Origin of the sequence: Streptomyces sp. H39-S7 (assembly GCF_027158205.1) — a bacterium.
Lineage (GTDB): Bacteria > Actinomycetota > Actinomycetes > Streptomycetales > Streptomycetaceae > Actinacidiphila.
On sequence record NZ_JAPVLU010000039.1, the window covers coordinates 1 to 57,391 of the forward strand.

Here is a 57,391-nt window from a genome sequence, read left to right on the forward strand (position 1 = left end):
GCCCGCCATCCGGACGGCATGCGCTCCAGCACCCAGGGCAGGGCGCCGGCCTCGTCCAGGCACGGCAGTACGACGTCGACGGGCGGTGTCGGGTGGTTGGTCACATGCTTCACCCTACGAAGCAGAAACCGACATTACGGACTTTGGTTCCTTACGAAACGCGGACGTCGGCCCCCCGATCCGCCGCCCGGGGTCCCGCCCCCTCCCTCTGGTGCCAGACTCGAAGCGTGACCACCGACCCCGAACAGCGCCGCATCCTCGTCGTCGACGACGATCCGACCGTCGCCGAAGTCGTCGCGGGATACCTCCACCGCGCGGGCTTCGTCGTGGACCGGGCCGCCGACGGCCCCACGGCGGTGGCCCGTGCCGCCGCCGTCCGCCCGGATCTCGTCGTCCTCGACCTGATGCTGCCGGGGCTGGACGGGCTGGAAGTGTGCCGGCGGATACGCGAGCGCGGACCCGTCCCGGTCGTGATGCTGACCGCGCGCGGCGACCAGGACGACCGGATCCTCGGGCTGGAGGTCGGCGCGGACGACTACGTCACCAAGCCGTTCAGCCCGCGCGAGCTGGTCCTGCGCGTGGAGTCCGTACTGCGCCGCGCCGGGACGCCGCCGCCCGACGGCCCCTGGTTGCGATCCGGGCCCCTCGCCCTGGACCCGGCCGCCCGGCGCGCCACCCGAGCCGGCGCGGAACTCGCCCTGACCATCCGCGAGTTCGACCTGCTCGCGTTCTTCCTCCGGCACCCCGGGCGGGTGCTCGGGCGCGAGGAGCTGATGCGGCGGGTGTGGGGCTGGGAGTTCGGCGACCTGTCGACCGTCACCGTGCACGTACGGCGGCTGCGCGAGAAGATCGAGGACGATCCGGCCCGGCCGCTGCTGATCAGCACGGTCTGGGGCGTCGGCTACCGCTTCGATCCGCCCGGCGATCCTTCCGTCGGCGATGCCGCGTCGGCTCATCGGGAACAGGCAGCCCAGGAAGCGGTGAAGCGCGATGCATGACGTTCTGCTGATCGCGGCTTACGCGGCCGTCGGCGCCGCGGCCGCCGGGCTCCTCGGCGCGCTGGCGCTGCGGCTGCTGCGGAACCGGTCGGTGGCGCTGTCCCTCGCGGTGGTCGCCGCCGTGACCGTGGCCGCGATGCTCGCCGGCACCCTCTCCGTCGCCTGGGCGATGTTCCTGTCCTCGCACGACCTCGGCGTGGTCATCACCGTCTGCGCGATGGCCGCCGTGGTCTCGCTGGGCGTGAGCCTGCTGCTCGGCCGCAGGGTCGTCGCGGGCAGCCGCGCCCTGGCGACCGCCACCCGCGACTTCGGCGACAGCGACACCTTTGCCGCGCCCGCCGGTCCGCCCACCGCCGAACTCGCCGACCTGGGCCGCGAACTGGCCGCGACCAGCGCGAAGCTCGCCGCGTCACGGGAGCGTGAGCGCGCGCTGGAGGCGTCCCGCCGGGAACTGGTGGCCTGGATCTCGCACGACCTGCGCACCCCGCTCGCCGGGCTGCGCGCGATGGCCGAGGCGCTGGAGGACGGCATAGCGGAGGACCCCGCGCGCTACCACGCGCAGATCAGGACCGAGGTGGAGCGCCTCAGCGGCATGGTCGGCGACCTCTTCGAACTCTCCCGTATCCAGGCGGGTGTGCTGGCCCTGGTGCCGTCCCGGATGTCCGTCTACGACCTCGTGGGCGACGCCATCGCCGGCGCGGATCCGCTGGCCCGCGAACACGGCGTCCGGCTGGTCGGCAGCGGTGTCGAGTCCGTGCCGGTGGAGGTCGACGGACGCGAGATGACGCGGGTGCTCGCCAACCTGCTCGCCAACGCCATCCACCGCACCCCGGCCGACGGAACGGTGGCGGTCTCCGCGCACCGCGAGGCCGACTCCGTGGTGCTGTCCGTCACCGACGGCTGCGGCGGCATCCCGGTCGCCGACCTGCCCCGCGTCTTCGACACGGGCTGGCGCGGCACCGGAGCCAGAACGCCTCCCGCGGGAGCCGGACTCGGGCTCGCCATCGTCCGCGGGATCGTCGAGGCCCACGCCGGCCACGCGGCCGTCAGCAACGTGCCCGGCGGCTGCCGCTTCGAGGTCGTCCTGCCGGCCGCCTCGGGCTGACCGGCGCGACCTGGCGTCAGCCCACCCCTGCCTCAGGCCGGAGAAGGCGCGGGCGTTCCCCGCAGTGCGGCGTGGGCGAAGTCGCGTACGCCGTCGGGGAAGCCGACGGCCGGCGCCCAGCCGAGCTCGGAGCGGATGCGCGCGGACGAGGCCGTGATGTGCCGGACGTCGCCGAGCCGGTACTCGCCCGTCGTGACGGGGTCGGGGCCGCCGGTGGCCGCGGCGAGGGCGGGGGCCTTGACCCCCCCGGCGGGGACGGTCCCGCTGCCGCCGTGGTAGGGCCGCAGCCCGCCGGAGGGCCGGTCGGCCGGCGCGCCGAGGGCGGCCGCGTTCGCTGCCGCGACATCCCGCACGTGCACGAAGTCCCGCCGCTGGCCGCCGTCCTCGAAGACGCGAGGGGCTTCGCCGCGCGCCAGGGCGGAGCGGAAGAGCGCGGCGACGCCCGCGTACGGGGTGTCGCGCGGCATCCCGGGGCCGTAGACGTTGTGGTACCGCAGGGACACCGCGCGGCCGTCGACCGCGCGGGCCCAGGCGGCGGTCAGGTGCTCCTGGGCGAGCTTGGTTGCCGCGTAGACGTTGCGCGGGTCGGTGGGGGCGTCCTCGGTGACGAGGCCGGGGGCGAGCGGATCGCCGCAGTGCGGGCAGGGCGGCTCGAAGCGGCCCGCGTCGAGGTCGGCGACCCGGCGCGGTCCCGGGCGGACGACGCCGTGCCGCGCGCAGGCGTACCGGCCCTCGCCGTAGACCACCATGGAGCCGGCCAGGACCAGCGACCGCACCGACGTGGCCGCCATGGCCGCGAGCAGCACGGCCGTGCCGTGGTCGTTGCAGCTGACGTAGTCGGGCGCGTCGCGAAAGTCCTTGCCCAGTCCGACCATGGCGGCCTGATGGCACACCGCGTCCACCCCGCGCAGCGCGTCCTCGACGGCCGCGCGGTCCCTGACGTCGGCGCCCCGCCAGTCGGCTCCCGCCGGGAGGACGGGCGGTTCGGCGTGGTCGCCGTGGGCGGCGGGGAGCAGGGCGTCAAGGACGCGCACGTCATGTCCGGCTTCGAGGAGGGCGGTGACGATGTGCGAGCCGATGAAGCCCGCGCCTCCGGTGACGAGTGTCAGCATGCTCCGAACGTACGGCCCGGGGCGGTTCCGGCGGCGTGACCGGGCCGGGACGTCAGCGGTCCGTAAGGAGTGCCGGGACCTCGATCGTCAGGGTGCGGGCGTCCGCGTCCAGGACGGCGGGCAGGCCGAGCGGGACGGTGATCGCGGAGTCGCAGTGCCCGAACCCCAGCTCCTCCAGGACGGGCACCCCCAGATCGCCGAGCCGGTCGAGCAGCAGCGGGCGCAGTTCCTCGTAGGGGCCGCACTCCGCCCACGAACCCAGGACGATGCCCGCGACGCCGTCCAGCCATCCGGACCGCAGCAGTTGGGTGAGGTAGCGGTCCAGGCGGTACGGCTCCTCGCCGACGTCCTCCAGGAGGAGGATCCCCCCTGCGGCGCCGGGCCGGGCCTTCGGGGTGCCGAGCTCCGCGGCGAGCAGGCAGAGCGTGCCGCCGAGGGTGCGGCCGCGGGCCCGGCCGGGGACCATGGTGCGGGCGGCGGGCGAGCCGAGGACCTGGACGCTCTCCGGTTCCATCAGGGTGCGGCGCAGGTGCTCCTGGGTGGGGCCGTCCTTGAGGAACGTGGCGGCCGCGGCCATCGGGCCGTGCAGTGTGGCGAGTCCGAGCCGGGTGGCGAACGCCTCGTGCAGCACGGTGATGTCGCTGTATCCGATGAACGCCTTCGGTTCGGCGGCCCGCATCGCCTGCCAGTCCAGCAGGTCGACCATGCGCTGCACGCCGTAGCCGCCGCGCGCGGTGAGCACCGCGGCCACCGTCGGGTCGCACCACGCCTGCTGCAGGTCCCGGGCGCGGTCCTGGTCCGCGCCGGCCAGGTACCCCAGGTCCGGGTGCCTGTCCAGGACGTGCGGCGCGACGACCGGGTCGAGTCCCCAGCCGCGCAGGATGTCGAGTCCGGGGTCGAGCCGCTCGCGCGGAACGGTGCCGCTGGGGGCGACGACCGCGACCCGGTCGCCGGGCACCAGCCGGCGTACCCGGCGCAGCGGCTCCGGTACGGGCTGCGTCACGTGGTCAGCTCCAGTCGCGGTACACCGGCCGGCACGAAGCCGAAGACCTGCCCGTAGAGCGACAGTTCGGCCTCCAGGCAGGCGACGATCGTCTCCTGGCGGCGGAAGCCGTGGCCTTCGCCCGCGAAGGTGAGGTAGGCGTGCGGGATGCCGCGCCCGGCGATCCGCTCCAGGAAGCGCTCGCACTGGACGGGCGGGCAGATCACGTCGTCCAATCCCTGGAGCAGCAGGAACGGCGCGGTGACGCGGTCGGCGCCGTTGACCGGCGAACGGTCGCGGTACCGGTCGGGGACCTCGGCGATCGGGCCGACGAGGGACTCCAGATACCGCGACTCGAAGTCGTGGGTCTCGCCGTTCGCCGACCAGCCGGTCAGGTCCAGGATCGGGAAGCTGATGGTGCCGCACGCGTACAGGTCCGTGGTGGTGAGCGACGCTCCGGTGGTCCAGCCGCCCGCGCTGCCCCCGCGGATCGCCAGCCGGGCGCCGTCCGCGGTGCCCTCCTCGACGAGCGCCCGCGCGACGGCGGCGCAGTCCTCGACGTCCACGACGCCCCACTGCTCGCGCAGCCGCTCCCGGTAGGCGCGGCCGTAGCCGGTGGAGCCGCCGTAGTTGACCTCGGCGACGCCGATGCCGCGCGAGGTGAAGTAGGCGATCTCCACGTCGAGCACCATCGGGACCCTGCTGGTAGGGCCGCCGTGCACCCACATCACATAGGGCGGCAGCTCTCCCGCCGGAGCGGCGGCCTCGGGGTTTCGCGGCGGGTACACGTACGCGTGCACCTCACGCCCGTCGGGCCCGGTGAAGGTCCGGGCGGTGGGGTCCGGCACGTACGCGGGGTCGACGGTGTCCTGGTGGGCGCAGCCGATGACGCGCGGGTGCCCGGTGCTGGTGTCGAGTTCGACGATCTCGGCCGAGGAGCGCGCGCTCGCCGCCACGTCCAGTACCCGGGTGCCGGACGTGGCGAGGCCCGCGCTCCATTCCGTCCAGCGGCCCGGGACGTCGGCCAGTTCACCGGTGGCCGGGTCGAGTATGGCCAGCCGCTGGGCCCCGACGCCGTGCAGGACCGCGAGGAGCCCTTCGCCGACGGGCGCGAACCAGCGGTAGCCGAGCTTCCAGAGCGGGCCGGCGAACTCCTCCTGGCGCGGGCAGAGGTTGACGGCCTCGCCGGTGCCTGGGTCGACACGGTGCAGGTTCCACCAGCCGGTGCGGTCCGTGGCGGCGATCAGGGTGCCGTCCGCGCTCCACTCGGCCTGGGCGACGGACTCCTGGGGGCCGCCGATCAGGGTGCGGACGCCGGTGAAGGTTCCGTCCTCCCCGACCTGCGCGAGCTTGAGCTCGGTGCCGTCCCAGGGCATCAGCGGGTGGTCCCAGGCGATCCAGACGGCCTGCCGCCCGTCCGGCGAGAGCCGGGGGCCGGTGACGAACCGGTCGACGCCGTCGGTCAGTTCGCGGACGGCGCCGCGGTCGGCGGCGGCCGACCCGTCCAGCGGCACTGCCGCGATAACGCGCCGCAGGTCGGACGGCCCGTCCCCGGTGAACTCCTCCAGCACGCACCAGACCTCGCCCCGGTCCTGCCGGATCTGCGGGTCGACCCACCGCAGACCGTCGCCCACCGCCGAGACGGGCGTCAGCGGCAGGGGTTCGGCCCCCGGCCGGTAGGCGTACAGACGCTGGTCGGCGAAGTTCACGAAGACGAGCAGCGGCCCGTCCCCGTCCGCGATCCCGGCCCACGGCCGCCCGCCGTACTCCATGACGCGGCTGCGGACGTTCCACGGTGCGGGCAGCGGGCACTGCTCGCTGCCGTCGGCGAGCCGCCGGACCAGCGCGCGGCGGCCGCCCTCGGCGGGGCGCGGCTCGGTCCACCACACCTCGTCCCCGACGAAGCCCACGAATTCGGGGCTGCCGTCGTGCGACGCGGCGGTCGCCGCGCCGATCGGCGACGGCCAGGCTCCGTACGGGACGTCCTGGGTCATGCCGGTGCCTTCCCTGAGGAGGAGGTCAGAAAGCGGTCGAGCACCCGGACGCCGAAGTGCAGCGCCTCGACCGGCACGCGTTCGTCCACTCCGTGGAAGAGCGCCTGGTAGTCGAAGCCCGGGGGCAGTTTCAGTGGTGAGAAACCGTAGCCGGTGATGCCGAGCCGGGAGAACTGCTTCGCGTCCGTGCCGCCCGACATGCAGTACGGGATGACATGGGCCTCCGGGTCGAAGTGCTCCAGCGCCTCGCGCATCGCCCCATACGTCGGCGAGTCCACCGGGGCCTGCAGCGACACCCCGCGGTGGTAGAACTCCCAGTCGACGTACGGGCCGGTGAGCCGGTCCATGGTCTCGGTGAACTCGGCCTCCCCGTCGGGCAGGATCCGCCCGTCCACGTAGGCGGTCGAGGTGCCGGGGATGACGTTGACCTTGTACCCGGCCTGCAGCATCGTCGGATTGGTGCTGTTGCGGACCGTGGGCCGGACGAGCGCGGCGGCCGGGCCGAGCCGGTCGAGCAGCCCGTCCACATCGTCCAGGTCGGGTTCGATGCCGTACAGCACGGCGAGTTCGGTGAGCGAGGCGCGCACGGTGTCGGTCAGCCGGACCGGCCACTCGTGTTCGCCGATCCGCGCGATGGCCGCGGCCAGCCGGCTGACCGCGTTCGCCGAGTTGACCTTGGAGCCGTGCCCGGCCCTGCCGTGTGCCGTCAGCCGCATCCAGGCGGTGCCACGCTCGCCGGCGGCCACCGGGTACAGCCGCATGCCACCGCCGGCGTGGAAGGTGAAGGCGCCCGATTCGCTGATGCCCTCGGTACACCCCTCGAAGAGCCCGGGGTGCTGGTCCGTGAGGAAGGCGGCGCCGTAGGCGGCGCTGTCCTCCTCGTCCGCGGTGAACGCGAGCACCAGGTCCCGGGACGGGCGGCGTCCGGTGCGGGCCATGGCCCGCACCGTGGCGAGCACCATCGCGTCCATGTTCTTCATGTCGATCGCGCCGCGGCCCCAGACCACCCCGTCGCGGATCTCGCCGGAGAAGGGGTGCACGCTCCAGTCCGCGGGCTCGGCCGGGACGACGTCCAGGTGGCCGTGGACCAGCAGCGCGTCGGCGCCGGGGTCGCTGCCCTCGATGCGGGCCACGACGTTGGCACGGCCGGGGGCGGACTCCAGGATCAGGGGCTCGATCCCGGCGTCGGACAACTGCTGGGCAACGTATTCGGCGGCGGGCCGCTCGTTGCCGTCGCCGCCGCCGCGGTTGGTCGTGTCGATCCGGATCAGGTCGGAGGTAAAGCGCACCACCTCGTCCAGCGCCTGCTGGTCCACCGCCTGGCAGACCGCTTCGAACACCCCTTGCTCAGCCATACTGTTCCTCCACCGCTGCCGACACGAGCGTGGTCACCGCCTTGAAAGCGCGGATGCCCTCGTACATGGTCGGTGATGTGTAGTCGACACGACGTTCGCCGATCCGCGCCACGCCGGGCACCACCGCGGCGGCCCCCGCGAGGTGCACGGCGTCGAACTCGACCTCCATGTGGAAGGGGCCGGCCCGCTCGGGCTGATGGCGCACCGCGAGCGCCGCGGCTTCCTTCGCCGCGGCCCGGATGTCGGCCGCGGTCCTGGCCGGGGGCCGGCAGACCGCCGCGTACCGCGACACATAGTCCTTGACCGCGACCGTACGGGCCTGCGGGGCGTATCCGCGCGCGTCGACGCCGGTACGGTCGTCGCCCGTCACCAGGACGACCGGCACCCCGTACTCGGCGACGACCAGCGCGTTCAGCCGCCCCTCACCGGCCGGCTCGCCGTTGACCCACACGCCCGTGATCGAGTTGGCGAGGTAGGTGTGCGCGAGCACGCCCTCGGTCCCGGCGCCCGTGTGGTACCCGACGAACGCGATGCCGTCCACGTCGCCGTGTTGCACGCCCTCGACCATCGACAGGTCCTTGTGCCGGCCGGTGAGCATCTCGGCCCGTTCGTCGAGTTTCTCCAGCAACAGGTTGCGCATGGTCCAGTGCGCCTCGTTCACCAGGACCTGATCGGCGCCGCCGTCGAAGAAGCCGGCGATCGCGGCGTTCACGTCGGACGTGAACATATGGCGGCAGCGCTGCCACTGCTCGCTTCCCGGCAGCACATCGGCAGGCCAGGTGACGCCGGTGGCGCCCTCCATGTCGGCCGAGATGAGGATCTTCATGCGAGGCAACGCTACGCGGTTTTGCGCGGCGCATAACAGGCCTGTGGACAACTCTAGTGGTCTAGACCTCTATGGATCCGGGCGGGGCCTGGGCTGCACCCCCCGCCACCAGCCATTTCGACGGCAACTCGATGCGCGTGCCGTCGGGACGGAACTCCGCCGTCGTCAGCGGCAGCTCGCCGCCGGCGAGCAGAGCGAGACCGGCCGCCGCGAAGAAGCCGGGCACCGCCTCGTCGGCCACCTCGCCCGGGGTGAGGCCGTGCGCGAAGACCGCTCCCAGCTTCGGCGGCGGGCCGCCGGGCCCCTGGGCCAGGCCCAGCAGGACGCCCTTCGCGGCAGCCGACAGCTCGACCGCGAACACCCGCCCGCGCTCGCCGAGCAGGATCGCGATGCCCTCGATCAGCGGCTGCCGGTCCGCGGGCTCGCACTGGTGCAGCACACCCCGCATGTAGACGTTCGCGTCACCCGTCTCCGCGTGCAGCCGGCGGGCCATGGCCACGTCGGCCCCGTTGAGCTGCTGGTACTCGGCGACGCCGTTCGGGTCCGCCTGTCGCGCGAGTGCGATCGCCGCCTCGGACAGGTCCACCCCGACCACCCGGTCGTAGCGCTCCGCGAGGTACCGGGTCTGGGTGCCGTTGCCGCACCCGAAGTCGACGACCGGCAGTCCGGCGTCGAAGTACGGCTCGAAGAGCGGTATCTGCAGTGCGGCGGTGAGAGACGCGTCGGCGTCCCAGAAGACCGCGCCGGACGCCGGTGGCGCGTCCTGCCAGAAACTCTCCCAAGCCTGCGTGTATGTGCCGGGCACGTTCATTTCGGGACTCCCCAGGATGCGACCGAAACCTCAGTGACTCGGTACCGCGGCGAGGCGGCGGCGAAGGGTCTCGCCGCCACCCCCTCAGCGCCGCCGTCGCGCCGCCGACCGCGGCAGCGTCTGCTCGAACCAGACCGTCTTGCCCCGCGCCGTGCGGCTCGTACCCCACTGCCGTGCCAGCCGGCTCACGATGCGCATGCCCCGCCCGTAGCCGTCCTCGGAGCCGGTGTTCAGCAGGACGGGGACCGAATGGTCGTCATCCGTCACCTCGCACAGCAGCGCGTCGGCCCGCACCAGGCGCAGCTCGATCTCCGCGGTGTCCGCGTGCCGGACGGCGTTGGTGACGATCTCGCCGACCAGCAGCTCCGCGGTCTCCGAGGCCTCCTCCAGGCCCCACTCGCGCAGCGTCTGCCGGGTCAGCCGGCGGGCGTGCGCGGCCTCACGCGGATCGCGGGCCAGCCGCCACGTCGCCACGTCGGAACGCGGGATGCCGTTGAGCCGGGCCATCAGCAGCGCGACGTCGTCCTTGCGGCCGTCGCGCGGGTTGAGCGCGCGGATGATCGTGTCGCAGGCGTCGTCCATCGACGCCGCGGGATGCGCGGCGCTCTCGCACAGCGCGGCCAGCCCGGTGCCGATGTCCTGCCCGCGCACCTCGACCAGCCCGTCGGTGCACAGCACCAGCCGGTCGCCGGGCGCGACCGGCACCGTGACCGTCTCGAAGGGGACGCCGCCCACCCCGATCGGGGCGCCGGTCGGCACGTCCAGCAGCTCACTGCGCCCGTCGGCCGCCCGCACCAGGACCGGCGGGATGTGCCCGGCGTTGGAGATCACCAGCTCGGACTCGATCGGGTCGTACACGGCGTACAGGCAGGTGGCCAGGTAGTGCTCGCCGAGCCGCTGCGCCAGATCGTCGAGGTTGCGCAGCAGTTGGGCGGGCGGCATGCCCATCGCCGCCATGGTCTGCACGGCGGTGCGTAGCTGGCCCATCATCGCGGCCGAGTTCAGCCCGTGCCCCATGACGTCGCCGACGACGAGCGCCAGCCGCGAGCCGGCCAGCTTGATCGTGTCGAACCAGTCACCGCCGACCCGGCCCAGCCGGGTCCCGGGCAGATAGCGGGTGGCCACGTCACAGCCCGGCATCCGCGGGGTGATGTGGGGCAGCATGCTGTCCTGGAGGGTGTCCGCGACGTTCTCCTGGTACGTGTACATGCGGGCGTTGTCCAGCACGAGGCCGGCGCGGGCGGCGAACTCCGCGCCCGTCGCCTTGTCCATGTCGTTGAAGACCGGCCGTTCCTGGTGACGCAGCAGGATCATGAAGCCGAGCACCACATTGCGGGCCTTGAGCGGCACCACGAGCATCGACCGGTTGTTGATCAGCGGGCTGATGTCGCGCTTCTCGAACTGCGCGGCGATCGCGTTGCCCATCTGCTCGGAGATCCGGGGCACGAGCACCGGCCGGCCGCTGGTCATGCACTGGAAGAACGGGGTGTGCTCGGGGAACGGCATCGACTCACCGACCGGCACCACGTCGTCCCAGCGCCCCGGCTCGTCCGTGTGCTCGACCGCCACCCGGTACCACATGGTGGTGACGTCCGGCGGCCCGTCGGGGAACCCCTCACCGGCGAGCACCTGCTCGCGCAGGTACGAGCCCGCGACGTCCGTGAAGCGCGGCACCACGGCCGCACTGACCTCCTGGATGGTGCGTGCCAGGTCCAGCGAGGTGCCGATCCGGGCACTGACCTCGTTGAGGAATTCGAGGTGCTCGCGCACCGCGGCGTACTCGAGGTCCGGCGCCAGGTCGGCCGGGGCCGCGGCCTGCGGGTCCAGCTGGGCGGCCGCGGCGGCGGCGCGGCGCCTGGCCCGCCGCTCGTCGCGCCGGGGCACGCCCCAGTCGGGGGTGACCGGCACCCGGTCGTGCTGGCTGAACTCCAGCACCGGATAGCCGAGCTCCAGCACCTGGTAGACGATCCGGGCGCTCTCCGCCGGATTCATGCTCGGCAGGATCTCGGGCAGCCGCTTGGCGAGCTGGTCCGCACCCGAGAACTCGGTGTGCAGAGCGAACCCGGGTGCGATCCGTTCGAATTCCCCGGCTGTCATGTCCGCCGCCGGATCCCGGCCCGCGTCCTGCTGGGGATGGACCTGGGCCGCGTCGGCCGCCAGGACCAGCAGCCGCTCGGGCCCCGGTCCCACGAGCGGGTACGCCCACCAGAGGACGTCCACGGGCCCGCCCTCGCGGTCCCCGTCGCCGTGGCAGTCGTCGAAGAGCCGGGCCCGGCCCGCGGTCGGGTAGGCGGTCTCGCCGCTGAGCGAGGCGTCCAGCTCCGGACCGAAGTCGTCGGTTCCGCCCCCGTCCGCGGTTCCGGGCTCGTCCGTGACCGCGCTGCTCAGAGCCCCGGAGACCGGCAGCAGGTCCACCGCGGGACGGCCGACGGCCTCTTCCCTGGAGCAACCGAAGAGCTTGCGGGCACCGGTGCTCCAGTGCGATACGCGTCCCGCGCCGTCCACGACGATCACCGCGAGCGGGATGCGTCCGGACAGCCCCGGAGGAGTGCGGGGGTCCATGGCTGGGTGGGCTCCTTCCCTGGGAGCCGCGGCTCAGGACCGGTCCGGGACCCCCGTCCCAGCGCAAGATCTGCGGCACCTGTACCACCGTACGACCGGAGCGGGGCGCCGCGAAGGGCAATGCCGGAATCCGGGCGCACGCCCGCGAGAGAGCGCCCCCTGGACACGTGCTAGCGTCCTTTGTCTCTGTTCGAACTCCAGATACGTGGTGCGAGTTCGACTCCGGCGGGGGTGGGGATCCATGCCGGAGCACGTAGGACCCGCGACTGGAAGAGATACCGTTGACCACCTGGGAGACCGTGGGCTGGGCCGCCGCGAAGCGCCCCAAGTCCTTTCTCCGGCTTGCGGATCCGCGTCGGCCCGTGATGGCCGCGACGCTGTTCGCGGCCGTGCTGCACATCGTGTGGGCGCTGTGGCTGGCCAAGGACGCCGGAGACATGGCCGCCCAGTTCGCGTGGACGGACTTCATCCGCGAGCACCCGGACTCCGCGTACAACCTCTCCTGGTACGGCGGGATGCACCCCGCCTCCTACAGCATCCTGTCGCCCTACATCATGGCGTGGCTCGGGGTCCGCACGACCGCGGTGATCGCGGGCACGCTCTCCGCGACCGTCGCCGCGTACCTGCTGGTCCGCTACCGGATCAGCAAGCCGATGCTGCCCGCCCTGTGGACGGCGTTCGCCCTGTGGTGCGACGTGGCGTCGGGCCGGGTCACTTTCGCGCTCGGCATGCTCTTCGCGCTCGGCGCGGCCGCCCTCGTCCTTCCCGACGACGAACAGCGGACCTCGCGCGTCATCGGGGCCTCCGCGCTGGGCGCGGTCGCCACCATGTGCAGCCCGGTGGCGGGACTCTTCATCGAGGTCCTGGCGGGCGCCCTGTTCCTGACCGGGCGCCGCAAGCACGCGTACATCCTGGCCGCGAGCCCGCCGGTCGTGGTCGGCGGCACGTCCCTGCTCTTCCCGTTCTACGGGGTGCAGCCCTTCACCTGGTACTTCGCCGCGCTGCCGCTGGCCACCGCCGTCCTGGTGGCGATGCTGGCGCCGAAGTCCTGGCGCACCCTGCGCACCGGGTCGTGGGTGTACGCCGGGGGCATAGCGCTGACGTGGGCGGTTCCGTCGCCGATCGGCAGCAATGTCGAGCGGCTCTCCCTGCTCTTCGGCGGCACCGCGCTGCTCGCCGCCGCGGTCGGGCGCACCGACCGGGGCCGCAAGACCCTCGTCATCTTCACGGCGTTCCTCGCCGTCGCCGTCTGGCAGGTCGCCAAACCCGTCACGGACCTGGTCAACACCGCACCGGTGACCGGGACCATCCAGCACGCCCAGGGTCTCATCGACGAGCTGGCCCGGGTCGGCGCCGACCGGGGCCGGGTCGAGGTCGTCCCGCTGCGCTCGCACTGGGAGGCGTCGGGAATAGCTCCGCACGTCAACCTCGCCCGCGGCTGGAACCGCCAGGCGGACGTCGAGCGGAACCCGCTCTTCTACGACGGCACCCTCACCCCGGCCACCTACCTGGCCTGGCTGCAGCACTGGGGCGTCGGATACGTCGTCCTGCCGTCGGACGAACCGGACGGCGCGGCCGTCGCGGAAGCGAAGATCGTCGCTGCCGGGCACGAGTGGCTGCAGCCGGTCTGGCAGGACGACCACTGGCGCCTGTACAGCGTGACCGGGGCCCAGCCGATGGCCGCCCCTCCGTCGATCGTCCGCCAGGCCGGACCGGCCGAGCTGGTCATCGAGGTTCCGACGGCGGGCCCGGTGCTGCTGCGCATCCCGTGGTCGCCGTGGCTCGGGATCGCCGGAGCCACGGACTCCGACCACGGCTGTCTGGCCCAGGACGGCGACTGGACCCGGCTGTACGCTCCGACGCCCGGCACGTACCGGATAGGCGGGCGCTACTCCCTGTCCCGCGGGACGCCCTGCAAGAACGACGACTGACCCCGGGCGCCGCCCGGCGCACGACTCCCCCGCCGCGCCGAGCGCCAGGGGTGTTCCGCCCGCCGCGCGCCCCCGGCACCTCCCCCTCTTCCCCTCGCCCGTCGTCACCTCGGTCCTTCCGCCGGCCGCCGGGTCAGTCCTCGTGTCCCAGTTGCAGGTCGCGCTCGGTGCGGCCGCCGCCGGCGACCTGCAGGACGGTGGCCACCGGCGGGTAGCCGGCGGCGATCACGGTGTACTCGCCGGTCGCCAGGTCGACGAAGCGGAAGTGCCCGTCGGCCCCCGTCGTCACCGAGTCCACCACGTTGCCGGCCGCGTCGAGCAGGGTGACCCGGGCGTCCTCGACCACCCGGCCGCCCGGCGCCCGCGCGGTGCCGCGCAGCACCGCGCCCCCGGCCAGCTCCACGTCCTGCCGGCTCTCGCGGGCGGCCTGCACCGAGACCGGCAGCGCGGCGGGGCGGTACGCGGGGGCGCTGGCGGCCAGCGTGTACTCGCCCGCCACCAGGTCGGTCAGCACATAGCCGCCGTCGGCGGCGCTGCGGGTGCTGGAGACGACGTCGCCTCGGACGTCCGTGAGCGTCACGATGGCGTCGCGGACCGGGGTGCCGTCCGCGGTGTGCACCGTGCCGGCCAGCCGTCCCGCGCCGCCGAGCACCACGTCCAGCTCGACCGGCCGGTCGCCGACGGTCACGCTGACGGCCTGCGGCTGGTGGCCGCCGGCGGCCGCGATCAGTACGTAGCTGCCGGTGCCCGGGGTGCTCAACGCGTACCGTCCGTCCTCGCCCGTCGCCCCGCGGCCGATCTGCCGGCCGGTGATGTCGATCAGGGTGAGCGCGGCCCGGCCCACCGAGGTGCCGTCGGAGTGCTGGACGGTGCCGCAGACGGGGACTCCCCCGGCGTCGGCGGTCCGCCCGACGCCCGTCCTGGCCGGGGGGACGGCGGGATCGGAGACGGAGCCGTACTGGGTCACCAGGGGTTTCTCCTTCAGGAAGAATGCGAGCAGGAAGCCGAGGACGAGCACCGGCACCAGGTACAGGAAGATCCGCGGCATGGCCGCGGCGTACGCCTGGACGTAGCCGTCACGCACCGCGGCGGGCAGGGTGCGCACCAGTTGCGGGGTGATCGACTGCGGGTCCGGCAGGTGGGCGCCGCGCGGGAGTTCCGCGGCCAGCCGGTCGGCGAGCCGGTTGGCGAACATCGTGCCGAAGACGGCAGCGCCGACGGATCCGCCGATCTGCCGGAAGTAGTTGCTGGCGCTGGTCGCGGCGCCGATGTCGGACGGGCGCACCGAGTTCTGCACGGCGAGCACCAGGACGGGCAGCACGAGTCCGATGCCGAGGCCGAGCACCGCCATGAAGGCGCTGTACTCGAGCCGGGACGTCTCCGCGTCCAGCAGGGACAGCAGCCACATGCCGAGCGCGGACAGCGCGCCGCCGAGCAGCGGGAAGACCTTGTAGCGGCCGGTCCTGCTGATCAGCTGGCCGGAGGCGACGGAGGCGAGGACGACACCGAGCATCATCGGGAGCATCAGCAGCCCGGATCCGGTGGCGCTGGCGCCGTCGACCATCTGCAGGAAGGTCGGCAGGTAGCTGGCGGCGCCGAAGAGCGCGATGCCGGTGACCGCGCCGACCAGCGCGGTGACGTTGAAGACGCCGTCACGGAAGAGCCGCAGCGGAATGACGGGTTCGGCCGCGAAGTGCTCGGTCAGCACGAAGAGCACGGCGCTGGCGAGAGCGCCCGCGCCGAGGCCGACGATCATCTCCGAGCGCCAGGCGTAGGTGGTGCCGCCCCAGCTGGTCAGCAGCACCAGGCAGGTGGAGCCGGCCGCGAGCAGCAGCGCGCCCAGCACGTCGAGGCGGGGGCGGATCGTGGGGCGGGGCAGCCGGAGCACGACGCTGATCAGGGCGAGGGTGAACAGCCCGAACGGCACGTTGATGTAGAAGCACCAGCGCCAGCTGGTGTGGTCGGTGAAGAAGCCGCCCAGCAGCGGCCCGGCGACGGACGCCACGCCGTAGGCGGCGCCGATCAGGCCCATGTAGCGGCCGCGCTCGCGGGGCGGGACGATGTCCGCCATGATCGCCTGCACGCCGATCATGAGCCCGCCGCCGCCGATGCCCTGCACCGCGCGGAAGGCGATCAATTGGTCCATGGTGCGTGACGCGCCGGCCAGCGCGGAGCCGATGACGAAGACGACGATCGCGAACTGGAAGACCCGCTTGCGGCCGAAGAGGTCGCCGAGCTTGCCGTAGATCGGCAGTCCGATGGTGGACGCGAGCAGGTAGGCGGTGACGGCCCAGGACATCTTCTCCAGGCCGTGCAGCTCTCCGACGATCTTCGGGAGCGCGGTCGCCACGATCATCTGGTCGAGGGCGGCGAGCAGCAGCGTGAGCATCAGGCCGAGGAAGACCAGCCGTACCCGGCGCGGGGTCAGGTCGGCCGGCGGGATGCCGGTGGCCGATCCGGACGGGCCGTCCGCGCCGGGCGGCGGGCCGCCGGCCGGGCCGGGGCCGGTCGACGACGCACCGCCGTCCGCCGGTTCGGCCGGACCGGCCCGTTCGACCAGAGTGGTTCCGCCCACGTGCCGCTCCCCTCGTCGCGCCTGATCCGTCACCCAATTCCCGCATTAAGCGACAACGACGAACAAGCGCGACGATTCTCCGAAGCGATGCAGAACCACCCGTATCAGTGAACGATCGAACCCGAAGGGGGCAGTGCGGGGCGGCTACTTAGCCGTCTCGACCTCGGCGGCGAGCTTCGCGAGCACCGCGTCGTAGATGCGCCCGAGGCCCTTGGGCGCGAAGGTCCGCTCGAAGAACCCGCCGACGCCGCCGGCGCCGTCCCACGTGGTGGTGACGACGACCTTGGACCGGCCGGTGCCCGCGGGGGTCACCGTCCACGTCGTGACCATGGACGAGTTGCGGTCCGCCTCGACCAGCTGTCCCGCGGTCGGCGCGGTGACGTCGAAGAGGCAGTCGCGGATCCGCTTGCTGGTCGCCTGCAGCTTCCAGTGCACCAGCGTGCCGGCGCCGCTGCCGCCCTCGCGGACCTCGTACTCGCTGAACTGCTCGGGGAGCAGGGTCTTCCTGGTGCCCGCGTAGTCCGCGAGAGCGTCGTACACCCGCTCCGCCTCCGCCTCGATGACCCGCTGGGTGGTGGCCTCGACCTGCGCCATTTCTTCTCCTCCGGTCCGTGCCCGCATGTGCCGGCCAAGCCAACCACACACGCTAACCGAATATATGTTCTATTATGCAGAGGAGCCACTGAGGAGGGCGTCATGCGCTGGGACAACCTGGGCCGCGACGAGGCCGCCACCGCCACCACGCCCGCACTGTTCGGGACGGACGTGGTCACCCGGACCTTCGACACCCCCGAATTCCGCGGCATCACCTTCCACGAGGTACGGGCCCGCTCGATCGTGAACCGCGTGCCCGGCGCCTCGCAGATGCCGTTCGACTGGACGGTCAACCCGTACCGGGGCTGCAGTCACGCCTGCGTCTACTGCTTCGCCCGCAACACCCACAGCTACCTGGACCTCGACACCGGCCTGGACTTCGACTCGCAGATCATCGTCAAGGTGAACGCGCCCGACCTGCTGCGCAAGGAGCTCGCCGGGCCGCGCTGGCAGGGGCAGCACATCGCCATGGGCACCAATGTCGACTGCTACCAGCGGGCCGAGGGCCGCTACCGGCTGATGCCCGGCATCATCGGCGCGCTGCGGGACCACGCCAACCCGTTCTCGATCCTCACCAAGGGCTCGCTGATCCTGCGCGACCTGGACCTGCTGCGGCAGGCGGCCCGGGTCACCGAGGTCTCCACGGCGGTCTCCGTCGGCTTCCTCGACCGCGACCTGTGGCGCACGGTCGAGCCCGGCACCCCGTCCCCCGGCAAACGGCTGGAGGTCTGCCGGACGCTGAACGAGAACGGCATCCGCTGCCATGTGCTGATGGCGCCCGTCCTGCCGTACCTCAGCGACTCCCCGGAACAGCTGCGCGACACCGTCCGCGCCATCGCGGAGTCCGGGGGCACCTCCGTGACCCCGCTCGCGCTGCATCTGCGGCCCGGCGCGCGGGAGTGGTACATGGCCTGGCTCTCGGTGCACCATCCGCGGCTGCTCAGCCGCTACAAGTCGCTCTACGCGGAGGGTTCGTACGCCCCGAAGTGGTACCAGCGGCGCATCACCCGCCAGGTGAACGAGTTCGCCACGGAGTTCGGCATCGGCCCGACCCGCTCGGACGGCCCTCTGCGGGGCGTTCCCGCGCCCGCCGCTCCGGTGGATGTCAAGGGACCGACCCAGCTGTCGCTGCTCTGACCGGCGGGAGAGCCGCGGATCCGCTACGAAGGCGGTGTCCCACCGGAAGCGTCGGGAGCGTCGTAAGGATCCGCCGCGGAGCAGCCGATCCGTTCGAGGGCCGCGGTGGCGGCCGCCCGCAGGCGGGAGTGGGCGCACGCGGCCCGCAGTACGGTCGCGGCCCGGGGGTCGCCGAGTTCGCCGAGCCCCTCCACGCACGCGGGGACGGCGTCCCAGCCGAGCGCCTGCTCGGCCAGCAGCCGGTCCAGGGTCTCGATGAGCGCGGGGACGGATTCCGGGGCCCTCAACTGGACCAGCAGCCGGATCGGGTGTAGGGCGTAGGCGACCCGGAGCGGGTTGGTCGCGAGCGCGGCGGCGGCCCGCGCGGTGCGGGGATCGCCCAGCAGGGCCAGGGCGCGCGCCGCGGTCTCGGCCCGTGCGGGTTCGCGGTAGTTGAGCAGCAGGGCGAGGGTTTCGAAGGCCCTGCGGTCGCCCGCCGCGGCCAGTGCCACGGCGGCGGCCTCCCTGGCTTCCAGGGGCTGCCCCGGTGCGGTGAGTACGCCGGCCAGTTCGTCGCGCGCTGCGGAATCCACCCGCTCAGCCTACGGCGCGCTCATCTGTACGCGGTACAGATCACATGGGCGGTGGTCTGGCGCGTAGGTTACCGGCCGGTTACCCTCGGACCAACGTGCACGGCAGCCTGGTGACGCAGCCGCCGCGCACAGCCCGGACCGCGCCACCCGTACGCGGTCCAGGCAACGCACCACCGCACGACCGTTCAGCAGCACGCAGTACTTCACGTCGGTTCGGCACCATCGCGGCGCGGCCCCGGGACAGGGCCCGCCCCTCACCCCCTTGCGGGCATCCACCCCTTCTTCGTGGCCCGCGACTCCACCAACTCCTCAGCCGCGCGCGCCTCCCGGCAGCGGCGGTCTCCTCAGCATCTGGAGTTTCGCGATGGACCGTCCGTCCAGCAGCAGTCCCCTGCCATCCCTCGGTCTTCCCACCGTCGCCGTCGTCGGCCTCGGCACCATGGGCGCCGGCATCGCCGAGGTCATGGCCCGCGCCGGCCATGAGGTCATCGGCATCGACACCAGCGACACCGCCGCCCGCAGGGCTGTCACGGCCCTGGACCAGTCCACGGCGCGCGCCGTGGAGCGCGGCCGGATCACCGAGGCCGAGCGCGCCGACACCCTCGCGCGGTTCCGCACCTTCCCCGATCTGCAGGCGGCCGCCGAGGCGGACCTGGTCATCGAGGTCGTCAACGAGCAGTTCGAGGTCAAGCAGGCGGTCTTCGAGGCGCTCGACCTGATCGTGAAGCCGGACGCCATCATCGCGACGGGCACCAACGCGCTGTCGGTAACGCGGCTGGCCTCGCACACCTCACGCCCGGACCGCGTCCTCGGGCTGCACTTCTTCGCCCCGGCGCCCGCCATGAAGCTGGTCGAGGTGGTCTCCACCGTCCTGACCTCGCCGGAAGCGACCGCCTCGGTGACCGCGCTGGTGCGCGCGCTCGGCAAGGAGCCGGTCCCGGTCGGCGACCGGCCCGGCTTCATCGCCGACGGCCTGCTGTTCGGCTACCTCAACCAGGCCGCGGCGATGTACGAGTCGAAGTACGCGACCCGTGAGGACATCGACGCCGCGATGCGGTTCGGCTGCGGCCTGCCGATGGGCCCGCTGGCGCTGCTCGACCTGATCGGCATCGACACCGCGCAGACCGTCCTGGAGGCGATGTACGAGGCGTCCCACGACCGGCTGCACGCGCCGGCCCCGATCCTGGGCCAGCTGGCCGCGGCCGGGCTGTCCGGCCGCAAGTCGGGCCGTGGCTTCTACACCTACGAGGCCCCCGGCAGCGAGACCGTCGTCGCCGACGCCTCGACCCCGGCCGTCGCCGGGACCGCCGACGGCACGGGTCCCGCCATCCGCAACATCCGCACCGTGGGCGTCGCCGGATCCGGCACCATGGCGACCGGGATCGCCGAGGTGTTCGCGAAGGCCGGCTACGACGTGGTGCTGGCCGCCCGCTCCCAGGAGAAGGCCGACCAGGCCGTGGCCCGGCTGGCCAAGTCCCTGGACCGCTCGGTCGCCAAGGGGCGGCTCACGCAGGAGCAGCGTGACGCGACCGTCGCCCGGGTGACGGCGGCCGGCTCGTACGACGCCTTCGGCGACGTGGACCTGGCCGTCGAGGCGGTCGCCGAGGACCTCGCCGCCAAGCAGGCGCTGTTCGCCGCGCTGGACCGGGCCTGCAAGCCCGGCGCGGTGCTCGCCACCACGACGTCCTCGCTGCCCGTCATCGCCATCGCCCGCGCGACCTCGCGCCCGCGGGACGTGATCGGGATGCACTTCTTCAACCCGGCGCCCGCGATGAAGCTCGTCGAGGTGGTCCGCACCGTCCTGACCGGGGACGATGTGCACGCCACCGTCCGCGCGGTGTGCCTGAAGGTGCGCAAGCACGCGGTGGACTGCGGAGACCGCGCCGGGTTCATCGTGAACGCGCTGCTGTTCCCGTACCTGAACAACGCGGTGAAGATGGTCCAGGAGAACTACGCGACGGTGGCGGACATCGACACCGCGATGAAGCTCGGCGGCGGGTACCCGATGGGCCCGTTCGAGCTGCTGGACGTCGTCGGCCTGGACGTCTCCCTGGCGATCGAGCAGGTGCTGCACAAGGAGTTCCGCGACCCGGGCCTGGCGCCCTCGCCGCTGCTGGAGCACCTGGTGTCGGCGGGGTGCCTGGGCCGCAAGACGGGCCGCGGCTTCCGCGAGTATGCCCGGCGCTGATCATGAGGGCGGCTGGGGCGGTCTGCTCGGCCCGCGAGGGCCGTCCCGGCCGCCCCGTACGTCCCGCGCGGGTCCGGCCATGGAGTACGTTCCACGTATGGCCCAGCCCATCAAGTCCGCGACGAAGTCCACCGCCGAAGGCCCCGCGCCGGCGACGGCGAACGGCCGCCGTGTCGCCGCACAGCGCCACCGGGTGCGGCAGGACCTCGCCGCGTCCGCGATGCACCTGTTCGCGTCCCGGGGGTACGAGGCCACCACCGTCGACGACATCGCCGCGGCGGCCGGGGTGGCCCGCCGGACGTTCTTCCGGCACTTCCGGTCCAAGGAAGAGGCCATCTTCCCCGACCACGACGACACCCTGGTGCGGGTCCAGGCGGTCCTGGACTCCGCGGAACCCCAGGAGCACCCGCTGGACACCGTGTGCCGCGGCATCACCGAGGTCCTGCGGATGTACGCGGAGTCCCCCGAGGTGTCCGTGGAGCGGTACCGGCTGACGCGCGAGGTGCCCACGCTGCGGGAGCGCGAGATCGCCTCGGTGGCGCGCTACGAACGGCTCTTCACCCGCTACCTGCTGGGCCACTTCGACGAGTCGGCGCACCATGACGGCGACGACGACCCGCTGCTCGCCGAGGTCGCCGCGTCGGCCGTGGTGGCGGCGCACAACCACGTGCTGCGCCGCTGGCTGCGGGCCGGCGGCAAGGGGGACGTGGAGGCGCAACTCGACCACGCCTTCGACGTGATCAAGGTGACGTTCGGCACCGGCATAGGGGTCGGGCGGCCGGCGGGGTCCGCTTCGGCGCCCGCCGCGGCGGTCTCGCAGACCGGTGAGGTCGTGGTCACGGTGGCGCGTACGGACGCCTCTCCCGCCGAAGTGATGCGGATCATCGAGAAGGCGCTGCGGGGCGGCTGACCGCCCGCGCAGCCCCTCGGAGGCACCACACAGCGGCACCGCACAGCGGCCGTCCGGACGATCCGGGCGGCCGCTGTTGCTCGTTTGTGGCGCCGGGATGACACTTGAGAGAAATTGTTGGCACGCAGTGTCTTTACGAGTGGCACCGCGTGCCATAACGTAAGTCTCGTCCGGGCGGGCGGCGTGTGGTGATCCCACGCACGCTGTCTGTCCCCAAAGGCCCGGACGCCTGCGTCACAGGCACCCCCGGACCCGTCCGGGGGAACCACCGCGCCACCGCGCGCACCGGTTCCACCCGTGCGACCGTCACGGGAGCAGCACCCCCGCCGAACCGACGGCACCAATCACCCGTCAGCCCTCGCCGACGTTCCCTCAAGCGTTTCAACGTCGCGCTTCGCCGGAGGCACCCCGTGAAGGAAATTCTGGACGCGATCCTCGCGTCGGACAGCTCGGACAGCTCGGCCGCCGACTTCGCGGCACTGCCGCTGCCGGAGTCCTACCGCGCCATCACCGTCCACAAGGACGAGGCCGAGATGTTCGCCGGCCTCGACAGCCGCGACAAGGACCCGCGCAAGTCCCTGCACCTGGACGACGTGCCGGTCCCCGAACTCGGTCCCGGCGAGGCCCTCGTCGCCGTCATGGCCAGCTCGGTGAATTACAACTCCGTCTGGACCTCGATCTTCGAGCCGGTCTCCACGTTCTCGTTCCTGGAGCGGTACGGAAGGCTGTCGCCGCTGACCAAGCGGCACGACCTGCCCTACCACGTGATCGGCTCCGACCTCGCGGGCGTCGTGCTGCGCACCGGCCCCGGCGTCAACGCCTGGAAGCCGGGCGACAAGGTCGTCGCGCACTGCCTCTCCGTCGAGCTGGAGTCCTCCGACGGCCACAACGACACGATGCTCGACCCCGAGCAGCGGATCTGGGGCTTCGAGACCAACTTCGGCGGCCTCGCCGAGATCGCCCTGGTCAAGTCCAACCAGCTGATGCCCAAGCCCGCGCACCTCAGCTGGGAGGAGGCCGCCTCCCCCGGTCTGGTCAACTCCACCGCCTACCGCCAGCTGGTGTCCCGCAACGGCGCCGACATGAAGCAGGGCGACAACGTGCTGATCTGGGGCGCCTCCGGCGGCCTCGGCTCCTACGCCACCCAGTTCGCGCTGGCCGGCGGCGCCAACCCGATCTGCGTGGTCTCCAGCGAGCAGAAGGCCGACATCTGCCGCGCGATGGGCGCGACCGCGATCATCGACCGCAACGCCGAGGGCTACAAGTTCTGGTCCGACGAGCACACCCAGGACCCGCGCGAGTGGAAGCGGTTCGGCAAGCGCATCCGCGAGCTGACCGGCGGTGAGGACATCGACATCGTCTTCGAGCACCCCGGCCGGGAGACCTTCGGCGCCAGCGTCTACGTCACGCGCAAGGGCGGCACCATCACCACCTGCGCCTCGACCTCGGGTTACATGCACGAGTACGACAACCGCTACCTTTGGATGTCGCTCAAGCGGATCATCGGCTCGCACTTCGCCAACTACCGCGAGGCGTGGGAGGCCAACCGGCTGATCGCCAAGGGCAAGATCCACCCGACGCTGTCGAAGACGTACTCCCTGGAGGAGACCGGCCAGGCCGCGTACGACGTGCACCGCAACCTCCACCAGGGCAAGGTCGGCGTCCTGGCGCTGTCCCCGCAGGAGGGCCTGGGCGTCACGGACCACGAGATGCGCGCGCAGCACCTGACGGCGATCAACCGCTTCCGGAACATCTGATGACGCGGCGCGAGAAGGACCGTCCGTGGCTCATGCGGACGTACGCCGGCCACTCCACCGCCGAGGCGTCCAACGAGCTGTACAAGAACAACCTCGCGAAGGGGCAGACCGGCCTGTCCGTCGCGTTCGACCTGCCGACCCAGACCGGCTACGACCCCGACCACATCCTCGCCCGCGGCGAGGTCGGCCGGGTCGGCGTCCCGGTCTCGCACATCGGTGACATGCGGCGGCTCTTCCAGGACATCCCCCTGGAGGGGATGAACACCTCGATGACCATCAACGCCACCGCCATGTGGCTGCTGGCGATGTACCAGGTGGTCGCCGAGGAGCAGGGCGCCGACATCACCAGGCTCCAGGGGACGACGCAGAACGACATCGTCAAGGAGTACCTGTCGCGCGGGACGCACGTCTTCCCGCCCGGCCCCTCCCTGCGGTTGACCACGGACATGATCACGTACACGGTCAACAACATCCCCAAGTGGAACCCGATCAACATCTGCAGCTATCACCTGCAGGAGGCCGGGGCCACGCCGGTCCAGGAGATCGCCTTCGCGATGTCCACCGCGATCGCCGTCCTGGACGCGGTGTTCGCCTCCGGCCAGATCCCGGAGGACCGCCGCGGCGAGGTGGTCGCCCGCATCTCCTTCTTCGTGAACGCGGGCGTCCGCTTCATCGAGGAAATGTGCAAGATGCGGGCCTTCGGCCGCCTCTGGGACACCGTCACCCGGGAGCGCTACGGCATCGAGGACGCCAAGCAGCGCCGGTTCCGCTACGGCGTGCAGGTCAACTCCCTGGGACTGACCGAGGCCCAGCCGGAGAACAACGTCCAGCGCATCGTCCTGGAGATGCTGGCCGTCACCCTCTCCAAGGACGCCCGCGCCCGCGCCGTGCAGCTTCCCGCCTGGAACGAGGCGCTGGGCCTGCCCCGGCCCTGGGACCAGCAGTGGAGCCTGCGCATCCAGCAGGTGCTCGCCCATGAGAGCGACCTGCTGGAGTACGAGGACATCTTCGAGGGCAGCCATGTCATCGAGGCCAAGGTCACCGAGCTCATGGAGCTGGTGACGGCCGAGATGGACCGCATCGAGAAGATGGGCGGCGCCATGGCCGCCGTCGAGACCGGCTATCTGAAGTCGGCGCTGGTCTCCTCGCACGCCGAGCGCCGCGCACGCATCGAGTCCGGCGAGGAGAAGATCGTCGGCGTCAACTCCTACCAGGGCACCGAGCCCAGCCCACTCACCGCCGACCTCGACACCGCCATCATGACCGTCGACCCGGCCAACGAGGCACGCGTCGTCAGCGCGCTGCACACCTGGCGCGACAACCGCGACGAGCAGCGCGCCCAGGAGTCGGTCGCGGCGCTGAAGGCCGCGGCGGCGGGCAGCGAGAACCTGATGGCCGCGACGCTGGAATGCGTACGCGCCGGTGTGACGACCGGCGAGTGGTCCTGGGCGCTGCGGGACGTGTTCGGCGAGTTCCGCGCCCCCACGGGCGTCAGCAGCGCCCCGGTGGCGGTCACCGCCGAGGCCGGCACCCCGCTGGCCGAGGTGCGCCGCAAGGTCTCCGCGACCGCCGCGGAGCTCGGCAGCGGCAAGCTGCGGCTGCTGGTCGGCAAGCCGGGCCTGGACGGGCACTCCAACGGCGCCGAGCAGATCGCCGTACGCGCCCGTGACGCCGGGTTCGAGGTGGTCTACCAGGGCATCCGGCTCACCCCCGAGCAGATCGTCTCCGCGGCCGTGGCCGAGGATGTGCACTGCGTGGGCCTGTCGATCCTGTCCGGTTCGCACGCGGCACTGGTGCCGGACGTGCTGGAGCGGCTCCGCCGGGCCGGCGTGGACGACGTGCCGGTGATCGCCGGCGGCATCATCCCGCCGGCGGACGCGGCGGCGTTGCGCGCCGCCGGGGTGGCCGCGGTGTTCACTCCGAAGGACTTCGGCATCACTGAGATCATCGGGCGGATCGTGGACGAGATCCGGCTCGCGAACAAGTTGGAGGTATGACGGTGCAGTTCGGTCGCACTTACGAAGAGTTCGAGGTCGGTGCTGTCTACAAGCACTGGCCCGGAAAGACGGTCACCGAGTACGACGACCATCTCTTCTGCCTCCTCACGATGAACCACCACCCGCTCCACATGGACGCGAACTACGCCGAGAACACCACCGACTTCGCCAAGAACGTCGTGGTGGGGAACTACATCTACTCCCTGCTGCTGGGCATGTCCGTGCCGGACGTGTCGGGCAAGGCCATCGCCAACCTGGAGGTCGAGTCGCTCAAGCACGTGGCGCCGACGTTCCACGGCGACACGATCTACGGGCAGACCACCGTCCTGGACAAGTGGCCGTCCAAGTCGAAGGACGACCGCGGCATCGTCTACGTCGAGACCAAGGGCTACAAGCAGGACGGCACCATGGTGTGCGTCTTCCGCCGCAAGGTCATGGTCCCCACCGCCACGTACATCAAGGAACGCGGCGGCGAGCAGCCCGGCCGCCCCGACCTGCAGGAGAACTGACATGTCTCGTCTCGCTCAGACCGACGGGCTGACCGACATCCAGCGGGAGATCCTCTCCACCGTCCGCAGCTTCGTGGACAAGGAGATCCTCCCGGTCGCGACGGAGCTCGAACACCGCGACGAGTACCCCACCGAAATCGTTGAGGGCCTCAAGGAACTTGGCATCTTCGGGCTCATGATTCCCGAGGAGTACGGGGGTCTTGGTGAGTCTCTTCTCACATACGCCCTCACCGTCGAGGAGATTGCCCGCGGCTGGATGAGTGTGTCCGGAATTATCAACACTCACTTCATCGTCGCCTACATGCTCAAGCAGCACGGAACGCAGGAGCAGAAGGAGTACTTCCTGCCCCGGATGGCGGCCGGCGAGGTGCGTGGCGCCTTCTCGATGTCCGAGCCCGGCATGGGCTCCGACGTCTCCGCGATCCGCACCAAGGGCGTCAGGGACGGCGACGACTACGTCGTCAACGGCCAGAAGATGTGGCTGACGAACGGCGGTTCGTCCAACCTGGTGGCCGTGCTCTGCAAGACGGACGAGGGCCTGTCCCCCGAGGAAGCGGCGGCCAAGCCGCACAAGTCGATGACGACCTTCCTCATCGAGAAGGAGCCCGGGTTCGGCCCCAATCCGACGGTCCCCGGCCTCACCGTGCCCGGAAAAATCGAGAAGATGGGCTACAAGGGCGTCGACACGACGGAGCTGATCCTGGAGGACGTCCGGGTTCCGTCGAACCGCGTTCTCGGTGGTCAGAGCGGTCGCGGCTTCTATCAGATGATGGACGGCGTCGAGGTCGGGCGGGTCAATGTGGCGGCGCGCGGCTGCGGAGTCGCACAGCGCGCGTTCGAGCTCGGGATCTCCTACGCGCAACAACGCCACACCTTCGGCAAGCCGATCATCGAGCACCAGGCGATCTCCTTCAAGCTCGCCGAGATGGCGACCAAGGTCGAGGCCGCGCACGCGATGATGGTGAACGCCGCTCGCAAGAAGGACTCGGGTCAGCGCAACGACCTCGAGGCCGGCATGGCGAAGTACCTGGCCTCGGAGTACTGCAAGGAGGTCGTCGAGGACGCCTTCCGCATCCACGGCGGGTACGGCTTCTCCAAGGAGTACGAGATCGAGCGGCTCTACCGGGAGGCCCCCATGTTGCTCATCGGTGAAGGTACCGCCGAGATCCAAAAAATGATCATTGGCCGCCGACTGCTCGAGGAGTATCGTATTCAGGGCTGAATGTCCTGATATAAGCGATACATCCGAGGTGAAGGTCACACCCAGTCATCGCGTACCGGCTATCGACTCGCCCTCGCGCTTGCCGAGTTGTGGGTGCCACCCGATACCATCTTGGTAAAGCCGCCGTCCCCAGAACCATCTCGCGGCACCCTCCGCTACGAAGGTCTTCCATGCCCCACAGCCATTCCTCTGCACCTCGCGGCCGGGTCCGCCTCGCGCGCGGAGCGTCGCCGTGGCTCCTCCCGACCGTGGCCGCCGCGGCGGTCAGCCTCACCCGCTCCCGCCGCTCCGGGCGCTGGGCGGCCGTGGCCGTACCCACCACCGCCCTGGCCGCGGGCATGCTGTGGTTCTTCCGTGACCCTGAGCGAGAGATCGCTCAGGGCCGGGTGATCTCACCGGCCGACGGCGTGGTGCAGAGCATCATGCCGTGGAAGGACGGGCGCACCCGCGTCGCGATCTTCATGAGCCCGCTGAACGTCCATGTGAACCGCGCACCGCTCGCGGGCACCGTCACCTCCGTGGAACACATCCCCGGCGGTTTCGTCCCGGCGTTCAACAAGGAGAGCGAGAACAACGAACGCGTTGTCTGGCACTTCGACACCGAACTCGGTGACATCGAGATGGTGCAGATCGCCGGCGCCGTGGCCCGCCGCATCGTGCCCTACGTGCCTTCGGGCACCAAGGTCGAGCAGGGCGAGCGTATCGGCCTGATCCGGTTCGGCTCCCGCGTCGACGTCTACCTCCCGGAGGGCGTGCTGCCCGATGTCGAGGTCGGCCAGACCACCATGGCTGGGGTGACTCGTCTTGACCGTGATTGATCCCGACACAAAGACCCCGTGGGTGACCGAGCTGGAGGAAGAGGTGGACGACCTCCCCCTCTCCACTCGGCTCTCCATCGCGGACACGCTCACGCTCGGTAACGCCATCTGCGGATTCATGGCCGTGTACTTCACGACCACCGGCGTGCTGGTGCCGCACCTCATGGGCACCGTCGACGGCGGCATGGCGCGGCACAACGCCGCGACGGCCGTGACCCTCATGCTGATGGCGTCCGTCTTCGACCTCCTGGACGGGCTGGTGGCGCGCAAGCTCCGCAGTTCCGCGATGGGAGCCGAGCTCGACAACCTGTCGGACCTGATCAGCTTCGGACTCGCTCCGGCGTACTTCGTGGTGGTCTGGGGGCTGGTCGCGGACGACGCGTACGGCCGGGTCTCGGCGGTGGCCGCCGTCGTCCTCCTGCTCGCCGTGGTCCTCAGACTCGCGCGTTTTTCCTGCACCACCTTGCGGGACGGGGTCTTCCAGGGCATGCCGAGTCCTTTCGGCGCGATGACGGTCGTCTCCGTCGTCCTGCTGGAGCTGCCGTTCATCCCGACGGTGCTGGCGATCGTGGGCGTGGCGTGGCTGATGATGAGCCGCGTCGAGTACCCCAAGCCCCGCGGTCGGCTCGCGCTGATCACGCTGGCGTGGATCTTCATCAGCATGGGCTGCCTCGCGGCCTGGACGCTGGACGTTCCGGGCGGGCACCTGCTGCTCCAGACCGGTGCGGCGCTGCAGATCTTCGCGGCGGCGGTCATCCCGTGCTTCGCGACGACGCGCCGGGTGAACACGTTCCGTAACAACCGCCGTGAGGCGCGCGCCGAGCAGTGACGGCGCCGCCGCCGAGCGCGGAGCGACACAGCGAAGGGCCCCGGGCGATCCGCCCGGGGCCCTTCGCGTGGGGCGGTGCGACTGCGTGTGGTGCGACTACGCCAGGAAGTCCCGGGCCAGGGCCTGGGCGACGCGTTCCAGCAGGGGCCCGGCCTGGGCCATGCAGACGGCCGGGTCCGGCTCGATGTCGGTCAGGGCGTAGGCGCGGCGGATACCGGCCCCGCCGAGAGCGCCGGGGGCCAGGGCGAGCCGCCCGCAGACCGCGACGACGTCGATGTTGCGGGCGCGGGCGGCCTGCGCGACGCCGACCGGGGCCTTGCCGTGCAGGGTCTGCTCGTCCAGCGAGCCCTCCCCGGTGATCACGAGATCGGCGCGGCCCAGCGCCTCGGCGAAGCCGAGGACGTCGAGCATGACGTCGATACCGGGCCGGAAGGCCGCGTCGAGTCCGACGAGCGCTCCGTAGCCGATACCGCCCGCGGCGCCGGCTCCCGGCGCGTCCGCGGCGTCGGCCGCGGCGGATCCCCGGGCTTCGGTGAGCACCTCGACGAACCGTCCGAGGGCGGCGTCGAGCGTGGCCACGTCCTGGTCGGTGGCGCCCTTCTGCGGGCCGTAGACGGCCGCGGCGCCCTTCGGGCCGAGCAGCGGGTTGTCGACGTCGCTGGCGAGCACCACCTCGGTGTCGGCCAGCCGCGGGTCGAGCCCGGACAGGTCCGCGGTGACGAGGGCGGCCAGCGCCCCGCCGCCGGGGCCGACCGGCGCTCCGTCCGCGTCGAGCAGGCGGGCACCGAGCGCGACGAGCATGCCGGCCCCGCCGTCGTTGGTGGCGCTGCCGCCGACGCCGAGCACGATGGTGCGCGCGCCGTCGTCCAGCGCGGCGCGCAGCAGCTCGCCGGTGCCCAGCGTGGTGGCCGTGAGCGGCTCGAAGACGCCCTCCGGCAGGTGCCGCAGGCCCGAGGCCTCGGCCATCTCGACCACCGCGGTGGTGTCGCGCACGGCGTACGTGGCGGTCACGGGCTTGCCCAGCGGCCCGGTCACCTGCAGCTCGCGGCGCTCGAAGCCGGCCGCGACCGCCGCGTCGACGGTGCCGTCACCGCCGTCGGCGACCGGCAGCGACTCGACCGTCAGCCCCGGCACCACGTGCAGCAGACCGGCCGTGACGTGCTCGGCGACCTGCACCGCGGTCAGCGAACCCTTGAACTTGTCGGCGGCGATCAGTACGCGCCCCGTCGTGTGTCGTGAAGCGTCGGACACGTTTACTCCCCATCCGATACAGAACGTCGCGCCGCTCGGACCTTATCCCGCTATCGTCCGCCTGCCCATGACCGGCCCGGCGAACCGCCCCTTCACACCACGCGTTTCACTGACATAGCGGGACGTTCCGATCGGTGGACGCACCACGCGGCCGTGGCCCGTCGCGACAGGCGTTCCGGGCCGGATATTCGTTTGCGGCGGCCCGCCGAGGTGCGCCACAGTGCGCCGGTGCTGATCCGACGCGAACGACCCACCGACATCGACGTGATCCGTGACGTCACCGCCGCCGCGTTCACCCGGCCGGGGACGGCCGACGGCTCCGTCGAAGCCTCGCTCGTCGACCGGCTGCGGGCGGACGACGCCTGGCTCCCCGAGCTGTCGCTCGTCGCGACGGACGAGGAGGACCGGGTGATCGGGCATGTGCTGGCCACGCGCGCCCATGTCGCCGGGACACCCGTGCTCGCGATCGGCCCGCTGTCGGTCGCCCCCGGCCACCAGGGCGCCGGCGTCGGCAAGGCGCTGATGCACACCGCGCTCGGCGCCTGCGACGCGCTGGGCGCGCCACTGGTGGTCCTCCTCGGCAATCCCCGCTACTACGAGCGGTTCGGTTTCCGCCTCGCCGAGGAGTACGGGATCACCCCGGCGGTGGCGGAATGGAGGCCGCACTTCCAGGTCCGGACGCTGGCGGGCTACGATCCGGCCGATCCGGCGCTGCGTGGCGCGTTCGCGTACGCGGCGCCCTTCGACGACGTGTGAGCCGCGTAGGTTGGGGTTCGTGACCCAGGACTACGCCTCGTACATCGCCGGCCTGCCGAAGATCCTCGCTGGAGCGGCCATGCTGTTCCGAGACCGGGCCGGCCGTGTGCTGCTCGTGGATCCCAACTACCGCGAGGGCGAGCGGAAGTGGATCCTGCCCGGCGGCACGGTGGAGTCGGGTCAGGGCGAAACACCCCGGCAGGGCGCACGTCGCGAGGCCGCCGAGGAGATCGGCCTGGACGTCGAGCCGGGCGCGCTGATCGCCGTCGACTGGGTGACCCGTGCCGACCGGCCTCCGCTGGCGGTGTACCTGTACGACGGCGGTGTGCTCGACGAGGAGCAGCTCGGCGCGATCCAGCTGCAGAAGGAGGAGCTGGACGCCTGGAACCTCGTCCCGCTCGACCAGGTCGGCACGTTCACCTCCCCCGAGATGGCAGGCCGTATCCGCGCCGGGTTCTCCGCGCTGATGGCCGGCACCGGGCCCGCCGAGCTGGAGAACGGCCACCGGGTCGGCCCGGCGCCCGCGGTGGACCACACCCGCCGGACCGGATCGACGCCCTCCGGGAACGGCACCGGCCGGACCGGTCAGCGGCCGACCGCGTAACCCTGCATGCCGCGCGGGTTGGCGGCCGCGGAGAGCACCCCCGTGCCGGGGTCGCGGGCGACCGCGCAGAGCCGGCCCTCCGACCAGGGGCCGCCCACGGTCACCCGGTGGCCGCGGCGGCGCAGCTCCTCGACGGCCCGCTCGCCGAGGCGGGATTCGACGGTGACGCTGCCGGGCCGCATGGCCCGCGGATGGAACGAGCCGGGGAAGCTGTCGGTGTGCCAGCCGGGCGCGTCGATCGCCTCCTGCAGGCCGAGCCCGCCCAGGGCGACGGCCAGGAAGAAGTGCAGCGACCACTGGTCCTGCTGGTCGCCGCCGGGGGTGCCGAACGCCAGGACGGGTTCGCCGTCGCGCAGCGCCATCGACGGCGACAGCGTGGTGCGCGGACGGCGTCCGGGCGTCAGGGAGTTGGGCAGCCCCTCCTCCAGCCACGCCATCTGCAGCCGGGTGCCGAGCGGGAAGCCGAGTCCGGGGATCAGCGGGCTGGACTGCAGCCAGCCGCCGCTGGGCGTGGCGGCGACCATGTTGCCCCAGCGGTCGACCACGTCGACATGGCAGGTGTCACCACGGGTGCGGCCGTCGGCGGCGGGGGCGCCCGGTTCGTCGGCCGCGACGGTCGGCTCACCCGTGCCGGGTGCGCGCGGCACGCCCTCGAGAGCGAAGCGCGGCAGCCGCGGCGGCCGACCGCCGGGGCTGCCGGGGCGCAGGTCGTAGGACGCCTCGGCGCCGATCAGGGCCCGGCGCCCGTTGTTGTACCCCGGTGACAGCAGCGCGCCGACGGGTACCTCGGCGCCGGCGTCGCCGTACCAGGCCTCCCGGTCGGCCATCGCGAGTTTGGTGCCCTCGATGAGGGTGTGGACGTAGCCGGGCTGCTGGTATCCGAAGCCGTCCGGCAGCAGGGCGAGTTGCTGGGCGAGGACCGGGCCCTGGCTCCACGGCCCCGGCTTGCAGACCGTCCAGCCGAACCGGTCGTACGTCACCGGGGGTTCGTAGCGCGCCTCGTATCCGGCCAGGTCGTCCCCGGTGAGCGTCGAGGCGTGCCGTTCGCCCGAGGTGTCCATCGCGGGGCGGGCCGCGGCGGCGGCCAGCGCCTCGCCGATGAAGCCCGAGCGCCAGATCTGCCGGGCCGCCTCGATCCGCTGCTCCCGGCCGCCGCCGGCCGCCCGCGCGTCGGCCTCGCGCAGCAGGCGCCGCCAGGTGGCGGCCAGGGCGGGGTTCCGCAGCAGGGCGCCGGGGCGGGGCGCCCTGCCTCCCGGCAGGTAGAGCGCGGCGGAACCGGTCCACTCGGTCTCGAAGAGGGTCCGCACCGCCTCCACGCTCGCGCCGATCGCCGCGACCGCCGGATGCCCGTGTTCGGCGTAGCCGACGGCGTACTTCAGGACCTCGGCCGGGGACTTCGTGCCGTGGTCGCGCAGCAGCACCATCCACGCGTCGAACGCACCGGGCACGGCGGCGGCCAGCGGCCCGGTGCCGGGCACCAGGTCCAGGCCGAGGCTCCGGTAGTGCCGGACGGACGCCGCCGCGGGGGCGGGCCCCTGCCCGCACAGCACCCGCACCGGCCCGCCGGCGGGGGCGAGCAGGATCGGCACCTCGCCCGCCGGACCGTTCAGATGCGGTTCGACGACGTGCAGGACGAACCCGGCGGCCACCACGGCGTCGAACGCGTTCCCGCCGTCCTCCAACACGGCCATCGCCGACTGCGAGGCCAGCCAGTGCGTCGAGGAGACCATGCCGAAGGTGCCCTGGAGGGTGGGCCGGGTGGTGAACACGGGGGCCTCTACCGGCCCCGCCGTGGTATCCGCATCCGCACCCTCACGCCTTCGGTATGTCGAAGAAGTACGTCAGTCCGCCCGCGAGGCGGATGTCGCCCTGGATCTTGAGCTTACGGGTGAAGAACAGCGCCGGGCCAGAGGCGTTGCCGGACACGAGCTTCAGGAAATCCGGGGCGGCCATGGTGAGGGTGAGCTGCGGGTCGCGGCCGCTCTCCTGCCGGGTCACCTTGCAGGCGCCGTCGGCGATGTGGGTCTCGTAGACGTCGCGGGCGTCGTCGCCGTTGGTGATCCGCCAGCGGATGAGCGCGTCGCGCTTGCCCGCGGCGTCCGGCTTGAAGAGGGTCTCCATCCGGTTGAACACCTCGTCGAGCACGCGCTTGCGCTGCGGGCCGCTCATCAGTTCGGCGATCCGCCGGACGGGCAGCTCCTTGACGATGCGGGCGAACTCCTTCGGCTCGACCGCACCGAAGTCGAGTGTGTCGAGGTCGAGATCGTCGATGTCGGCCATGCCGGGCACCATCCTTACTCCAGAGTAAGTTTACTGATGGGTAAGCCTAGAGCCGCTGCCTCTAGGCTGGCAATGTGTCCAACGATTCCTCCACCGGCCCTGCCCGCTCCCCCCGCTCCGGCCACTCCCCCGACACGGCGAGCGCGACCGTGCACGCGATGGCCGAGCGGCTGACCGCCGTCCCGGGCATCGCCGGGGTGATGCTCGGCGGCAGCCGGGCCCGCGGCACCCACCGCCCGGACTCCGACTGGGACCTCGGCCTGTACTACCGGGGCGAGCCGGACACCGCGGCCCTGGCCGCGCTCGCGGCGGAGTTCACCGGCGGACCGGTCGAGGTCGCCGGCCCCGGCGGCTGGGGCCCGTGGGTCAACGGCGGCGCCTGGCTGACCGTCGACGGCGTGCCGGTCGACTGGATCCTGCGCGACCTCGACCGCGTCGAGCGCGTCTGGGACGACTGCCGCGACGGGCGCTACGAGGTCGGCACGCAGCCCGGCCACCCCCTCGGTTTCTGGTCCCCCGGCTACCCGGGCGAGATGGCGCTCGGCCGCGTACTGGCCGACCCGGAAGGCGAGTTGACGGCGCTGCGGCAGCAGACCCTGCACTACCCCGAACCGCTGCGCAAGGCGCTCGTCGCCGCCGCGTGGGAGGCGGAGTTCCTGGCGGCGAGCGCCCGCAAGTCCGCCGGCGCCCACGACACGCTGCACGCCGCGCTCTGCCTGTCCCACGCGCTCGGTGTCCTCGCCCAGTCCCTCCACGCGCACCACCGCACCTGGTGCCTCAACGAGAAGGGCGCCCTGGCGGCGGCAGCCGCCCTCCCCGCGGCGCCCCCGGACTTCCGCGCCCGCGCCGAGGGCGTACTGGCCCGGCTCGACGATCCGGCGGCGGCCGTCGAGGCGGCGGCCGCGCTCGTCGCCGACACGCGCGACCTGCTCGGTTCCTGAACCGGGTCGGAATCAGGCCGGCTGCGGCCACTGCGGGGAGCGGCCCAGTATCGCGACGATCCGGTCGAGCGGATCGCCGCTCCCGCCGTCGGCCACCACGGGCCCGAACGCCGCGTCCTCGGCCAGCCGGCTCTCCCCCGCCGGAACGGCCGCGGCCACCGGCAGCGCCGCCGCCAGCACCTCCGGGTCGAACTTCGCGTCCACGCCGATGGCCCGCGCCACGTCCCAGCCGTGCACCACGGTGTCCACGAAGTGGAAGCCGATCGCCACCGTCGCGTGGAAGGCCCGTTCGTCACGGATCTCCGGAAGCCACCAACGGCGCTCCAGCGCCCCCGACTCGGTGAAGGCCGCCGCCACATCGGCGGCCGATGCCGCGAACGCCCCGGCCGGATCGTCCCCCACCGGCCGGTCGTCGAAGACCGACCGGTCCTTCGTCTCCCCCCGCGCCGCCGCCGCGAAGCCGTGGTTCTGCCCCACCATGTGCTCCAGCAGCCGCCGCAGCGTCCACTCCCCGCACGGCGTCGCCACATCCAGCGGGGTCGAGCCGATCCTTCCGGTGATCTCTTCCGCCGTCCGCAGCGCCTGCCGATGCAATACCCGAAGATCCGTCATACCGTGAACGGTAACCGCCGGGTACGACAATCCGGTCGGCCCGCCCGGACGGAAACCCGCTCGTCCGCACCCGAGTTGCGCCCTACGCTGCGGAGATGAGCAACCGCAAACACCTCGTGGCGATCCTGAGCGGAGCCGGCATCTCGACGGACTCCGGAATTCCGGACTACCGCGGCCCCAACGGGCTGTGGCGGCGCGACCCCGAGGCGGAGAAGCTCGTCACCTACGACACCTACATGGCCGACCCGGACATCCGCCGCCGCGCCTGGCTCATGCGGCGCGACAGCGAGACCTGGCACGCCCGCCCCAACGCGGCGCATGACGCGGTGGCGGAGCTGGAGAGGTCCGGTGTGCCGGTCCGCGTCATCACGCAGAACGTCGACGGCCTGCACCAGTTGGCCGGGGTGCCCGCCCGCAAGGTGCTGGAGCTGCACGGCACGGCACGGGCCGTGGTCTGCACGAAGTGCCATGCGCGCAGCGGCATGGACATCGCGCTGGAACGGGTGGCGGCCGGTGAGCAGGACCCGCCGTGCCTGGCCTGTGGCGGAATCCTGAAGTCCGCGACGGTGATGTTCGGGCAGCGCCTCGACCCGGAGGTGCTCGCGCAGGCGATGGCCATCGCGAAGGCCTGCGACACGTTCTTCGCCGTCGGTACGACTCTGCGGGTCCAGCCCGCCGCGTCCCTGGCCGGCATCGCCGCCGAACACGGCGCCCGCCTGGTCATCGTGAACGCCGAACCCACCCCCTACGACGAGTTGGCCGACGAGGTGATCCGCGAGCCGATCGGAACGGCTCTGCCGGCTCTGCTCAGCGCGCTGGCGCCGCGTCAGGAGCGCTGACCTCTCAGCGCGCCCGCTTCGCCAGTGACGTGAGGACCGCGCGGGCCGCGTGGTGGCCGCTCATTCCGTGGACGCCGGGGCCCGGCGGAGTGGCGGAGGAGCAGAGGAAGACGTTGGGGCGGGCGGTGGCGTAGGGGTTCCAGGCGATCTTCGGGCGGAGGACCGTCTGGAGGCCGGCGAAGGCTCCGCAGGCGATGTCGCCGCCGACGTAGTTGACGTTGTGGGCGGCGAGTTCGGCCGGGCCCGCGACCGCGCGGGCCAGGACGAGGTCGCGGAAGCCGGGCGCGAAGCGCTCGATCTGGCGCTCGACGGCGTCGGTGGCGTTGCCGTGCCAGTCGTGCGGGACGTGGCCGTAGGCCCAGAAGACGTGCTTGCCCTCGGGGGCGCGGCTCGGGTCGACGACGGTCGGCTGGGACGTGATCAGGAAGGGGGTCTGCGGCGGCCGGCCGCTGACCGCGCGGTTGAGCGCGTCGCCGATCTCGGTGTACGTCGGGCCGATGTGGACCGTGCCGGCGCGACGGGCGTCGGGCGCGGTCCAGGGGACGGGGCCGTCCAGCGCGTAGTCGATCTTGAAGACGGACGGGCCGTAGGTGAAGTTCCGGTAGGCGTCGCCGAGTCCGGCGATGCGGGCCAGGGCCGTCGGCGAGGTGTCGAAGACGTAGGCCCGTGCCGGCGGCAGCTCGTCGAGCTTGCGAACCGTCACGCCCGTGTGGACGACTCCGCCCTGTTCCTTGAGGTACGACGCGAGGGCGTCCGCGATCGACTGCGAGCCGCCGCGCGGGATCGGCCAGCCCACCGCGTGCGCGGCGAGCGCGAAGATCAGGGCGGTGGCGCCGGTCAGCGGCGAGGTGAGCGGGGTGATCGCGTGCGCGGCCAGGCCGGCCAGCAGGGCACGGGCCTTGGGGTCGCGGAAGCGCCTGGCCAGCACGGCGACGGGCGGCAGCCCGGTCAGGCCGAAGCGGACGAACCGGTAGGGGTCGATGGGCACCCCGCGCCACTGGGGCCGCAGCAGGTCGGCGGCCATCGTGTTCCAGTGGCCGACGTAGGGCGCCACCAGCCGGCGGTAGCGGACGGCGTCGTGCGCGCCGAAGGACGCGGCGGTCTCGCCCACGGAGCGCGACAGCAGCGCGGCCGTGCCGTCCGGGAACGGGTGCGCCATCGGCAGCTCGGGATGCAGCCACTCCAGACCGTGCGCGCGCAGCGGCAGTGCCTTGAACGCGGGCGAGCCGGCACCCATCGGGTGCACCGCCGAGCAGGGGTCGTGCCGGAAGCCCGGCAGCGTCAGCTCCTGGGTCCTGGCGCCGCCGCCGACCGTGTCGGCCGCCTCGTAGATCTGTACGGACAGGCCGGCGCGGGCCAGCTCCGCCGCGGCCGTCAGCCCGTTCGGCCCGGCTCCGACGACCACCACGTCCACTACCGCAGTCCGGCTCATCACACGCCCATCAGCTCGAGAATCCGCCGCGCGGTCTCCGCGTCGCGGGCGATGGAGAACGGCAGCGCGTTGCCCCCGGGAATGCGGAACGGCCCGCCGGCCGCCGTCAGGCTGGCCCCGCCGGCCTCGGTCACCAGGAGGAGTCCGGCGGCGTGGTCCCAGGGCAGTTCCCAGAAGAAGGCCACTCCATCCACGCTGCCCCTGGCCAGCTCCAGGTACTCGATACCGGCGCAGGTGCACGACCGGGTCACCGCGCCGCCCGCTTCCAGCCGGCCGATCAGCTCCCGCTCCTTCTCGGTGCGGTAGACCGGGTTCGACGTGGAGACCCGCAGGACGCCGTCGGGCGCGCCGGCCGTGCGCATCGGCTGCCCGTTGAGGTACGCGCCCGCGCCGCGCCGCGCGGTCGCCATCAGCCCCCGCTCGGGGACGTAGGTCCAGGACGCGAGCGGCTCACCACCCTGCACGAGGGTGACGAGCGTCGCGTAACCGTCCTCGCCGCGCACGAAGTTCGCGGTGCCGTCGACCGGGTCGACGACCCACACCGGATCGGCACCGTCCAGTCGCCTGAGGACGCCGATGTCGGCGCTGACCGCCTCCTCGCCGACGACCACGGAGCCGGGCAGGAGCGCGGTCAGCTCCTCGGTGAGCCGTTCCTCCGCCCGGCGGTCGGCGGTGGTCACCAGGTCGTAGGGGCCGTTCTTCTCGATCACGTCCTCGGCCGCGAGCCGCCGCCAGCGCGGCGTGACCTCTTCGGCGACCACGGCCCGTACCACCCGCTCGACGGCTGCGAGCAGTTCCTCATCGACCTCGTTGACCATGGCTCCATCAAATCAGACCGCAGTGGCGTCCTGGCGTACGGTTCGCCGGAGCAGGGGGTGCATCAGCACCGTGTAGAGGATGAGCGCGGAGCCGAGTCCCACCGCCCAGCCGTAGTCCGCGAGCGGCTTGAGGAACGGGATCATGCCATCGGCGGGGAAAGGCCCCTTGCCGGGCTCCGAGTGCGAGCCCCCGATCGCCAGCACCCCGCCGACGGCGAAGGCCGCGACCGCCCGCCAGTTCCAGCCGGCGGTGTACCAGTAGCGGCCGCCGGGGGTGTAGAGGTCGACCAGGTCCAGGACGGTACGGCGGATGATCCAGTAGTCGGAGATGAGGATGCCCGCGACCGTTCCCAGCAGGCCGCCGACCACGCCCAGCCAGGTGAAGATGTAGAACTCGGGGGTCTCGATGAGCTTCCACGGGAAGATCACCACGCCCACCACGCCGGTGATCAGCGCCCCGGTGCGGAAGTTGATGTACTTCGGCGCGAGGTTGGACAGATCGTAGGCCGGCGACACCACATTGGCCGCGATGTTCACACTGATGGTCGCGATCAGGACGGTGACCAGCGCGAAGACCAGGCCGAAGACGTTGTCGGTCTTGGCGGCCAGCTCGACCGGGTTCCAGATCGGTGCTCCGTAGACGGCCTGTGAGCCGGAGGTGACCAGCACCGACAGCAGGGCGAAGAACGTCATCGTCGTAGGCAGCCCCAGGGACTGCCCCCATATCTGGGCCCGCTGGCCGGCACCGAAGCGCGTGAAGTCGGGGATGTTCAGCGACAGGGTGGACCAGAAGCCGATCATGCCCATCAGCGACGGGAAGAAGACCGGCCAGAAGTCGCTGCCCCAGCCGAGCTTCGACGGCTGGTCCAACAGCGGCCCCAGGCCGCCGGCCTTCACCGTGACCCAGACCAGCAGCACGACGGCGCCGACGAGGACGAACGGCGCGGCCCAGTTCTCGAAGCGCCGCAGGGTGTCCATGCCCCGGTAGATGATGGCCATTTCGAGGGCCCAGAAGGCCACGAAGCACAGCCACATGGTCCACGGGTAGCCGCCGATCTTCCCGACGTCCGCCCAGCCACCGCCGATGATCTTGCCGAGCAGGACGAAGATGCCCTGGCCGCCGATCCAGGTCTGGATGCCGAACCAGGCGCAGGCCACCGCGGCCCGCACCAGCGCCGGCAGGTTCGCCCCGCGCAGCCCGAACGAGGCGCGGGCCAGCACGGGGAAGGGGATGCCGTACCGGGGTCCCGCGTGCCCGGTGAGCAGCATCGGGACGAGCACGATCACGTTGGCCAGGGCGATCGTGAGGACCGCCTGCTTCCAGTCCATGCCGAGCGCGACGAGCCCTGAGGCGAGCGTCCAGGACGGGATGTTGTGCGCCATCCCGATCCACAGCGCCGTGAAGTTGTACGTCGTCCACGTGCGGCGCGCGACGGGGACGGGCAGCAGGTCCTCGTTGGCGAACCGGGTGTCGGGCAGGGCCGCGCCGGCCGGCAGTTCGACGCGGTCCCCCGGGCTTGCGGTTATGGTCATCGACACCTCATCTCAGGGTCATCTCAGAACGGGGATGATGTGCTCGCCGTAGGCGTCGATGGTCGACTCCTTGGCGTCGTGCATGTCGTAGAGGGCGAACTGGTCGACGCCCAGCTCGCGGAGGTGTTCGAGCTTGGCGAGGTGCGCCCCGACCGGGCCGAGCAGGCAGAACCGGTCGACGATCTCGTCGGGCACGAAGGCGGTGTCGGGATTGCCCGAGCGTCCGTGGTGGGCGTAGTCGTACCCCTGGCGCTGCTCGATGTACGCGGTCAGCTCGTCGGGCACCAGGCCGGAGTGCTCGCCGTAGCGGGAGACGAGGTCGGCGACGTGGTTGCCGACCATGCCGCCGAACCAGCGGCACTGCTCGCGGGCGTGCGCCAGCTGCTCCTCGCTGCCGTCCGTGACATAGGCGGGCGCGGCGACGCAGATGGTGATGGCGGACGGGTCGCGGCCGGCGGCGGACGCCGCGTCCCGGACCGCGCGGATCATCCACTCGGTGAGGAACGGGTCGGCCAGCTGCAGGATGAACCCGTCGGCCTTCTCCCCGGCCAGGGCCAGTGCCTTGGGCCCGTAGGCGGCCATCCAGACCGGCAGCTTCCCGTTCTCCACCCACGGCAGCCGCATCGGGGTGCCGTCGACGGACGCCTCGCGGCCCTCGGCGAGGTCGCGGATGACGCCGATCGCCTCGCCGACGCGCGCGAGGGTGTTGGGCTTGCGCCCGGCGACCCGCATGGCCGAGTCGCCGCGCCCGATGCCGCACACCGTGCGGTTGCCGTACATGGAGTTGAGGGTGGCGAAGGTGGACGCGGTCACTTCCCAGGTGCGGGTGCCGGGGTTGGTGACCATCGGGCCGACGATCAGTTTGCGGGTGTGTTCGAGGATGCGGCTGTAGATGACGAAGGGCTCCTGCCAGAGCACGGCGGAGTCGAAGGTCCAGCCGTGGGTGAATCCGTTGCGCTCGGCGCGGCGCATGAGGCCGACGACACCGGAAGCGGGCGGATCCGTCTGCAGGACGAGGCCGAAGTCCATGGCGCTGCTCCTAGATGAGGTACTGACAGGTGCTGCGCGGGGTGTACTGGCCGTGTCCGGCCCGCCCCACGTACGTGCGGTCGGTGATCACGGGCTCGCCGCGCGACAGGACGGTCTCGACCCGTCCGGTGAGCCGCTTCCCCTCGTACGCCGAGTAGTCGACGTTCATGTGATGGGTCTCGGCGGAGACGACCTGCTCGGTGTGCGGGTCGTAGATGACGATGTCGGCGTCGGCGCCCGGCGCGATGGTGCCCTTGCGCGGGTAGAGGCCGAACATCCTGGCCGGGGTGGCGCAGGCGATCTCGATCCAGCGGCGCCGAGTGATCCGGCCGTCCACGACCGCCTGGTGCAGCAGGTCCATACGGTTCTCGACGCCCGGCAGCCCGTTGGGGATCTTGGAGAAGTCGCCGCGGCCCAGGTCCTTCTGCCCGGTGAAGCAGAACGGGCAGTGGTCGGTGGAGACGACCTGCAGGTCGTTGGTGCGCAGCCCCCGCCAGAGCGCCTCCTGGTGCTCCTTGGGGCGCAGCGGTGTGGAGCAGACGTACTTGGCGCCCTCGAAGTCCGGCTCCGCGAGGTTGTCGGTGGACAGGAAGAGGTACTGCGGACAGGTCTCGCCGAAGACGTTGAGCCCCTTGTCGCGCGCCTGGGCCAGCTCGGCGAGCGCCTCCTCGGCGGAGACGTGCACGACGTACAGCGGGGAGCCCGCCACCCGCGCCAGCTGGATGGCGCGGTGGGTCGCCTCGGCCTCCAGCAGGGCCTTGCGGACCTCGCCGTGGTAGCGGGGGTCGGTACGGCCCGCCGCCAGGGCCTGCTGGACGAGGACGTCGATGGCGATGCCGTTCTCGGCGTGCATCATGATCAGGCCGCCGTTGCCGGCCGAGCGCTGCATGGCGCGCAGGATCTGGCCGTCGTCGCTGTAGAAGACGCCGGGGTAGGCCATGAAGAGCTTGAAGCTGGTCACGCCCTCCTCCACCAGGACGTCCATCTCCTTCAGCGTGTCCTCGTTGACGTCCGAGAGGATCATGTGGAAGGCGTAGTCGATGGCGCACTGGGCGTCGGCCTTGGCGTGCCAGGCGTCCAGACCGGAGCGCAGTGAGTGGCCGACGCTCTGGACCGCGAAGTCCACGATGGTCGTGGTGCCGCCCCAGGCCGCGGCGCGGGTGCCGGTCTCGAAGGTGTCCGACGCGGCGGTGCCGCCGAACGGCAGCTCCATGTGGGTGTGCGCGTCGACGCCGCCCGGGATGACGTACTTCCCGGCCGCTTCGACGATCCGGGCGTCGCCGGTGGTCCAGCTCTCCGCCACGGCGGACTCGTGGGCGGCCAGGGCCACCACCCGGCTGCCCTCGATCAGCACGTCGGCGTGGATCTCGTCGGCGGCGGTAATGACGAGGCCGCCGCGGACGACGGTGCGTGGGGTGGTCATGGCCTGCCTCCGGCGAGTTTGTCCTGGGTCAGCCTGAGCGCGTCCTCGAGGGCGCTCGCGCCCTCTTCCGCCTCGGCGACGCTGAGTGTCAGCGGCGGTGCGATGCGCAGCGCGTTTCCACCGCGGCCGCCCTTGCCGATCAGCAGCCCGAACTCGCGGGCCGCCTCCAGGACCAGGCTCGCGGCCTGCGCCGACGGTTCGCCGGTGGCGGGTTCGACGAGTTCGACGCCGAGCATCAGCCCCCGGCCGCGGACCTCGCGGACGATCGGCAGCGCGGCGCTGATCGCCTCCAGCCGGGACTTGAGCAGCCCGCCGACCCGGCGGGCGTTGCCCTGCAGATCGTGGTCGACGAGGTACGTCAGGTTGGCCAGCGCTCCCGCGGTGGTGATCGGGCTGCCGCCGAAGGTGGAGATGGAGTTCGCGGTCAGGCAGTTCATGACCTCGGCGCGGGCCACGACGCCGCCCATGGACATCCCGTTGCCGATGCCCTTGGCGAAGGTCAGGATGTCCGGCGGGCCGGCCTGGTCGTGGGCCTGCCAGCCCCAGAAGTGGTCGCCCGTCCGGCCCCAGCCGGTCTGCACCTCGTCGCTGATCCACAGGATGCCGTGCCGGTCCAGGACCCGCTTGAACGCGGCCAGCAGCCCGTCCGGGCCGGAGGTGAAGCCGCCGACGCCCTGGATCGGCTCCGCGATCAGCGCCGCGACGCTGCCGTTCGCCTGGCCGAGGATGTCCTCCAGGTCCGCGACGCACGCGGCGGTGAAGGCCGCGTCGTCCAGGTGCGCGTACGGGCCCCGGGTGCGGACGCCGCCGTGCACGTACAGCGTCTGCAGCGGGGAGAGGCTGGTGGGCGACCAGGCTGAGTTGCCGGTGATGCCGATCGAGGTGAAGGAGCGGCCGTGGTAGCTGTTGCGCAGCGCCAGGACCTGGTTCGAGCGGCGGTGGGTGGTGGCGAGCAGCAGGGCGGTGTCGTTCGCCTCGGTGCCGGAGGTGGTGAAGAAGACCCGGGCGTCCGGGATGCCGGACAGCCGGGCGATCCGCTCGGCCAGGTCGACGGCCTGACGGCTCAGGTAGAGCGTCGAGGAGTGCAGGATCCTCCCGGCCTGCTCGGTGATGGCGGCGGTGACCTCGGGGAGGGCGTGCGCGGTCATCGTGGTCAGGATGCCGCCGAAGAAGTCGAGGTAGCGGTTGCCCTCGGCATCCCAGACGTGGCGGCCCTGGCCGTGGGTGATCTCGATGGGCTCGTCGTAGTACGTGGCCACCCAGTCGGGCATGACGGCACGGTGGCGGGCGTGCAGGGGGGAATGCAGGTTCTCGGTCACGGTTGCCATGACGATCAGGCCTCCGTGAGGTCGCCGTAGGCGTCCGGCCTGCGGTCCCGGTAGAACGCCCACTGCTGGCGCACCTCGTCGATCAGGTCGAAGTCCAGGTCCCGGACGACCAGCTCCTCCTTGGTGTCGGACGCGACGTCGCCGACGAACTGCCCGCGCGGGTCGACGAAGTAGCTGGTGCCGTAGAAGTCGTTGTCGCCGTACTCCTCCTGGCCCACCCGGTTGATGGCTGCGATGAAGTACTCATTGGCGACGGCGGCGGCGGGCTGCTCCAGCTGCCACAGGTAGCCGGACAGGCCGCGCGAGGTCGCGGACGGGTTGTAGACGAGCTGGGCGCCGGCCAGCCCCAGGGCGCGCCAGCCCTCCGGGAAGTGCCGGTCGTAGCAGATGTAGACGCCGATCCTGCCGACCGCGGTGTCGAAGATCGGCCAGCCGAGGTTGCCGGGCTTGAAGTAGAACTTCTCCCAGAACCCCTTGACCTGCGGGATGTGGTGCTTGCGGTACTTGCCGAGGTAGGTACCGTCGGCGTCGATGACCGCGGCGGTGTTGTAGTAGAAGCCGGACTGCTCGACCTCGTACACGGGGACGACGATCACCATGCCGGTCTCGCGGGCGAGCGCTTGCATCCGCTGGACGGTGGGTCCGTCGGGGACCGGTTCGGCCCACCGGTAGTGCTCCGCCTCCTGGACCTGGCAGAAGTAGGGGGCGTTGAACACCTCCTGGAAGCCGATGACCTTGGCACCCTGGGCGGCGGCGGCCCTGGCGTACTCCTCGTGCTTGGCGATCATCGATTCGGTGTCACCGGTCCAGGTCGCCTGGACGAGCGCGGCACGTACGACGTTGCTCATGAGCAGCTCCTCTGACGTGGCATCACGTCCGGTCTACGCACGTAGATTCCGGCCGTGTGGAAGAACGTAGAAGCGCCCTACCCGCTCTGGCAAGACCGCTACCGTTACTTGACCGGGACGATCAGGTTTCCCGCACGGGCGGGGCAACCGGCGGCAGCTCCGCCATGCCGGCGCGCCCTCCCGCGGATGGTTGCCGCCGGTTCACCGGTCCGGCAGGCCCACCCGGCGCAGAGCGGCCGCGAGGTCGCGGCGGCGGGGCCGGGAGATCGCGGCGGCGGCTTCCAGGAGCGGCGCGGCGAGGCCGGGGTGCTCCCGGGCGACGGCCGCGGCCTCCTCGGGCAGCCGGGTCCCGGCCACGGCGGCCAGCAGCGTTCCGGCCTCCGCGCCCCCGTCCTCCTCATACAGCGCGGCCGCCAGGGCCGCGACCTCGGCGGCGGGGCGGGCCGCGGCCTGGCGCAGCAGGGTGCGGCAGTCGTCCGCGCGATCCGCCCGGGCCAGGGCGGCCGCGGCGGCGGCCAGCCGGTCCGGGGGCAGGACGGCGACCTCCCACAGCAGCGTCGCGACATCCGCCGCGAGCCCGGCGCGTTCCAGCTCGCGCGCCAGCACCGGCAGCGCGGCGGCCGGCCCGGCCGCCGCCTCGCACAGCACCACGTACGCCTCCCCGCCGCGCCCGGCGCGGCGCAGACCGCCCAGCCGGGCCGCCTCGCCGCGGGCCTGCGCCTGCCGCGGACCGGCGTCCGACGGGACGTCGGCGACCGGTGGCGGCGCCTGCTCGGCGGTGATGCCGGCGAAACGCGCACCGCGCGGGGCGCGACCGGCCGGGCGGGGCGGCTGGGGCGCCGGGGACCCCTGCGGCGTCGCATCGTCCGCTGCGGGCCCTTCGTCGAACGTCGTCGCGAACCGCGCGCCGCGCGGGCGCGCACCGCTACGGCGCCCGGTCGGTGCGGCAGGTGCGACGGGCACGGCCGCCTCCACGTCGTCGGCCGGCTCCGGTGCGGAACCCCGCTCCTGTGCGCCCGCCGGCTCCGGCGCCCTCGGGAGGAACCAGCCGTCCGGCGCGGGGGAACGCCGCGCGGTGGACCGGTCGCCGAAGGGCTCTCCGGCGTGACGTGCCTCGACCGCGTCCAGCCGGGCCTGCAGCTCCGCACACCGCGCACCCGCGCGTTCCCGGTCGTCGCGGGCCCAGGCGAGGGCGTTGGCGAGGCGTCCCGCCGTCACCGAGCCGGGATCGCCGCCCGTTCCCGCGTATTCGTCCACCGCGTACACCGCCGCCCGTTCGCGCAGGACCGCGTCATGGCGTTCGCGGAGCATCGCGTTCAGCCGGGAGCGCAGCGCCGTCCCGCTGCCGGGTGCCGCGTCCCGGCCTGCCGCGGCGGCCCGGTACAGCCGCTGGGCGCGGCCGACGTCGGCCGGGTCGACCGGTGTGCCCCGCAGGGCTGCCAGGTCGTGCAGGACGGCATGCACCACGTCCCAGGGCGCCAGTTCCACACCCGCCTCGTACGCGTTCACCCCCGCCGGATCGCGCCGCGCCAGGGCGCCGTACCAGCCGGGCGCGTCCCCCAGGCCGGCGACCAGCTCCCGGAAGTGTTCGGTGAACTCCCGTGTCGCACCGGCCAGTTCACTTGCGGCGCCGCGCTGTGTCATCGCTGTTGCCTCTCCGCCCCCGCCCCGGAGGCATGCGATCCCGTCGTCGCATTCGACACCCTGTGTGTTACGGGACGGCTACGGGGAGTTTTCGTCCGCGCGCCGCGGAAGCCCCAACTGCCGTACGCGGCAGGCTGGTCACGGGGTGCCGATTCCTCTGCGCGGGCACCTGCCGGTCCGCGAGACTGGCCGTTATGCGTCCTCTCCGCACGATCCGCACGATTCCCCGCGCGGTCGCCACCACCGCCGCCCTGACCACCGCTGCCGTGCTCGTCATGAGCACCGCGCTGACCGGGTGTTCCGACTCCTCGGACACGAAGGACGGCAAAGCCACGTCACCGCTGCTGTCCGGTCCGAGCCGCACGGCCGCCTCCGGCGGCGCCACCACTCCCGCCTCCGGCCGCACCACCGCCACCTACACCCCGCGCTCGGCGCCGGGCGACGAGGCGTTGCGGCGCACCGCGGACCTGCTGCGGACCAGGGCCGCGGCCATGGGGCTGAAGGACGCGCGGATCGAGGTGCGCGGCGGCACGATCACCGTCACGACCCCCGGCGACACCGGGGAGCGGCTGCGGCAGCTGGCCGCCACGGCCGAGCTGGGGTTCCGGCCGGTGCTGGGCTCCGACGCCACCGTCTCCCCCGAGCTGCAGGCGAGGTTCGCCGCCTACGACTGCAAGGCGCCGCTCACCACGGCGGCGGTGTCCCCCGCCGACCCGACGATCGCCTGCGACAAGGCGGGGCCGCCGGTGAAGTACGCACTCGGTGCCGCCGCCCTCACCGGCCGGGACGTGACCAGCGCCAAGGCGGCGTTCGACGCGCAGCTCGGCAACGGCTGGATGGTGAACCTCGAGCTCACCACGGCGGGCGGCGCGAAGTTCGCCCAGCTGACGGGCACCCTGGCCCAGCAGCAGTCGCCCGCCAACCAGATCGGGATCCTGCTCGACCGCACGGTGCTCTCCGCGCCCTCCGTCTCCCAGTCCATCACCGGCGGCAAGGTCCAGATCAGCGGCCACCTCACCCGGACCTCCGCCGAGGACCTGGCCGCCCAGATCAGCTCGGGGACGCTGCCCGTCGAGCTGACCGTCTCCGAGGTCACCCGCTTCCCCTCCTGAGGGAAGGGAGGGGCGTCAGCCCGTGCGGCTCGGGCGGACCACCATCGCCGATCCGCCGCCGCGGCGCGTCGTCTCGGCCGCGGCGAGCCAGCGGCCGTCGGGCAGCCGCTGGATGCCGGTGGCCGCGCCGATCTCCGGGTTCTGCGTGAAGACGTGGCCGAGCGCTTCGAGCTGCGTCCTGGTCGCACTGGTGAACAGGGCCGGTTCGAGCTCGGTCGCCGCCGCGTTGCGCTGACTGGCGCGCGGCGCGGCGATCGCGTCGACGAGCTGCAGCCCGCGGTCGACGTGCTCGGTGAGGACCTGCAGCACGGTGGTGATGATCGTGGAGCCGCCGGGCGAGCCGAGCGCGAACGCGGGGCGGCCGTCCTTCAGCACGATCGTCGGGGAGATCGAGGAGCGCGGGCGCTTGCCGGGGCCGGGCAGGTTCGGGTCGTGGACGGCCGGGTTGGCGGGAGCGAAGGAGAAGTCCGTCAGTTCGTTGTTGAGCAGGAAGCCGCGGCCGGGGACGACGATGCCGCTGCCGCCGGTCTGCTCGATGGTGAGGGTGTACGCGACGACGTTGCCCCACTTGTCGGCGACGGTCAGGTGCGTGGTGTTCTCACCCTCGTACGTCGTCGGCGCGGCCGTGCCGGTGCCCGCGCAGGCGGCCGGGTGGCGCGGGTCGCCCGGGGCGAGCGGGCTGGTAAGCACCGCGTCGTCCTTGATGAGGCAGCCGCGCGAGTCCGCGTAGCGCTGCGAGAGCAGGCCGCTGGTCGGGACGTCCTCGAAGGCCGGGTCGCCGAGCCAGCGCCCGCGGTCGGCGAAGGCGATCCGGCTCGCCTCGATGTAGCGGTGCAGGTACTGGGCGTCGGTGGCCTGGCCCGGGGAGAGGCCGGCCCGCTCCATGATGTTGAGCGCCTCACCGACCGTCGTACCGCCCGACGAGGACGGTGCGATCGAGTAGACGTCGTAGCCGCGGTAGGAGACCCGGGTGGGGGCCTGCCGCTTGGCCGCGTAGCCTCGCAGGTCCGCTGCGGTCAGATCGCCGGGGCGCACCACGCGGGTGGCCTTCGGGTCGACCGGGGGGTTGCGGACCGTCTTGACGATGTCCGCGCCGATGTCCCCCTGGTAGATCGCTCCGACGCCCTTCCTGCCCAGCTCCTGGTAGGTGCGGGCCAGGTCGGGGTTGGTGAGGGTGGAGCCGACCACGGGCGCGGCGCCGTTCGGCAGGAAGAGCTTCGCGGTGGCCGGGAAGTCCTGGAAGCGCACCTTGTTCGCCGCGGTCTGCGAGCGGAAGGTCTCGTCGACGGTGAAGCCGTCGCGTGCGATCCGCTCGGCGGGCCTGAGCACCTGCGCCAGCGGCCGGCTGCCCCAGCTGTCGAGTGCGGTGGCCCAGGTCGCGGGGGTGCCGGGGGTGCCGACGCTCAGGCCGCTGGTGACCGCGTCGGCGAACGGCAGCGGCTTGCCGTTCTCCTGGAAGAGCGTCTCGGTGGCGCTCTTCGGCGCGGTCTCCCGGCCGTCGATCGTGAACACCTTGTGCAGCTTGGCGTTGTAGTAGACGAAGTACCCGCCGCCCCCGACGCCCGCCGAGTACGGCTCGGTCACGCCGAGCGCGGCGGCGGTGGCCACCGCCGCGTCCACGGCGTTGCCGCCCTGGCGCAGCACCTCGATGCCGGCCGCCGAGGCGTCCGCGTCCACACTGGAGACCGCGCCCCCGTAACCGGCTGCGACCGGCACCTTGGCCGGTTTCGCCCGCAGATCCTCCGGGGCCGACTGAGCCGGCGGGGCCGCGGCTCCGACCGTGACGACAGCGGCCGTGGCGGCCAGCAGTGACAACCTCCGGGCGGCGGGGAGACGCATGCGGTTTCCTCCAGTCAAGGGCGGTCCGCGCAGCCTAACTTGGGCACGTCGCTTCCGTCAGGAGCGCGTTCGGTCGAACACCGCTACGATGCCCGGCCATGAGCGATGACGTCCGCAACCTCGTGCTGGGCCTGGCGGCCAGCGCCATCAGCGCGGCGCTGGGCTGGTGTGTCCGCACCTATGTGTGGCGCCGCAAGCTGCACCGCAAACAGCGTTTCTTCGGGCTGCCCGGGGGCTCCGAATGCCTCCTGGTGGTGCCGCGCGATCCAGGCTCCCGGGTGTGGAGCGTGGCCCGCCACGACGCGTTCGCGCTGCTGGAGCTGGCCGCGCTGATCAAGGAGTGCGGCGCGCACGCCGAGATCCTGCCGCACGACACGGCCTGGCAGGGCTTCGGGGCGCGCACCGAGTTCTGCGTGGGCGGCCCTGTCGCCAACCACCGGCTGGGGGCGCACCTGCGCTCGATGCTGCCGGGCATCGAGGTCAACACCGACGCCTCCCCCGGTCCCGACCAGGGGGCGTTCACCATCGACGGCGAGACCTACCGGATGGACAAGGGCGCTGTCGAGTACGTCCTGCTGGCCCGGCTGGCCGCCGTGCGGGACGCCGGCAACGACCGGCCGGTCTTCCTCTCCTCGGGACAGCGCGGCGTCGCCAACCAGGCTGCCGTGCGGTACCTGGCCCGGCACCATGCCCGGCTGGCGCGCAAGCACGGCATCGACGCCACGTTCTGCCTGCTGCTGAAGGTCGTCAACTCACAGGCCTACGGTCCTGACGTCGTCGAGCTCGTCGCGGATGTGACGCGGGCGGCGCAGACCGTCCCGGTCAGTCGGCCAGACCGATCACCAGCCACATGACGGCGCATCCCGCGACGGTGCACAGCAGCGTCGAGCGGGACGGGTGCGGGCTGTGCGCCTCGGGGAGGATGTCGGAGGTCGCCAGGTAGAGCAGGAACCCGGCGAAGAACCCGAGGTAGAGGCCGAGCGCGCCCGGCGGGATGGTGAAGGCGAGGGTGATCGCGGCGCCGATCACCGGGGCGATCGCGTCACAGCCGAGCAGCACCAGCGCGCGGCCGCGGCCGTTCCCGTACATCCGGGTGATCGTGTACGTGTTGAAGCCGTCGGCGAAGTCGTGCGCGACGACGGCGATGGCGACCACCAGGCCGACCGTGCCGCCGGCCTGGAACGCGGCGCCGATCGCGAACCCGTCCATGACGCTGTGGCCGACGAGCGCCGAGGCGGCCGTGAGCCCGATGCCCTTGACGGGTTCGCCGGGGGCGGCCGGCGCCGGGCCGTGGGCGTGCGTGTGGGTGTGCGCGGCGTACTCGCCCTCGTGGGCGCGGTGGATCGCCACCGACCGCTCGACGATGTGCAGGGCGAGGAAGCCCGCGACGAACATCAGCAGCGCGGCGGGCACGCCGTGGACGTCGTCGGGCTGCAGGTCCAGTGCCTCGGGCAGCAGGTCGAAGCCGACCACGCCGAGCATCAGCCCCGCGGCGAGTCCCAGCACCAGATGGCGGCGGTCGCCGATGTGCTGGGCGACCAGGCCGCCGATCAGGGTCATCACGAACGCGCCGAGGGCTACCAGCACCGCCATCCGCGTTCACCCGCCTCCGCCACCGGCCCGCCCGCCTCCGCCCATGATCGGCGAAGGGGGCCGGCCGCGCGAGTCAGAACGGGTTCAGCGCCGGCTCAGTGGTGGCGGCAGTGCGGGTCGATCCGGTCGAGCACGGCGACGGCCATGGCCTTCTCGCCCTTGGCATTGGGGTGCGCGGGCGCGGCCGGGTTGGCGGGCACCAGCGGCTCGATCCAGCGGTCGGCGGGCGCCTTGCACATGTCGTGCCCGACGGTCGGCCGGTAGGTGTCGACGTACTCGGCGTGCGCGGCCCAGGCCTGCCGGCGCAGCATCGCGTTGAGCCGCTTCTCGGTGTCCTTGAGGTATCCGAAGTCCTTGTCCGCGAAGGGGACGGCGGGACGGCACCCGACGCCGTTGTCCGGCAGCAGGTCCGGGTAGCCGACGACGACCACGCGGGCGTGCGGGGCGCGGGCGCGGATGGCACGCAGCACGGACGCGACCTTCGGAGCCGTCTGCTGGATGTTGACGGTGAGCTGGTCGGTCCCCGAGGCGCCGTAGTGCTTCTGGCAGGGGTTGCCGGTCGGGTCGGTGGCGCTCAGCGCGGCGCAGGTGCCGATGATCGGTCCGAAGCCGACGTCGTTGCCGCCGATCTGCAGCGTGACGAGGTCGGTGCCGCGGTTCAGCGCGTCGAGCTGCGGTCCGTTGGTGCCCTGTGGCTTCCACATCTCGGCGGTGGTGGCGCCGCCGCAGCTGACGTCCTTGACCGTCGTGAAGTGCTGGTCCTGCGCGACCAGGGACGGATAGTTGCGGCTGGAGCGCGCGCAGTTGGCGTCCACCTGGTCGGGGATGCCGGGACCCGAGGTGTACGAGTCGCCGAGCGCCACATAACTGACGCCGTGTCCGTGACCGGAGGTGCCCGGCCGGCCCGAATGGGCGGAGGCCGGGACGGCGATGCCCGCGGTGAGGGCCAGAGCCCCGCCGAGTGCGGCTGCTGCCAGGACGGTGGTGCGGGCCATCGGTACCCCCAGTGTCGACGGTGACGAGCATCAGATTCGGCGCGTACCGGTTGGGTGTCAATGACCTTGACGAAAGATCGTCCGACGGACTCACGTTCGATCTACTGCCCGGTAGGGCCGCCGGCCACTGCCACCCGCCCCGAGCGCCCTCCTCTGCCCTCACACGTGTCCGGCCGCCCAGAGATCGTTACCCGTGCGTAACATGCACGTCTATTACCGCCGGTAAGGCCGCGAGGTTACTCTCCAGTCACATTGCGTCCGGCCAGACAGGAGCAGTCATGAGAGCAACCACAGCAGGTGTCGTCGGTGCGGCACTGCTCGCCTCCACGGCATTCGGTCTGGCCCCACTGGCCCAGGCTGCCCCGGCCCCCGCGGCGGTCACCGCCGCCCCGGCCCAGGCGCCGTCGGCCTTTCGCTTCGTCGACATACCCGGCTCCGGCGGCATCACGCTGAAGGGCAACGTCTTCACCCCCGGCGGATCCGACGGCTCGCAGCGCTACCCGGTCGTCGTGCTCCCCAGCAGCTGGGCCATCAACGACCTGGAGTACATCGCCCAGGCCAAGCAGCTCGCCGACTCCGGGTACGTGGTGGTCAGCTACACCTCCCGAGGCTTCTGGCTCTCCGGCGGGCAGATCGAGACCGCGGGACCGCCCGATGTCGCCGACGTGTCCAAGGTCATCGACTGGACGCTCGCCAACACCCCGGCCGACCCGGACCACATCGGGCTGGCGGGCGTCTCGTACGGCGCCGGCATCGGCCTGCTCGGCGCGGCGCACGACAGCCGCGTCAAGGCCGTCGTCGCGCTCAGCGGCTGGGCCGACCTCATCGACTCGATCTACCAGGGCCGCACCCCGCACCTGCAGGCCGCCGCCCTGCTCGGCGGCGCGGGCTACCTCACCGGCCGCCCGAGCCCCGAACTCCAGAAGATCCTCGGCAACTTCCTCACCGCGAACCTCGCCGCCGAGGACGAGATGATCGCCTGGGGCAAACTCCGCTCCCCCGCGACCTACCTCGACCAGTTCAACGCCAACGGCACCGCGGTCATGCTCGCCAACGGCTGGGGCGACAGCCTCTTCCCGCCCAACCAGTACGCGAAGTTCTACGAGAAACTGACCGGCCCCAAGCGCCTCGAGTTCCGGCCCGGCGACCACGCCACCGCCGAGGCGACCGGCCTGCTCGGTCTGCCCAACGACACCTGGGCCAGCTCCAAGCGGTGGCTCGACCACTACCTCAAGGGCGTCGACAACGGCATCGGCCAGGAGCAGCCGGTCCAGCTCAAGTCCCGTTCCACCGGCGCCTACGAGAGCTACGACAGCTGGGCCGCGGTCCCGTCCCGCACCACCACCCTCGCGCTCGGCGCCAAGGGCCTGCGCACCGGGGAGCTCGGCGGCGACGCCGGTTCCGGCTGGCGGACCACCATCGGCACCAACATCGACTCGGGGGCCGACGGCGGGATCATCTTCCTGTCCAGCCTGCTCGACCAGTTCGCCCAGGCCCCGCCCGTCGCGTCGATCCCGCTGCTGCCGCGCGCCTTCGCCACCGTCTGGCAGTCCGCCGCGTACGGCGCGGCCCAGCACGTCCGCGGCACCGCGACGCTGCACACCACGCTGACGCCGTCGGCCGCCAACGGGACCGTCATCGCGTACCTCTACGACGTGGACGCCCTGGGCACCGGCAAGCTGGTGACGCACGCGCCCTACACCTGGGTCGGACGCACCCCGGGCACGGCGTTCACCACCGACCTCGACCTGCTCTCCACCGCCTACGACGTCCCGGCCGGCCACCGGCTGGCGCTGGTCGTCGACACCGTCGACCCGCTCTACATCGAGCAGAACCCGGCCTTCGCGACGGTCACCGTCTCGTCCCCGGCAGCCGACCCGTCCTGGCTGTCGGTCCCGCTGACCGACCGGTAGCCCGCGCGTCCGTCCTCGGATCCGCCGCGGTCAGATCTGCTGGGGCGGTGTCGTCGTGACCGGTGCCGCCTTCGCCTTGGGATTGTGCCGTTCACGGCGGGCCAGCCAGTTCGCGAACCACGACAGCAGCATGCACATCCCGATGTAGATGGGTGCGATCACCATCACGACCGGGATGAACGGCAGGTCGTAGTCGAGGTTGGTGGCGATGAGCTTGCCGTTGTAGAGGAACTCCTCGTAGGTGATGAGGTAGCCGAGCGAGGTGTCCTTCAGCGCCACCACCAGCTGGCTGATGATCGCGGGCAGCATGGCGCGGGCCGCCTGCGGCACCAGGATGTACGTCATCACCTGGGTCTTGCGCATCCCGAGCGCGTAGGCGGCCTCGCCCTGGCCGCGCGACACGGAGTTCACGCCGGTCCTGAAGACCTCCGCGAGCACCGAGCCGTTGTAGAGCGTCAGGCCGATGATCAGCGCCATCATCGGCTCGATCTTGAGCGCGATGAAGATGAAGAAGATCATCACCAGCAGCGGCATCGCCCGGAAGAACTCCACCACCAGGGTGCTCACCCAGCGGATCGGCCGGTGGTCGGAGAGCCGTCCGGCAGCGAAGATCGCGCCGAAGGCGAGCGAGAGCACCGCCGCCCAGATGAACGCCTTGAGGGTGTTGGCGAGCCCGGTCAGCAGCAGCCGCTGGATGCCCTGGTACTCGAACGGCACCCACTTGGTCGCCTCGAACTGGCCGGTGTGGAACAGCATGTAGACGATCCAGCCGACCAGCGCCGCCAGCAGGGCGGTGGTGATCCAGGCGTAGAGCCGGTGGCGCGCCAGCGCCTTCGGACCCGGGATGTCGTAGAGCGCACTGCTCATCGGGCCACCTCGCTACGCCCGGCGGCCGCTGCGCGGCCTACGCACCTCTTCATCGTTCGCTCGCTGCGCTCGTTCACCGGGCGATCCCCATCTTCTTCTCCAGCACGTTGAAGAGCGCGCTGATCGACAGCGTGATGACCAGGTAGCCGACCGCGATCCAGATGAAGGACCAGATGATGCTGTAACCCAGCTCGTTGAGTGGCTTGTAGGTACCGAGCAGCTCGGTGACCGAGAAGGACCCGGCGATCGCGGAGTTCTTGGCGAGCGCGATGAGCGTCGACCCGATCGGGGAGATGACCGCCCGGCCCGCCTGCGGCAGCACCACCAGGTTCAGGGTCTGGATGAACGTCATTCCGAGGCTGCGGGCGGCCTCGCCCTGGCCCAGCGGCACGGTGTTGATGCCCGACCTGACCGCCTCGCAGATGAACGCCGAGGTGTAGGCGGCCAGCGCGAGGACCGCGAAGGTGGTGAACGGCAGCCGCACCCCGAACCGCGGCAGGCCCAGCAGCACGGCGAAGAAGAGCAGGGTCAGCGGGGTGTTGCGCAGCACGGTGACCCAGGTGGTGCCGAAGGCGCGCAGCGCCTTGACCGGCGAGACCCGGAAGCCCGCGATGATCACCCCGACCACCAGCGCCAGCACCCCGGCGTACACCGTCAGTTCGAGGGTGCCGAGGAAGCCCTCACCGTAGAGGGAGAAGTTGTCGAGCAGTACGTTCATGTGCGGCGGCCCTCTCAGTACCGTTCGACGGCGGGCGGGGTGGGCGCCGGGACCCCGGACAGGCCGAGGGTCGCGTCGTACGCCTTCTTCCAGTCGCCGTTCTTCTCGTGGGCCACGATCGCGTCGTCGAGCGCGAGCCGCAGAGCGTTGTCGCTCCTGGCCACGCCGACCCCGTAGGGCTCCTTGGAGAACGCCTTGCCGACGAGCTTCATCTCGTCGGGCGCCTTGGCCGCGTATCCCAGCAGGATCGAGTCGTCGGTGGTGACGGCGTCGACCTGGAAGGTCAGCAGGTTGTCCACGCAGACGGAGTAGGTGTCGTAGGTGACGGGGATGGCGTCGGGGTAGTCCGACTCGATGCGCTGGATGGGGGTGGAACCGGCGGCGGAGCAGACCTTCCTGCCCTTCAGGTCCTGCGGCCCCTTGATGTCGTTCTCGTCCTTGCGGACCAGCAGGCCCTGGCCCGCGATGTAGTACGGGCCGGCGAAGCCGACCTGCTGCTTGCGCTTGTCGTTGATCGTGTACGTGCCGACGTAGTAGTCGATCTGCCCGTTGCCGAGCGCGGTCTCACGGTTGGCGGAGGCCACCGACTTGTACTGGATCTGGTCGAGGCCGAAGCCGAGTGACGCGGCGAGCATCCGGGCGATCTCGACGTCGAAGCCGGCGTAGGTGCCGTTGGCGGGGTCGCGCTGGCCGAGGTAGGGCTGGTCGTCCTTGACCCCGATGACGAGCTTGCCGCGCCGGTGGGCGGAGCTCCACGTCTTCGAGTCGGGGAGCGAGAACTCCCGGTCCACCTTGTAGGTGGGCAGGTCGTCGGAACTGGGCCCCTTGGTGGGCGGGCTGCCCTGCTTGCCGCAGCCCCCCAGCAGGGCCGCGGCCGCTGCGAGCAGCGCGATGTGCCTGGTAGTACGTCGCATGGCGGTCCCGGGTCGTCAGTGGTGGAGGATCTTGGACAGGAAGTCCTTGGCGCGCTCGCTGCGCGGCGCGGTGAAGAACTCCTCCGGGACCCGGTCCTCGACGATCAGGCCGTCGGCCATGAAGACCACGCGGTTGGCGGCGGAGCGGGCGAAGCCCATCTCATGGGTGACGACGACCATCGTCATCCCGTCCCGGGCGAGCTGCTGCATGACCTCCAGGACCTCGTTGATCATCTCCGGGTCGAGCGCGGACGTCGGCTCGTCGAAGAGCAGTGCCTTGGGGTCCATCGCCAGTGCGCGGGCGATGGCAACCCGCTGCTGCTGACCGCCGGACATCTGGGCGGGGTACTTGTCGGCGTGCGACAGCAGGCCCACCCGGTCGAGCAGTTCCCTGGCCCGCTTGTCGGCGTCCGCGCGGCTGCGGCGGCGTACCTTGACCGGCGCCAGCGCGACGTTCTGCAGCACCGTCTTGTGCGCGAAGAGGTTGAAGGACTGGAAGACCATGCCGACGTCGGCGCGCAGCCCTGCCAGCTCCTTGCCCTCGGCGGGCAGCGGCCGGCCATCGATGGTGACGGTTCCCGACTCGACCGGCTCCAGCCGGTTGATCGCCCGGCACAGCGTGGACTTGCCCGACCCCGAGGGACCGATGACCACCACGACCTCGCCGCGGCCGATGGTCAGGTCGATGTCCCGCAGGACATGCAACTGTCCGAAGTGCTTGTTGACACCACTCAGGACGATCAGTGGATCCATGCGCAGCCCAGCTCACTCTCACCACGTCGGACGGTCGGCGAATGGGCAACCTATCCGTTCAAATCCGCATATCGGGCCGACACGCAGGGTGCCGCCATTAAGCTGATTTGTGGTGCGCGCGCTCGCCGACGGCCCGCGCCGCGGATCGGCGCGGGTGCGTTCCGGGGAGGGTCGGGTGCGGGCCGGTCGGGTGCGGGCCGGGGTCAGCCCAGGACCCGGTTGACCAGGGTGTCGCGTTCCGTCTGCGGGATGGCGGTCCAGCGGGTGCCGCGGATCGCGCCTTCGAGAGCGAGCAGGGTGTGCGTGCAGGCGTCCTCGGGAAGGTCCTCACGGATCTTCTCGAAAGCCCGGCCGGCGCCGAGCCGGCGCAGTTCGCCGGCGTCCTCTACGCCGCCACGGCGCAAGCGGTCGGCAAGGATTGCTCCGATATTCGGCATCTGCTGCAGGGAGTCCACGTCGCGCCTCCGGTACCGATCTGATCAAGTGGTGCGTTTCCGACATCATGCACCGTACGGCCGCGCGCGGAGGCGTCATTGCCCGCCGGACACGCCTGACCGCCGTCCCA

General features: G+C 71.9%; 49 protein-coding genes and 1 pseudogene. 19 read left to right on the plus strand and 31 right to left on the minus strand.

What is annotated here, in order from left to right:
* Positions 1–113: pseudogene (locus O3X23_RS30760) on the minus strand (glycosyltransferase); the annotation flags it as partial.
* 141 nt (positions 114–254) lie between these two features.
* Between O3X23_RS30760 and O3X23_RS30765 the strand changes: the two are divergent.
* Both O3X23_RS30765 and O3X23_RS30770 read left to right on the plus strand, forming a co-directional pair.
* A complete protein-coding gene (locus O3X23_RS30765) occupies positions 255–998 on the plus strand; it encodes a response regulator transcription factor (RefSeq protein WP_269275444.1) in 744 nt (247 codons plus the stop codon).
* Positions 991–2,103: a sensor histidine kinase gene (locus O3X23_RS30770; RefSeq protein ID WP_269275314.1), complete on the plus strand. Its 1,113-nt coding sequence runs from the start codon at positions 991–993 to the stop codon at positions 2,101–2,103. Before O3X23_RS30765 ends, O3X23_RS30770 begins: the two co-directional genes overlap by 8 nt.
* Before the next feature lie 32 nt (positions 2,104–2,135).
* Here O3X23_RS30770 and O3X23_RS30775 read toward each other — a convergent pair whose 3' ends face one another.
* The 7 genes from O3X23_RS30775 to O3X23_RS30805 all read right to left on the minus strand — a co-directional run bounded on the left by O3X23_RS30775 (position 2,136) and on the right by O3X23_RS30805 (position 11,745).
* Positions 2,136–3,215 carry an NAD-dependent epimerase/dehydratase family protein gene (locus tag O3X23_RS30775; protein ID WP_269275316.1) on the minus strand — a complete coding sequence of 360 codons (1,080 nt, stop codon included), beginning with the start codon at positions 3,213–3,215 and terminating at the stop codon, positions 2,136–2,138.
* 52 nt (positions 3,216–3,267) lie between these two features.
* Entirely contained in the window at positions 3,268–4,218 is a 951-nt protein-coding gene (locus O3X23_RS30780; RefSeq protein ID WP_269275318.1) for a S66 peptidase family protein, read from the minus strand.
* Positions 4,215–6,191 carry a S9 family peptidase gene (locus O3X23_RS30785; protein WP_269275320.1) on the minus strand — a complete coding sequence of 659 codons (1,977 nt, stop codon included), beginning with the start codon at positions 6,189–6,191 and terminating at the stop codon, positions 4,215–4,217. Before O3X23_RS30785 ends, O3X23_RS30780 begins: the two co-directional genes overlap by 4 nt.
* A complete protein-coding gene (locus tag O3X23_RS30790) occupies positions 6,188–7,546 on the minus strand; it encodes a M20/M25/M40 family metallo-hydrolase (protein WP_269275323.1) in 1,359 nt (452 codons plus the stop codon). Before O3X23_RS30790 ends, O3X23_RS30785 begins: the two co-directional genes overlap by 4 nt.
* Positions 7,539–8,372, minus strand: coding sequence for a M55 family metallopeptidase (locus O3X23_RS30795; protein ID WP_269275324.1), 834 nt, complete (start codon positions 8,370–8,372; stop codon positions 7,539–7,541). The genes O3X23_RS30790 and O3X23_RS30795 overlap by 8 nt, the downstream gene beginning before the upstream one ends.
* 61 nt (positions 8,373–8,433) lie before the next feature.
* Positions 8,434–9,183 (minus strand): class I SAM-dependent methyltransferase, encoded by a 750-nt coding sequence (locus O3X23_RS30800; RefSeq protein ID WP_269275327.1) that lies wholly within the window; start codon positions 9,181–9,183, stop codon positions 8,434–8,436.
* Positions 9,184–9,267: 84 nt separating this feature from the next.
* Positions 9,268–11,745 (minus strand): ATP-binding SpoIIE family protein phosphatase, encoded by a 2,478-nt coding sequence (locus tag O3X23_RS30805; protein ID WP_269275329.1) that lies wholly within the window; start codon positions 11,743–11,745, stop codon positions 9,268–9,270.
* 281 nt (positions 11,746–12,026) lie between these two features.
* Between O3X23_RS30805 and O3X23_RS30810 the strand changes: the two genes are divergently transcribed.
* On the plus strand, positions 12,027–13,676 hold the full coding sequence (locus O3X23_RS30810; RefSeq protein WP_269275332.1) for an MFS transporter: 1,650 nt from the start codon (positions 12,027–12,029) through the stop codon (positions 13,674–13,676).
* 133 nt (positions 13,677–13,809) lie between these two features.
* On the opposite strand, the gene O3X23_RS30815 is transcribed toward O3X23_RS30810, so the two are convergent.
* On the minus strand, positions 13,810–16,251 hold the full coding sequence (locus tag O3X23_RS30815; protein ID WP_269275334.1) for an MFS transporter: 2,442 nt from the start codon (positions 16,249–16,251) through the stop codon (positions 13,810–13,812).
* A gap of 144 nt (positions 16,252–16,395) precedes the next feature.
* Positions 16,396–16,845, minus strand: coding sequence for an SRPBCC family protein (locus O3X23_RS30820; RefSeq protein ID WP_269275336.1), 450 nt, complete (start codon positions 16,843–16,845; stop codon positions 16,396–16,398).
* Between the two features lie 102 nt (positions 16,846–16,947).
* Between O3X23_RS30820 and O3X23_RS30825 the strand changes: the two genes are divergently transcribed.
* Positions 16,948–17,982: an Rv2578c family radical SAM protein gene (locus O3X23_RS30825; protein ID WP_269275338.1), complete on the plus strand. Its 1,035-nt coding sequence runs from the start codon at positions 16,948–16,950 to the stop codon at positions 17,980–17,982.
* A gap of 23 nt (positions 17,983–18,005) precedes the next feature.
* Here O3X23_RS30825 and O3X23_RS30830 read toward each other — a convergent pair whose 3' ends face one another.
* A complete protein-coding gene (locus O3X23_RS30830; RefSeq protein WP_269275340.1) occupies positions 18,006–18,554 on the minus strand; it encodes an adenylosuccinate lyase in 549 nt (182 codons plus the stop codon).
* A gap of 364 nt (positions 18,555–18,918) precedes the next feature.
* Between O3X23_RS30830 and O3X23_RS30835 the strand changes: the two genes are divergently transcribed.
* The 8 genes from O3X23_RS30835 (at position 18,919) to pssA (ending at position 28,784) form a co-directional block, all read left to right on the plus strand.
* Positions 18,919–20,742 carry a 3-hydroxyacyl-CoA dehydrogenase family protein gene (locus O3X23_RS30835; RefSeq protein ID WP_269275341.1) on the plus strand — a complete coding sequence of 608 codons (1,824 nt, stop codon included), beginning with the start codon at positions 18,919–18,921 and terminating at the stop codon, positions 20,740–20,742.
* A gap of 79 nt (positions 20,743–20,821) precedes the next feature.
* On the plus strand, positions 20,822–21,652 hold the full coding sequence (locus O3X23_RS30840; RefSeq protein WP_443048026.1) for a TetR family transcriptional regulator: 831 nt from the start codon (positions 20,822–20,824) through the stop codon (positions 21,650–21,652).
* A gap of 410 nt (positions 21,653–22,062) precedes the next feature.
* The gene (gene ccrA / locus O3X23_RS30845) at positions 22,063–23,409 is read left to right on the plus strand and encodes a crotonyl-CoA carboxylase/reductase (protein ID WP_269275344.1); all 1,347 of its coding nucleotides are present in this window, start codon (positions 22,063–22,065) and stop codon (positions 23,407–23,409) included.
* Positions 23,409–25,406: a protein meaA gene (locus O3X23_RS30850; protein WP_269275345.1), complete on the plus strand. Its 1,998-nt coding sequence runs from the start codon at positions 23,409–23,411 to the stop codon at positions 25,404–25,406. Before ccrA ends, O3X23_RS30850 begins: the two co-directional genes overlap by 1 nt.
* A gap of 2 nt (positions 25,407–25,408) precedes the next feature.
* Positions 25,409–25,915 (plus strand): MaoC family dehydratase, encoded by a 507-nt coding sequence (locus tag O3X23_RS30855; protein WP_269275446.1) that lies wholly within the window; start codon positions 25,409–25,411, stop codon positions 25,913–25,915.
* 1 nt (position 25,916) lies between these two features.
* Positions 25,917–27,137: an acyl-CoA dehydrogenase family protein gene (locus tag O3X23_RS30860; protein WP_269275347.1), complete on the plus strand. Its 1,221-nt coding sequence runs from the start codon at positions 25,917–25,919 to the stop codon at positions 27,135–27,137.
* Between the two features lie 170 nt (positions 27,138–27,307).
* A complete protein-coding gene (locus tag O3X23_RS30865) occupies positions 27,308–27,955 on the plus strand; it encodes a phosphatidylserine decarboxylase (protein ID WP_269275350.1) in 648 nt (215 codons plus the stop codon).
* Positions 27,942–28,784 carry a CDP-diacylglycerol--serine O-phosphatidyltransferase gene (gene pssA / locus O3X23_RS30870; RefSeq protein WP_269275353.1) on the plus strand — a complete coding sequence of 281 codons (843 nt, stop codon included), beginning with the start codon at positions 27,942–27,944 and terminating at the stop codon, positions 28,782–28,784. The genes O3X23_RS30865 and pssA overlap by 14 nt, the downstream gene beginning before the upstream one ends.
* Positions 28,785–28,880: 96 nt before the next feature.
* Here pssA and O3X23_RS30875 read toward each other — a convergent pair whose 3' ends face one another.
* Positions 28,881–30,035: a glycerate kinase gene (locus tag O3X23_RS30875; RefSeq protein ID WP_269275354.1), complete on the minus strand. Its 1,155-nt coding sequence runs from the start codon at positions 30,033–30,035 to the stop codon at positions 28,881–28,883.
* Between the two features lie 228 nt (positions 30,036–30,263).
* On the opposite strand from O3X23_RS30875, the gene O3X23_RS30880 reads away from it, so the two are divergent.
* Both O3X23_RS30880 and O3X23_RS30885 read left to right on the plus strand, forming a co-directional pair.
* The gene (locus O3X23_RS30880; protein ID WP_269275356.1) at positions 30,264–30,791 is read left to right on the plus strand and encodes a GNAT family N-acetyltransferase; all 528 of its coding nucleotides are present in this window, start codon (positions 30,264–30,266) and stop codon (positions 30,789–30,791) included.
* Positions 30,792–30,870: 79 nt separating this feature from the next.
* The gene (locus O3X23_RS30885) at positions 30,871–31,395 is read left to right on the plus strand and encodes an NUDIX domain-containing protein (protein WP_269275448.1); all 525 of its coding nucleotides are present in this window, start codon (positions 30,871–30,873) and stop codon (positions 31,393–31,395) included.
* Here O3X23_RS30885 and O3X23_RS30890 read toward each other — a convergent pair.
* A complete protein-coding gene (locus O3X23_RS30890; protein WP_269275357.1) occupies positions 31,377–33,164 on the minus strand; it encodes a gamma-glutamyltransferase family protein in 1,788 nt (595 codons plus the stop codon). The two genes, O3X23_RS30885 and O3X23_RS30890, sit on opposite strands and share 19 nt — an antisense overlap.
* 43 nt (positions 33,165–33,207) lie before the next feature.
* Entirely contained in the window at positions 33,208–33,675 is a 468-nt protein-coding gene (locus O3X23_RS30895; protein ID WP_269275358.1) for an SCP2 sterol-binding domain-containing protein, read from the minus strand.
* A 158-nt stretch (positions 33,676–33,833) separates the two neighbouring features.
* Between O3X23_RS30895 and O3X23_RS30900 the strand changes: the two genes are divergently transcribed.
* Complete coding sequence (locus O3X23_RS30900) at positions 33,834–34,616, plus strand: DUF4037 domain-containing protein (protein WP_269275450.1); 783 nt, start codon at positions 33,834–33,836, stop codon at positions 34,614–34,616.
* Positions 34,617–34,628: 12 nt separating this feature from the next.
* Here O3X23_RS30900 and O3X23_RS30905 read toward each other — a convergent pair whose 3' ends face one another.
* Entirely contained in the window at positions 34,629–35,228 is a 600-nt protein-coding gene (locus O3X23_RS30905) for a TIGR03086 family metal-binding protein (protein WP_269275360.1), read from the minus strand.
* 95 nt (positions 35,229–35,323) lie between these two features.
* Here O3X23_RS30905 and O3X23_RS30910 point away from each other — a divergent pair, with 95 nt between their 5' ends.
* A complete protein-coding gene (locus O3X23_RS30910; RefSeq protein WP_269275362.1) occupies positions 35,324–36,067 on the plus strand; it encodes a Sir2 family NAD-dependent protein deacetylase in 744 nt (247 codons plus the stop codon).
* A 4-nt stretch (positions 36,068–36,071) separates the two neighbouring features.
* Here O3X23_RS30910 and O3X23_RS30915 read toward each other — a convergent pair whose 3' ends face one another.
* The 8 genes from O3X23_RS30915 to O3X23_RS30950 form a co-directional block, all read right to left on the minus strand.
* On the minus strand, positions 36,072–37,499 hold the full coding sequence (locus O3X23_RS30915; RefSeq protein WP_269275364.1) for a phytoene desaturase family protein: 1,428 nt from the start codon (positions 37,497–37,499) through the stop codon (positions 36,072–36,074).
* On the minus strand, positions 37,499–38,317 hold the full coding sequence (locus tag O3X23_RS30920) for an inositol monophosphatase family protein (RefSeq protein ID WP_269275366.1): 819 nt from the start codon (positions 38,315–38,317) through the stop codon (positions 37,499–37,501). The genes O3X23_RS30915 and O3X23_RS30920 overlap by 1 nt, the downstream gene beginning before the upstream one ends.
* A 12-nt stretch (positions 38,318–38,329) precedes the next feature.
* A complete protein-coding gene (locus O3X23_RS30925; protein ID WP_269275368.1) occupies positions 38,330–39,850 on the minus strand; it encodes an NCS1 family nucleobase:cation symporter-1 in 1,521 nt (506 codons plus the stop codon).
* A gap of 18 nt (positions 39,851–39,868) precedes the next feature.
* The gene (locus O3X23_RS30930) at positions 39,869–40,879 is read right to left on the minus strand and encodes a TIGR03842 family LLM class F420-dependent oxidoreductase (protein WP_269275370.1); all 1,011 of its coding nucleotides are present in this window, start codon (positions 40,877–40,879) and stop codon (positions 39,869–39,871) included.
* Between the two features lie 10 nt (positions 40,880–40,889).
* On the minus strand, positions 40,890–42,302 hold the full coding sequence (hydA, locus tag O3X23_RS30935) for a dihydropyrimidinase (protein ID WP_269275372.1): 1,413 nt from the start codon (positions 42,300–42,302) through the stop codon (positions 40,890–40,892).
* On the minus strand, positions 42,299–43,630 hold the full coding sequence (locus O3X23_RS30940; protein ID WP_269275374.1) for an aspartate aminotransferase family protein: 1,332 nt from the start codon (positions 43,628–43,630) through the stop codon (positions 42,299–42,301). The genes hydA and O3X23_RS30940 overlap by 4 nt, the downstream gene beginning before the upstream one ends.
* Before the next feature lie 5 nt (positions 43,631–43,635).
* On the minus strand, positions 43,636–44,478 hold the full coding sequence (locus tag O3X23_RS30945) for a nitrilase-related carbon-nitrogen hydrolase (RefSeq protein WP_269275375.1): 843 nt from the start codon (positions 44,476–44,478) through the stop codon (positions 43,636–43,638).
* Between the two features lie 201 nt (positions 44,479–44,679).
* Positions 44,680–46,122: a hypothetical protein gene (locus O3X23_RS30950; RefSeq protein ID WP_269275377.1), complete on the minus strand. Its 1,443-nt coding sequence runs from the start codon at positions 46,120–46,122 to the stop codon at positions 44,680–44,682.
* Positions 46,123–46,316: 194 nt separating this feature from the next.
* Here O3X23_RS30950 and O3X23_RS30955 point away from each other — a divergent pair, with 194 nt between their 5' ends.
* Positions 46,317–47,234 (plus strand): SecDF P1 head subdomain-containing protein, encoded by a 918-nt coding sequence (locus O3X23_RS30955; RefSeq protein WP_269275379.1) that lies wholly within the window; start codon positions 46,317–46,319, stop codon positions 47,232–47,234.
* A 15-nt stretch (positions 47,235–47,249) separates the two neighbouring features.
* On the opposite strand, the gene ggt is transcribed toward O3X23_RS30955, so the two are convergent.
* Positions 47,250–49,073: a gamma-glutamyltransferase gene (gene ggt, locus O3X23_RS30960; protein ID WP_269275381.1), complete on the minus strand. Its 1,824-nt coding sequence runs from the start codon at positions 49,071–49,073 to the stop codon at positions 47,250–47,252.
* Between the two features lie 98 nt (positions 49,074–49,171).
* On the opposite strand from ggt, the gene O3X23_RS30965 reads away from it, so the two are divergent.
* Positions 49,172–49,927, plus strand: a complete 756-nt coding sequence (locus O3X23_RS30965; RefSeq protein WP_269275383.1) for a hypothetical protein — start codon at positions 49,172–49,174, stop codon at positions 49,925–49,927.
* Here O3X23_RS30965 and O3X23_RS30970 read toward each other — a convergent pair.
* A complete protein-coding gene (locus O3X23_RS30970) occupies positions 49,896–50,666 on the minus strand; it encodes a ZIP family metal transporter (RefSeq protein ID WP_269275385.1) in 771 nt (256 codons plus the stop codon). The genes O3X23_RS30965 and O3X23_RS30970 overlap by 32 nt on opposite strands.
* 95 nt (positions 50,667–50,761) lie before the next feature.
* A complete protein-coding gene (locus O3X23_RS30975; protein WP_269275387.1) occupies positions 50,762–51,661 on the minus strand; it encodes an SGNH/GDSL hydrolase family protein in 900 nt (299 codons plus the stop codon).
* A 278-nt stretch (positions 51,662–51,939) separates the two neighbouring features.
* Here O3X23_RS30975 and O3X23_RS30980 point away from each other — a divergent pair, with 278 nt between their 5' ends.
* Entirely contained in the window at positions 51,940–53,574 is a 1,635-nt protein-coding gene (locus O3X23_RS30980; protein WP_269275389.1) for a CocE/NonD family hydrolase, read from the plus strand.
* Between the two features lie 30 nt (positions 53,575–53,604).
* On the opposite strand, the gene O3X23_RS30985 is transcribed toward O3X23_RS30980, so the two are convergent.
* The 5 genes from O3X23_RS30985 to O3X23_RS31005 form a co-directional block, all read right to left on the minus strand.
* Positions 53,605–54,441 carry an amino acid ABC transporter permease gene (locus O3X23_RS30985; RefSeq protein WP_269275391.1) on the minus strand — a complete coding sequence of 279 codons (837 nt, stop codon included), beginning with the start codon at positions 54,439–54,441 and terminating at the stop codon, positions 53,605–53,607.
* Between the two features lie 73 nt (positions 54,442–54,514).
* Positions 54,515–55,159, minus strand: a complete 645-nt coding sequence (locus tag O3X23_RS30990; RefSeq protein ID WP_269275393.1) for an amino acid ABC transporter permease — start codon at positions 55,157–55,159, stop codon at positions 54,515–54,517.
* 14 nt (positions 55,160–55,173) lie between these two features.
* Positions 55,174–56,073, minus strand: a complete 900-nt coding sequence (locus O3X23_RS30995) for a glutamate ABC transporter substrate-binding protein (protein ID WP_269275395.1) — start codon at positions 56,071–56,073, stop codon at positions 55,174–55,176.
* 15 nt (positions 56,074–56,088) lie between these two features.
* Positions 56,089–56,832 (minus strand): amino acid ABC transporter ATP-binding protein, encoded by a 744-nt coding sequence (locus tag O3X23_RS31000; RefSeq protein ID WP_269275452.1) that lies wholly within the window; start codon positions 56,830–56,832, stop codon positions 56,089–56,091.
* Between the two features lie 197 nt (positions 56,833–57,029).
* On the minus strand, positions 57,030–57,281 hold the full coding sequence (locus tag O3X23_RS31005; protein WP_269275397.1) for a TfoX/Sxy family DNA transformation protein: 252 nt from the start codon (positions 57,279–57,281) through the stop codon (positions 57,030–57,032).
* Positions 57,282–57,391 lie beyond the last annotated feature (110 nt).

Coding starts and splice junctions, on each gene's coding strand:
- O3X23_RS30995 (WP_269275395.1), bottom strand. CDS start 56,073: ATGCGACGTACTACCAGGCACATCGCGCTGCTCGCAGCGGCCGCGGCC.
- O3X23_RS30795 (WP_269275324.1), bottom strand. CDS start 8,372: ATGAAGATCCTCATCTCGGCCGACATGGAGGGCGCCACCGGCGTCACC.
- O3X23_RS30910 (WP_269275362.1), top strand. CDS start 35,324: ATGAGCAACCGCAAACACCTCGTGGCGATCCTGAGCGGAGCCGGCATC.
- O3X23_RS30940 (WP_269275374.1), bottom strand. CDS start 43,630: ATGGCAACCGTGACCGAGAACCTGCATTCCCCCCTGCACGCCCGCCAC.
- O3X23_RS30800 (WP_269275327.1), bottom strand. CDS start 9,183: ATGAACGTGCCCGGCACATACACGCAGGCTTGGGAGAGTTTCTGGCAG.
- O3X23_RS30945 (WP_269275375.1), bottom strand. CDS start 44,478: ATGAGCAACGTCGTACGTGCCGCGCTCGTCCAGGCGACCTGGACCGGT.
- O3X23_RS30790 (WP_269275323.1), bottom strand. CDS start 7,546: ATGGCTGAGCAAGGGGTGTTCGAAGCGGTCTGCCAGGCGGTGGACCAG.
- hydA (WP_269275372.1), bottom strand. CDS start 42,302: ATGACCACCCCACGCACCGTCGTCCGCGGCGGCCTCGTCATTACCGCC.
- O3X23_RS30965 (WP_269275383.1), top strand. CDS start 49,172: ATGAGCGATGACGTCCGCAACCTCGTGCTGGGCCTGGCGGCCAGCGCC.
- O3X23_RS30865 (WP_269275350.1), top strand. CDS start 27,308: ATGCCCCACAGCCATTCCTCTGCACCTCGCGGCCGGGTCCGCCTCGCG.
- O3X23_RS30895 (WP_269275358.1), bottom strand. CDS start 33,675: ATGGCCGACATCGACGATCTCGACCTCGACACACTCGACTTCGGTGCG.
- O3X23_RS30905 (WP_269275360.1), bottom strand. CDS start 35,228: ATGACGGATCTTCGGGTATTGCATCGGCAGGCGCTGCGGACGGCGGAA.
- O3X23_RS30820 (WP_269275336.1), bottom strand. CDS start 16,845: ATGGCGCAGGTCGAGGCCACCACCCAGCGGGTCATCGAGGCGGAGGCG.
- O3X23_RS30980 (WP_269275389.1), top strand. CDS start 51,940: ATGAGAGCAACCACAGCAGGTGTCGTCGGTGCGGCACTGCTCGCCTCC.
- O3X23_RS30825 (WP_269275338.1), top strand. CDS start 16,948: ATGCGCTGGGACAACCTGGGCCGCGACGAGGCCGCCACCGCCACCACG.
- O3X23_RS30975 (WP_269275387.1), bottom strand. CDS start 51,661: ATGGCCCGCACCACCGTCCTGGCAGCAGCCGCACTCGGCGGGGCTCTG.
- O3X23_RS30990 (WP_269275393.1), bottom strand. CDS start 55,159: ATGAACGTACTGCTCGACAACTTCTCCCTCTACGGTGAGGGCTTCCTC.
- O3X23_RS30985 (WP_269275391.1), bottom strand. CDS start 54,441: ATGAGCAGTGCGCTCTACGACATCCCGGGTCCGAAGGCGCTGGCGCGC.
- O3X23_RS30805 (WP_269275329.1), bottom strand. CDS start 11,745: ATGGACCCCCGCACTCCTCCGGGGCTGTCCGGACGCATCCCGCTCGCG.
- O3X23_RS30770 (WP_269275314.1), top strand. CDS start 991: ATGCATGACGTTCTGCTGATCGCGGCTTACGCGGCCGTCGGCGCCGCG.
- O3X23_RS30885 (WP_269275448.1), top strand. CDS start 30,871: ATGCTGTTCCGAGACCGGGCCGGCCGTGTGCTGCTCGTGGATCCCAAC.
- O3X23_RS30785 (WP_269275320.1), bottom strand. CDS start 6,191: ATGACCCAGGACGTCCCGTACGGAGCCTGGCCGTCGCCGATCGGCGCG.
- O3X23_RS30950 (WP_269275377.1), bottom strand. CDS start 46,122: ATGACACAGCGCGGCGCCGCAAGTGAACTGGCCGGTGCGACACGGGAG.
- O3X23_RS30915 (WP_269275364.1), bottom strand. CDS start 37,499: ATGAGCCGGACTGCGGTAGTGGACGTGGTGGTCGTCGGAGCCGGGCCG.
- O3X23_RS30860 (WP_269275347.1), top strand. CDS start 25,917: ATGTCTCGTCTCGCTCAGACCGACGGGCTGACCGACATCCAGCGGGAG.
- O3X23_RS30775 (WP_269275316.1), bottom strand. CDS start 3,215: ATGCTGACACTCGTCACCGGAGGCGCGGGCTTCATCGGCTCGCACATC.
- ggt (WP_269275381.1), bottom strand. CDS start 49,073: ATGCGTCTCCCCGCCGCCCGGAGGTTGTCACTGCTGGCCGCCACGGCC.
- O3X23_RS30835 (WP_269275341.1), top strand. CDS start 18,919: ATGGACCGTCCGTCCAGCAGCAGTCCCCTGCCATCCCTCGGTCTTCCC.
- O3X23_RS30850 (WP_269275345.1), top strand. CDS start 23,409: ATGACGCGGCGCGAGAAGGACCGTCCGTGGCTCATGCGGACGTACGCC.
- O3X23_RS30925 (WP_269275368.1), bottom strand. CDS start 39,850: ATGACCATAACCGCAAGCCCGGGGGACCGCGTCGAACTGCCGGCCGGC.
- O3X23_RS30930 (WP_269275370.1), bottom strand. CDS start 40,879: ATGGACTTCGGCCTCGTCCTGCAGACGGATCCGCCCGCTTCCGGTGTC.
- O3X23_RS30900 (WP_269275450.1), top strand. CDS start 33,834: ATGGCCGAGCGGCTGACCGCCGTCCCGGGCATCGCCGGGGTGATGCTC.
- O3X23_RS30920 (WP_269275366.1), bottom strand. CDS start 38,317: ATGGTCAACGAGGTCGATGAGGAACTGCTCGCAGCCGTCGAGCGGGTG.
- O3X23_RS30970 (WP_269275385.1), bottom strand. CDS start 50,666: ATGGCGGTGCTGGTAGCCCTCGGCGCGTTCGTGATGACCCTGATCGGC.
- O3X23_RS30955 (WP_269275379.1), top strand. CDS start 46,317: ATGCGTCCTCTCCGCACGATCCGCACGATTCCCCGCGCGGTCGCCACC.
- O3X23_RS30840 (WP_443048026.1), top strand. CDS start 20,822: ATGGAGTACGTTCCACGTATGGCCCAGCCCATCAAGTCCGCGACGAAG.